The 55,360-nt window shown below is 43.9% G+C and carries 63 protein-coding genes, 1 rRNA gene and 1 pseudogene (1 of these 65 cut by a window edge); 25 read left to right on the top strand and 40 right to left on the bottom strand.

Annotated elements, in window-relative coordinates; translation table 11 throughout:
- The 3 genes in view from ACTJIX_RS12100 to ACTJIX_RS12090 are tightly spaced (at most 34 nt apart) and all read right to left on the bottom strand, a layout consistent with a single transcriptional unit that may run on beyond the window.
- Window positions 1-231 carry the 5' portion of a RidA family protein gene (locus tag ACTJIX_RS12100; protein WP_076754866.1) on the bottom strand. 129 nt of this gene lie to the left of the window's left edge, so 231 of the gene's 360 nt are visible here — the first part of the coding sequence; its start codon is at window positions 229-231; its stop codon lies beyond the left edge, outside the window.
- A 27-nt stretch (window positions 232-258) separates the two neighbouring features.
- Window positions 259-1,392, bottom strand: a complete 1,134-nt coding sequence (alr, locus tag ACTJIX_RS12095) for an alanine racemase (protein ID WP_440611477.1) — start codon at window positions 1,390-1,392, stop codon at window positions 259-261.
- A 34-nt stretch (window positions 1,393-1,426) separates the two neighbouring features.
- Window positions 1,427-2,686, bottom strand: coding sequence for a D-amino acid dehydrogenase (locus ACTJIX_RS12090; protein WP_440611476.1), 1,260 nt, complete (start codon window positions 2,684-2,686; stop codon window positions 1,427-1,429).
- Window positions 2,687-2,825: 139 nt separating this feature from the next.
- Here ACTJIX_RS12090 and ACTJIX_RS12085 point away from each other — a divergent pair, with 139 nt between their 5' ends.
- Window positions 2,826-3,293, top strand: coding sequence for an Lrp/AsnC ligand binding domain-containing protein (locus tag ACTJIX_RS12085; RefSeq protein ID WP_004811183.1), 468 nt, complete (start codon window positions 2,826-2,828; stop codon window positions 3,291-3,293).
- Window positions 3,294-3,374: 81 nt separating this feature from the next.
- On the opposite strand, the gene lysM is transcribed toward ACTJIX_RS12085, so the two are convergent.
- The 6 genes from lysM to ACTJIX_RS12055 form a co-directional block, all read right to left on the bottom strand.
- Window positions 3,375-3,881, bottom strand: a complete 507-nt coding sequence (gene lysM, locus ACTJIX_RS12080; RefSeq protein ID WP_440611475.1) for a peptidoglycan-binding protein LysM — start codon at window positions 3,879-3,881, stop codon at window positions 3,375-3,377.
- 184 nt (window positions 3,882-4,065) lie between these two features.
- Window positions 4,066-4,302 (bottom strand): acyl carrier protein, encoded by a 237-nt coding sequence (gene acpP, locus ACTJIX_RS12075; protein WP_004893297.1) that lies wholly within the window; start codon window positions 4,300-4,302, stop codon window positions 4,066-4,068.
- Window positions 4,303-4,388: 86 nt separating this feature from the next.
- Window positions 4,389-5,123: a 3-oxoacyl-ACP reductase FabG gene (gene fabG, locus ACTJIX_RS12070; RefSeq protein ID WP_004893296.1), complete on the bottom strand. Its 735-nt coding sequence runs from the start codon at window positions 5,121-5,123 to the stop codon at window positions 4,389-4,391.
- The gene (gene fabD / locus ACTJIX_RS12065; protein WP_004893294.1) at window positions 5,120-6,106 is read right to left on the bottom strand and encodes an ACP S-malonyltransferase; all 987 of its coding nucleotides are present in this window, start codon (window positions 6,104-6,106) and stop codon (window positions 5,120-5,122) included. The genes fabG and fabD overlap by 4 nt, the downstream gene beginning before the upstream one ends.
- Before the next feature lie 234 nt (window positions 6,107-6,340).
- Window positions 6,341-6,523, bottom strand: a complete 183-nt coding sequence (gene rpmF, locus ACTJIX_RS12060) for a 50S ribosomal protein L32 (protein WP_004279227.1) — start codon at window positions 6,521-6,523, stop codon at window positions 6,341-6,343.
- 77 nt (window positions 6,524-6,600) lie between these two features.
- Window positions 6,601-7,158, bottom strand: coding sequence for a YceD family protein (locus ACTJIX_RS12055; RefSeq protein ID WP_004811191.1), 558 nt, complete (start codon window positions 7,156-7,158; stop codon window positions 6,601-6,603).
- Window positions 7,159-7,257: 99 nt separating this feature from the next.
- Between ACTJIX_RS12055 and ACTJIX_RS12050 the strand changes: the two genes are divergently transcribed.
- The 3 genes from ACTJIX_RS12050 (at window position 7,258) to ACTJIX_RS12040 (ending at window position 8,927) form a co-directional block, all read left to right on the top strand.
- Entirely contained in the window at window positions 7,258-7,920 is a 663-nt protein-coding gene (locus ACTJIX_RS12050) for an elongation factor P hydroxylase (protein ID WP_004893293.1), read from the top strand.
- A gap of 86 nt (window positions 7,921-8,006) precedes the next feature.
- Complete coding sequence (locus tag ACTJIX_RS12045) at window positions 8,007-8,624, top strand: L-threonylcarbamoyladenylate synthase (protein ID WP_004893292.1); 618 nt, start codon at window positions 8,007-8,009, stop codon at window positions 8,622-8,624.
- 36 nt (window positions 8,625-8,660) lie between these two features.
- Entirely contained in the window at window positions 8,661-8,927 is a 267-nt protein-coding gene (locus tag ACTJIX_RS12040) for a hypothetical protein (protein ID WP_004893290.1), read from the top strand.
- A 13-nt stretch (window positions 8,928-8,940) separates the two neighbouring features.
- On the opposite strand, the gene ACTJIX_RS12035 is transcribed toward ACTJIX_RS12040, so the two are convergent.
- Both ACTJIX_RS12035 and ACTJIX_RS12030 read right to left on the bottom strand, forming a co-directional pair.
- The gene (locus ACTJIX_RS12035) at window positions 8,941-9,402 is read right to left on the bottom strand and encodes a hypothetical protein (RefSeq protein WP_004893289.1); all 462 of its coding nucleotides are present in this window, start codon (window positions 9,400-9,402) and stop codon (window positions 8,941-8,943) included.
- 18 nt (window positions 9,403-9,420) lie between these two features.
- The gene (locus ACTJIX_RS12030) at window positions 9,421-10,020 is read right to left on the bottom strand and encodes a hypothetical protein (protein WP_004893288.1); all 600 of its coding nucleotides are present in this window, start codon (window positions 10,018-10,020) and stop codon (window positions 9,421-9,423) included.
- Between the two features lie 411 nt (window positions 10,021-10,431).
- Here ACTJIX_RS12030 and ACTJIX_RS12025 point away from each other — a divergent pair, with 411 nt between their 5' ends.
- The 4 genes from ACTJIX_RS12025 (at window position 10,432) to ACTJIX_RS12010 (ending at window position 13,492) form a co-directional block, all read left to right on the top strand.
- The gene (locus ACTJIX_RS12025; protein ID WP_026056761.1) at window positions 10,432-11,226 is read left to right on the top strand and encodes a segregation and condensation protein A; all 795 of its coding nucleotides are present in this window, start codon (window positions 10,432-10,434) and stop codon (window positions 11,224-11,226) included.
- The gene (scpB, locus tag ACTJIX_RS12020; RefSeq protein WP_004811206.1) at window positions 11,223-11,813 is read left to right on the top strand and encodes an SMC-Scp complex subunit ScpB; all 591 of its coding nucleotides are present in this window, start codon (window positions 11,223-11,225) and stop codon (window positions 11,811-11,813) included. Before ACTJIX_RS12025 ends, scpB begins: the two co-directional genes overlap by 4 nt.
- Window positions 11,814-11,854: 41 nt before the next feature.
- Window positions 11,855-12,928, top strand: coding sequence for a 23S rRNA pseudouridine(2605) synthase RluB (gene rluB / locus ACTJIX_RS12015; protein WP_004811208.1), 1,074 nt, complete (start codon window positions 11,855-11,857; stop codon window positions 12,926-12,928).
- 282 nt (window positions 12,929-13,210) lie between these two features.
- Window positions 13,211-13,492 carry a hypothetical protein gene (locus ACTJIX_RS12010; protein ID WP_228138531.1) on the top strand — a complete coding sequence of 94 codons (282 nt, stop codon included), beginning with the start codon at window positions 13,211-13,213 and terminating at the stop codon, window positions 13,490-13,492.
- Window positions 13,493-13,527: 35 nt separating this feature from the next.
- Here ACTJIX_RS12010 and ftn read toward each other — a convergent pair whose 3' ends face one another.
- From ftn to ACTJIX_RS11975, 7 genes are all read right to left on the bottom strand, one after another.
- Complete coding sequence (gene ftn / locus ACTJIX_RS12005; RefSeq protein ID WP_004811213.1) at window positions 13,528-13,992, bottom strand: heteropolymeric bacterioferritin subunit Ftn; 465 nt, start codon at window positions 13,990-13,992, stop codon at window positions 13,528-13,530.
- Window positions 13,993-14,393: 401 nt separating this feature from the next.
- A complete protein-coding gene (gene rlmF / locus ACTJIX_RS12000; protein WP_004811216.1) occupies window positions 14,394-15,368 on the bottom strand; it encodes a 23S rRNA (adenine(1618)-N(6))-methyltransferase RlmF in 975 nt (324 codons plus the stop codon).
- 170 nt (window positions 15,369-15,538) lie between these two features.
- Window positions 15,539-17,578: an NAD-dependent DNA ligase LigA gene (gene ligA / locus ACTJIX_RS11995; protein ID WP_004811218.1), complete on the bottom strand. Its 2,040-nt coding sequence runs from the start codon at window positions 17,576-17,578 to the stop codon at window positions 15,539-15,541.
- Between the two features lie 94 nt (window positions 17,579-17,672).
- The gene (locus tag ACTJIX_RS11990; protein WP_004811220.1) at window positions 17,673-18,659 is read right to left on the bottom strand and encodes a cell division protein ZipA C-terminal FtsZ-binding domain-containing protein; all 987 of its coding nucleotides are present in this window, start codon (window positions 18,657-18,659) and stop codon (window positions 17,673-17,675) included.
- A 1-nt stretch (window position 18,660) separates the two neighbouring features.
- Window positions 18,661-22,113 (bottom strand): chromosome segregation protein SMC, encoded by a 3,453-nt coding sequence (smc, locus tag ACTJIX_RS11985; protein ID WP_004811222.1) that lies wholly within the window; start codon window positions 22,111-22,113, stop codon window positions 18,661-18,663.
- Between the two features lie 11 nt (window positions 22,114-22,124).
- Window positions 22,125-22,820: a GntR family transcriptional regulator gene (locus ACTJIX_RS11980; protein WP_004811224.1), complete on the bottom strand. Its 696-nt coding sequence runs from the start codon at window positions 22,818-22,820 to the stop codon at window positions 22,125-22,127.
- Window positions 22,821-23,079: 259 nt separating this feature from the next.
- Entirely contained in the window at window positions 23,080-23,889 is an 810-nt protein-coding gene (locus ACTJIX_RS11975; RefSeq protein ID WP_004893282.1) for a sulfite exporter TauE/SafE family protein, read from the bottom strand.
- A 27-nt stretch (window positions 23,890-23,916) separates the two neighbouring features.
- Between ACTJIX_RS11975 and ACTJIX_RS11970 the strand changes: the two genes are divergently transcribed.
- Together ACTJIX_RS11970 and ACTJIX_RS11965 are read left to right on the top strand one after the other, a co-directional pair.
- Window positions 23,917-24,672, top strand: coding sequence for a biotin--[acetyl-CoA-carboxylase] ligase (locus ACTJIX_RS11970; protein WP_004893281.1), 756 nt, complete (start codon window positions 23,917-23,919; stop codon window positions 24,670-24,672).
- Window positions 24,673-24,682: 10 nt separating this feature from the next.
- A complete protein-coding gene (locus ACTJIX_RS11965) occupies window positions 24,683-25,429 on the top strand; it encodes a type III pantothenate kinase (protein WP_004893280.1) in 747 nt (248 codons plus the stop codon).
- On the opposite strand, the gene ACTJIX_RS11960 is transcribed toward ACTJIX_RS11965, so the two are convergent.
- From ACTJIX_RS11960 to ffh, 3 genes are all read right to left on the bottom strand, one after another.
- Window positions 25,377-25,988: an RBBP9/YdeN family alpha/beta hydrolase gene (locus ACTJIX_RS11960; RefSeq protein WP_004893279.1), complete on the bottom strand. Its 612-nt coding sequence runs from the start codon at window positions 25,986-25,988 to the stop codon at window positions 25,377-25,379. The genes ACTJIX_RS11965 and ACTJIX_RS11960 overlap by 53 nt on opposite strands.
- A 137-nt stretch (window positions 25,989-26,125) precedes the next feature.
- Entirely contained in the window at window positions 26,126-26,692 is a 567-nt protein-coding gene (locus ACTJIX_RS11955) for an RBBP9/YdeN family alpha/beta hydrolase (protein WP_004893278.1), read from the bottom strand.
- Between the two features lie 142 nt (window positions 26,693-26,834).
- Window positions 26,835-28,241: a signal recognition particle protein gene (gene ffh / locus ACTJIX_RS11950; protein ID WP_004893277.1), complete on the bottom strand. Its 1,407-nt coding sequence runs from the start codon at window positions 28,239-28,241 to the stop codon at window positions 26,835-26,837.
- A 138-nt stretch (window positions 28,242-28,379) separates the two neighbouring features.
- On the opposite strand from ffh, the gene ACTJIX_RS11945 reads away from it, so the two are divergent.
- Complete coding sequence (locus ACTJIX_RS11945) at window positions 28,380-29,189, top strand: cytochrome C assembly family protein (protein ID WP_004893275.1); 810 nt, start codon at window positions 28,380-28,382, stop codon at window positions 29,187-29,189.
- 66 nt (window positions 29,190-29,255) lie between these two features.
- Here ACTJIX_RS11945 and ACTJIX_RS11940 read toward each other — a convergent pair.
- Window positions 29,256-30,020 (bottom strand): annotated as a pseudogene (locus tag ACTJIX_RS11940) (class I SAM-dependent methyltransferase).
- Between the two features lie 210 nt (window positions 30,021-30,230).
- On the opposite strand from ACTJIX_RS11940, the gene ACTJIX_RS11935 reads away from it, so the two are divergent.
- Window positions 30,231-31,181, top strand: coding sequence for a tRNA dihydrouridine synthase (locus tag ACTJIX_RS11935; protein WP_004893272.1), 951 nt, complete (start codon window positions 30,231-30,233; stop codon window positions 31,179-31,181).
- A gap of 16 nt (window positions 31,182-31,197) precedes the next feature.
- Here ACTJIX_RS11935 and ACTJIX_RS11930 read toward each other — a convergent pair whose 3' ends face one another.
- The 4 genes from ACTJIX_RS11930 to rpe all read right to left on the bottom strand — a co-directional run bounded on the left by ACTJIX_RS11930 (window position 31,198) and on the right by rpe (window position 34,129).
- A complete protein-coding gene (locus tag ACTJIX_RS11930) occupies window positions 31,198-31,851 on the bottom strand; it encodes a nuclease-related domain-containing protein (RefSeq protein WP_004893270.1) in 654 nt (217 codons plus the stop codon).
- Window positions 31,852-31,888: 37 nt separating this feature from the next.
- The gene (locus ACTJIX_RS11925; RefSeq protein WP_026056795.1) at window positions 31,889-32,371 is read right to left on the bottom strand and encodes a methylated-DNA--[protein]-cysteine S-methyltransferase; all 483 of its coding nucleotides are present in this window, start codon (window positions 32,369-32,371) and stop codon (window positions 31,889-31,891) included.
- 110 nt (window positions 32,372-32,481) lie between these two features.
- Window positions 32,482-32,799 (bottom strand): quaternary ammonium compound efflux SMR transporter SugE, encoded by a 318-nt coding sequence (gene sugE, locus ACTJIX_RS11920; protein WP_004811247.1) that lies wholly within the window; start codon window positions 32,797-32,799, stop codon window positions 32,482-32,484.
- 643 nt (window positions 32,800-33,442) lie between these two features.
- On the bottom strand, window positions 33,443-34,129 hold the full coding sequence (gene rpe / locus ACTJIX_RS11915; RefSeq protein WP_004893268.1) for a ribulose-phosphate 3-epimerase: 687 nt from the start codon (window positions 34,127-34,129) through the stop codon (window positions 33,443-33,445).
- Window positions 34,130-34,302: 173 nt separating this feature from the next.
- Between rpe and ACTJIX_RS11910 the strand changes: the two genes are divergently transcribed.
- Window positions 34,303-34,593: a DUF2218 domain-containing protein gene (locus ACTJIX_RS11910; RefSeq protein ID WP_004893266.1), complete on the top strand. Its 291-nt coding sequence runs from the start codon at window positions 34,303-34,305 to the stop codon at window positions 34,591-34,593.
- Between the two features lie 3 nt (window positions 34,594-34,596).
- Here ACTJIX_RS11910 and ACTJIX_RS11905 read toward each other — a convergent pair whose 3' ends face one another.
- The 9 genes from ACTJIX_RS11905 to ACTJIX_RS11865 form a co-directional block, all read right to left on the bottom strand.
- Complete coding sequence (locus ACTJIX_RS11905) at window positions 34,597-35,637, bottom strand: M48 family metallopeptidase (RefSeq protein ID WP_004893264.1); 1,041 nt, start codon at window positions 35,635-35,637, stop codon at window positions 34,597-34,599.
- A gap of 12 nt (window positions 35,638-35,649) precedes the next feature.
- A complete protein-coding gene (locus ACTJIX_RS11900; RefSeq protein WP_004893261.1) occupies window positions 35,650-36,768 on the bottom strand; it encodes a YjgN family protein in 1,119 nt (372 codons plus the stop codon).
- Between the two features lie 116 nt (window positions 36,769-36,884).
- Window positions 36,885-37,721 carry an S-formylglutathione hydrolase gene (gene fghA / locus ACTJIX_RS11895; protein ID WP_004893253.1) on the bottom strand — a complete coding sequence of 279 codons (837 nt, stop codon included), beginning with the start codon at window positions 37,719-37,721 and terminating at the stop codon, window positions 36,885-36,887.
- Window positions 37,722-37,760: 39 nt separating this feature from the next.
- Window positions 37,761-39,161, bottom strand: coding sequence for a C13 family peptidase (locus tag ACTJIX_RS11890; RefSeq protein ID WP_034429690.1), 1,401 nt, complete (start codon window positions 39,159-39,161; stop codon window positions 37,761-37,763).
- Between the two features lie 121 nt (window positions 39,162-39,282).
- Window positions 39,283-40,104 carry a class I SAM-dependent methyltransferase gene (locus ACTJIX_RS11885; RefSeq protein ID WP_004893249.1) on the bottom strand — a complete coding sequence of 274 codons (822 nt, stop codon included), beginning with the start codon at window positions 40,102-40,104 and terminating at the stop codon, window positions 39,283-39,285.
- The gene (locus ACTJIX_RS11880) at window positions 40,098-40,922 is read right to left on the bottom strand and encodes an undecaprenyl-diphosphate phosphatase (protein ID WP_004893246.1); all 825 of its coding nucleotides are present in this window, start codon (window positions 40,920-40,922) and stop codon (window positions 40,098-40,100) included. The genes ACTJIX_RS11885 and ACTJIX_RS11880 overlap by 7 nt, the downstream gene beginning before the upstream one ends.
- A 16-nt stretch (window positions 40,923-40,938) precedes the next feature.
- A complete protein-coding gene (gene tsaB / locus ACTJIX_RS11875) occupies window positions 40,939-41,604 on the bottom strand; it encodes a tRNA (adenosine(37)-N6)-threonylcarbamoyltransferase complex dimerization subunit type 1 TsaB (protein ID WP_004893243.1) in 666 nt (221 codons plus the stop codon).
- A 135-nt stretch (window positions 41,605-41,739) separates the two neighbouring features.
- The gene (locus ACTJIX_RS11870; RefSeq protein WP_004893238.1) at window positions 41,740-42,270 is read right to left on the bottom strand and encodes a gamma carbonic anhydrase family protein; all 531 of its coding nucleotides are present in this window, start codon (window positions 42,268-42,270) and stop codon (window positions 41,740-41,742) included.
- A gap of 15 nt (window positions 42,271-42,285) precedes the next feature.
- Window positions 42,286-42,900 (bottom strand): NUDIX hydrolase, encoded by a 615-nt coding sequence (locus ACTJIX_RS11865; RefSeq protein WP_004893234.1) that lies wholly within the window; start codon window positions 42,898-42,900, stop codon window positions 42,286-42,288.
- Window positions 42,901-43,024: 124 nt separating this feature from the next.
- Here ACTJIX_RS11865 and ACTJIX_RS11860 point away from each other — a divergent pair, with 124 nt between their 5' ends.
- Complete coding sequence (locus ACTJIX_RS11860; RefSeq protein WP_008304383.1) at window positions 43,025-43,573, top strand: NUDIX hydrolase; 549 nt, start codon at window positions 43,025-43,027, stop codon at window positions 43,571-43,573.
- Between the two features lie 90 nt (window positions 43,574-43,663).
- On the opposite strand, the gene ACTJIX_RS11855 is transcribed toward ACTJIX_RS11860, so the two are convergent.
- Window positions 43,664-44,494 carry a lysophospholipid acyltransferase family protein gene (locus ACTJIX_RS11855; protein ID WP_034424231.1) on the bottom strand — a complete coding sequence of 277 codons (831 nt, stop codon included), beginning with the start codon at window positions 44,492-44,494 and terminating at the stop codon, window positions 43,664-43,666.
- Window positions 44,495-44,681: 187 nt separating this feature from the next.
- Here ACTJIX_RS11855 and ACTJIX_RS11850 point away from each other — a divergent pair, with 187 nt between their 5' ends.
- The 6 genes from ACTJIX_RS11850 to ACTJIX_RS11825 all read left to right on the top strand — a co-directional run bounded on the left by ACTJIX_RS11850 (window position 44,682) and on the right by ACTJIX_RS11825 (window position 48,820).
- A complete protein-coding gene (locus ACTJIX_RS11850) occupies window positions 44,682-44,813 on the top strand; it encodes a hypothetical protein (protein WP_265735834.1) in 132 nt (43 codons plus the stop codon).
- Window positions 44,814-44,905: 92 nt separating this feature from the next.
- Window positions 44,906-46,246 (top strand): ribosome rescue GTPase HflX, encoded by a 1,341-nt coding sequence (gene hflX, locus ACTJIX_RS11845; RefSeq protein WP_314296163.1) that lies wholly within the window; start codon window positions 44,906-44,908, stop codon window positions 46,244-46,246.
- A gap of 32 nt (window positions 46,247-46,278) precedes the next feature.
- Window positions 46,279-46,650: a hypothetical protein gene (locus ACTJIX_RS11840; protein ID WP_048881124.1), complete on the top strand. Its 372-nt coding sequence runs from the start codon at window positions 46,279-46,281 to the stop codon at window positions 46,648-46,650.
- A gap of 9 nt (window positions 46,651-46,659) precedes the next feature.
- Window positions 46,660-47,334 (top strand): LrgB family protein, encoded by a 675-nt coding sequence (locus ACTJIX_RS11835; RefSeq protein ID WP_163168606.1) that lies wholly within the window; start codon window positions 46,660-46,662, stop codon window positions 47,332-47,334.
- Between the two features lie 529 nt (window positions 47,335-47,863).
- Window positions 47,864-48,301, top strand: a complete 438-nt coding sequence (locus tag ACTJIX_RS11830; protein WP_076753122.1) for a hypothetical protein — start codon at window positions 47,864-47,866, stop codon at window positions 48,299-48,301.
- A 69-nt stretch (window positions 48,302-48,370) separates the two neighbouring features.
- Window positions 48,371-48,820: a DUF2147 domain-containing protein gene (locus ACTJIX_RS11825; RefSeq protein WP_048881122.1), complete on the top strand. Its 450-nt coding sequence runs from the start codon at window positions 48,371-48,373 to the stop codon at window positions 48,818-48,820.
- A gap of 47 nt (window positions 48,821-48,867) precedes the next feature.
- Here ACTJIX_RS11825 and ACTJIX_RS11820 read toward each other — a convergent pair whose 3' ends face one another.
- The 3 genes from ACTJIX_RS11820 to pdxA are packed head-to-tail and all read right to left on the bottom strand — an operon-like array spanning window position 48,868 to window position 51,545.
- Window positions 48,868-49,725, bottom strand: a complete 858-nt coding sequence (locus tag ACTJIX_RS11820; protein ID WP_348903884.1) for a symmetrical bis(5'-nucleosyl)-tetraphosphatase — start codon at window positions 49,723-49,725, stop codon at window positions 48,868-48,870.
- Window positions 49,726-49,730: 5 nt separating this feature from the next.
- Window positions 49,731-50,543, bottom strand: coding sequence for a 16S rRNA (adenine(1518)-N(6)/adenine(1519)-N(6))-dimethyltransferase RsmA (gene rsmA / locus ACTJIX_RS11815; protein WP_163168610.1), 813 nt, complete (start codon window positions 50,541-50,543; stop codon window positions 49,731-49,733).
- A 33-nt stretch (window positions 50,544-50,576) separates the two neighbouring features.
- On the bottom strand, window positions 50,577-51,545 hold the full coding sequence (gene pdxA, locus ACTJIX_RS11810; RefSeq protein ID WP_314296161.1) for a 4-hydroxythreonine-4-phosphate dehydrogenase PdxA: 969 nt from the start codon (window positions 51,543-51,545) through the stop codon (window positions 50,577-50,579).
- A gap of 302 nt (window positions 51,546-51,847) precedes the next feature.
- Between pdxA and rplM the strand changes: the two genes are divergently transcribed.
- The 5 genes from rplM to ACTJIX_RS11785 all read left to right on the top strand — a co-directional run bounded on the left by rplM (window position 51,848) and on the right by ACTJIX_RS11785 (window position 54,774).
- The gene (gene rplM / locus ACTJIX_RS11805; RefSeq protein WP_004811299.1) at window positions 51,848-52,276 is read left to right on the top strand and encodes a 50S ribosomal protein L13; all 429 of its coding nucleotides are present in this window, start codon (window positions 51,848-51,850) and stop codon (window positions 52,274-52,276) included.
- Window positions 52,277-52,288: 12 nt separating this feature from the next.
- Window positions 52,289-52,675: a 30S ribosomal protein S9 gene (gene rpsI, locus ACTJIX_RS11800; protein ID WP_004811301.1), complete on the top strand. Its 387-nt coding sequence runs from the start codon at window positions 52,289-52,291 to the stop codon at window positions 52,673-52,675.
- Window positions 52,676-53,008: 333 nt separating this feature from the next.
- Window positions 53,009-53,659 (top strand): glutathione S-transferase N-terminal domain-containing protein, encoded by a 651-nt coding sequence (locus ACTJIX_RS11795; protein ID WP_004811304.1) that lies wholly within the window; start codon window positions 53,009-53,011, stop codon window positions 53,657-53,659.
- A 13-nt stretch (window positions 53,660-53,672) separates the two neighbouring features.
- A complete protein-coding gene (locus ACTJIX_RS11790) occupies window positions 53,673-54,101 on the top strand; it encodes a ClpXP protease specificity-enhancing factor (protein ID WP_004811307.1) in 429 nt (142 codons plus the stop codon).
- A 19-nt stretch (window positions 54,102-54,120) separates the two neighbouring features.
- Window positions 54,121-54,774, top strand: coding sequence for a hypothetical protein (locus tag ACTJIX_RS11785; protein WP_004811309.1), 654 nt, complete (start codon window positions 54,121-54,123; stop codon window positions 54,772-54,774).
- 489 nt (window positions 54,775-55,263) lie between these two features.
- On the opposite strand, the gene rrf is transcribed toward ACTJIX_RS11785, so the two are convergent.
- Window positions 55,264-55,360: ribosomal RNA gene (rrf, locus tag ACTJIX_RS11780) — 5S ribosomal RNA — on the bottom strand; the annotation flags it as partial.

The following is a 55,360-nucleotide window of genomic DNA, read 5'->3' as shown; positions in this document are numbered from 1 at the left end:
AAAGTCAGCTAAATGCTTGATAAATAATTGCGCCGAAAGCAACCGGCTTTTATCAGTATTTGCCAGCGCAAGCAGTTCATCAATCTTGGCAAAGACCTCCAAGGTCTGTCCGTGTATATCCAGATCGGTACGTGTTGGCACCTGCCCTGATAAATACACGGTCTTGTTGTGAATAGTGGCAGCACTCATCACCTGATTGCTGCGGATACGTTGAATATCGCTATGTTCCATCATAAATTTTCCTCTCCATTTTTTCCGTTAATGGGTCAATATTGAATTTCCGGTTTCAACCTGTACTGGCACACGAGCGGTAATGCCGCACATCAACTCATAGCCCACTGTTCCTGATCCTGCTGCAACTTCATCAATTGGCAGCACTGTGCCGTGGGTCGACCGCCCCCAGAGCACTACTTCACTACCAATGTTCGTTTGAGGAAGTTCAGTCAGATCAACTGTCAGCATATCCATACTGACCCGGCCAATCGTCTGGGTTCTGACGCCATCTACCAGCACGGGCGTACCGGTCTGGCTGATACGCTGATAACCATCCGCGTAACCACAAGCCACAACACCAATTCGCATCGCCTGCTCCGCAATAAAGTTAGAGCCATAACCCACACTTTGCCCAGCCTGAATATCTTGAATAGCAATGATTTCACTGCGTAAGCTCATACTTGGTTGGAGATTCCAGTCTTGAATACTATGGCTTGGATAATCTGGTGAACTGCCATAGAGCATGATGCCGCTACGTACAATATCGGAATGCAAGCTTTGATGATGGCGTAGAATGGCCGCACTATTACTGAGTGAGGTTTTAGCCTCAAGCCCCTGAATGGTCTGGCTAAAAATCAGGTTTTGATGTTCAATGCCATCCAATCCAAAACGCTCGCCATCCGCATCGGAGAAATGGGTCATATGCGTCATTGAGCGTACATTTTCGAACTGGCTTAACTGTTGCCAAACATCTGCATATTCATGCGACTGAAAACCTAGACGGTTCATGCCGCTGTTCATTTTCAAGAACACATCAAGCTGTGCATCTGGGGCTATTTCGGCAAACTGTTTTAGCCATTGCAGTTGATACCGAGAATGAATGGCAAAGCTCATGTCATGCTTCGCACATGCAAATAAATCCGCTAGCGCAAAAATACCTTCGAGCAACAGCAGCGGTTTTTTGCATCCCAGTGCACGTAGCCGCTTGCCTTCTTCAATATCCAGAAAAGCAAAACCGTCTGCGTCCTGAAATGCAGGATAAACTCGTTCAACCCCATGCCCATAGGCGTTGGCCTTGACCACGGCGAATACCTGACTATGCGGCATACTTTGGCGTGCAACATTTAAATTATGCTGAAGTGCCTGCTGATGAATGATCGCAGTAATGGGACGTGGCATAAATTCCTCCTTGAATATTCCGCCTCAGATGACCTTAAGCCGCATGGTGATAGCGTGCCAAGGACAGGCCTTCCGTGCTTATTTCAGGATCACGGGCCAAGACCAGATCGCTGATTAATTTTCCTGAACCACAAGCCATGGTCCAACCCAACGTGCCATGTCCGGTATTCAGGAACAGGTTTTTAAAACGGGTTTTTCCAATAATTGGCGTACTGTCTGGCGTCATTGGACGTAAACCCGTCCAGAAGCTGGCTTCAGCCAAATTACCACCCGGGAATAATTCCTGGGTAACCATTTCCAAAGTGGCACGTCGATTATCTTTTAAGTTGTGGTTAAAGCCACTTAGCTCAGCCATACCACCGACGCGGATGCGCTGGTCAAAGCGAGTGATGGCAATCTTATAGGTCTCATCCAGCACCGTAGATTGCGGCGCAAAATCGGCATCAACGATTGGAATCGTGAGTGAATAGCCTTTTACTGGATAAACTGGTAAATCCAGATGCAACGGTTTCAAGAAATCACGTGAATAACTACCAAATGCCAGCACGTATTTGTCCGCAGTGAATACCTGACCATTGACGACAACACCTTTAATTTCATTGCCCTCAGTTAGCAGATGTTCCACATTCTGGTTAAACTTGAACTGTACTCCCAATTCTTTAGCAACATTGGCTAAGGCGTTGGTAAATAGATAGCAATCACCGGTTTCATCATTGGGTAAATGTAAGCCACCGACCAGTTTATCTTGAGCATGTGCCAAGGCAGGTTCAACTTTTGCCAAATCAGCTCCCAGTAATAATTCATGTGGCACACCACATTCTTGCAATACAGCGATATCACGTTGCACCATATTCAACTGGGCTTCATTACGAAATACCTGTAAAGTACCTTTGGAACGATGCTCATAGCTGATCCCGGTTTCTTTACGCAATTCACGTAAACAGTCACGGCTATATTCAGCCACACGGGTCATACGTTCTTTATTAATGGCATAGCTGGCTGGATTACAGTTTTTCAGCATTTGCGCCATCCAGTTCAACTGCCACATGCTGCCATCTAAATTAATCGCCAAGGGTGCGTGATGCTGAAACATCCATTTCACTGCTTTGAATGGAATGCCAGGTGCTGCCCACGGTGTCGAGTAACCTGGAGAGATTTGGCCTGCATTACCAAAACTGGTTTCTTCAGCAGGACCAGTCTGACGGTCAAGTACAGTAACTTCTGCACCCTGCTGTGCCAGATAATAGGCACTTGCCACACCAATTACACCACTACCTAAGACCAAAACACGCATTGCCTTACCCTCAAAATCCTTTTAGTTGATTTAACTAGTATATTTTTGGATCAATAGTGAATTTCACTGTTTTAAAGTAATATATTCAGTGAATCCACTAGATTTCTCGCGTGATTTTAAAAAATTAAGGGAATAATGAATGCGCAAATTAGACCGTATTGATCGTATGATTCTGGATATTCTGCAACGTGATGGACGTATTGCGATTAGTGAACTGGCAGCTCGGGTGAACCTATCCACCACCCCTTGCTCTGAGCGTGTGAAGCGACTGGAACGCGATGGCATTATCATGGGCTATTACGCCCGACTCAATCCAGAAAAGCTGGAACGCAATTTACTGGTCTTTCTTGAAATCAAACTTTCAGCCAAATCCGGTGATGTATTTGAGCAGGTCGCACGAGACCTGAGTGAAATTCCTGAAGTACTGGAATGCCATTTGATTTCTGGAGATTTTGATTATCTGGTCAAAGCGCGCCTGAAAGAGATGAGTGCTTATCGCCGCCTGCTGGGCGATCTATTAAAGAAACTACCTTCTTCCGCCTCTTCACACAGTTATGTGGTGATGGAGGAAGTAAAAGAGACGCTATATCTGGATGTCGGTATTTAATACTCTAGTTATCGACAATAATGACAAAGCTCCCAAAAGGAGCTTTGTCATTAATCTGAAAACTCTGAAAGTTCAAAAATATTAATCAGGAATACGTAGTACCTGACCCGGGAAAATATCATCAGCATCTTTTAATAATGGACGATTGGCTTCAAAAATCTTGTTGTATTGATTGGCATCACCATAAAATTCATTAGAAATTTTTGACAAACTGTCGCCTGATTTTACCGTGTAGAATTTACTTTCCGGTTCAGGGCTGCTCACCGTAAGCTGGTCATCCACTTTGGCCACATGATCAATATTTCCTACCGCGAGAATAATTTTTTCACGATCGGCCTGATTTTGTACCTGCCCACGCACAGTTGCCAGATCAGAAGTAGAGTTATAGCTAATCGACAAACCTTTAATTGGCAACCCTAAACTTTTAACATGACCCAATAACTTGTTGGCAATTTCTTGTGCCGATGGCTCTGCCGGAGCTGCTTTAGGCGCAGCCGCAGGTGCTTGTTGTGCAGCAGGTGTCTGTTGCGGTTCTGCCGCTGCGGTATTTTTCTTACCAATACCTTTTACAAAATCAAAAATACCCATGGAAGACTCCCTTATTGTTGTCTGATTTTTATCTCCCTATTGTTTATAGCGGAATTTACCTAAACAGAAGTTAATCATTGGTAAGCTTCCTGTTAATGAATGTAAGTTACCATTAAGAAAAACACAGGCACAAAAAAACCACCTTGCGGTGGTCTTTAGGCTTAGCAGAGCTAAGAATCAACGATTAACCAAGTTTTTTAGAAACGTAGTCGATCGCAGATTGAACAGTTGTGATTTCGTTAGAATCTTCATCAGGAATTGTGATGTCGAAGTCATTTTCGAAAGACATTACCAGTTCAACTAGGTCTAGAGAGTCAGCACCCAAGTCATCCATGAAAGATGCTTCGTTTTTAATCTCTTCGACTTTGATACCAAGTTGTTCTGCAACCGCTTGTTTAACGCGTTGTTCGATATCGCTCACAGGAATTCTCCTCATTGCTTGTGGCGTTTTTAATGCCGTTAGTTTAATTGAATCTATAAAATTTGGAAAGTTAATACATGTGCCGTTTAGCTCATGTATAAACCACCATTAACGTGAATGACTGTACCTGTAATGTAACTGGCTTTGTCCGATGCCAGGAAACTTACGGCATTCGCGATATCTTGTGGATCACCTAAACGGTTTAAAGCCACTTGATCACTCATTTTTTTGCGAATTTCTTCACTTAACTGTTCAGTCATTTCAGTTGCGATAAAGCCAGGTGCAACAGCATTGACTGTAATCTGACGACTACCCATTTCTTTAGCCAGACTGCGACCAAACGCCTCAATACCTGCTTTGGCAGCTGAATAGTTCGCCTGACCTGGGTTAGCAAAATGCGCCACCACAGAACTGATATTAATGATACGGCCGAAACGTGCCTTAGTCATACCTTTCAGCACACGTTTAGATAAACGATAAACGGCTTTCAGATGGATGTTTAAAATATCATCCCAGTCGTCTTCCGACATGCGTAATAACAGGTTGTCTTTGGTAATACCAGCATTGTTCACTAACGCAAGAACTGGACCATAGTTCTGTTCAATTTCAGTCACCAGTGCATCAATGGCTGCACCATCACGCACATCAAGGACCTTACCTGCACCATTTTCAGAAAACTGTGCAGATAGTTTCTCAGCGCCAGCTTCAGAAGTGGCAGTTCCTACCACAAAGTAGCCATCCTGAATGAGTTGTTGTGCAATTGCAGCACCAATGCCGCGGCTTGCACCTGTCACCAAGGCAACTTTACGTTCCTGTGTCATGCAATTTTCCCTTCTGCCACCAATACGGTGTTTAATGCATCTTCCAGACGGGATTGAGTATCCAGTGGAAGTGCTTTTTCGATATTTGGTAAACGTTTTGCCATATTGGCAAGTACATTCCCCGGACCGCATTCCACGATATATGCAATACCTTCGTCTTGAAGGAACTGCAGGGTTTTGGTCCACTGTACAGATTCATACAATTGCGCAGTCAGTGCCTGACGTAATGCATTCACATCTGTTACAATTTCTGCGCCCACATTTTGTATTACAGGAATACGTGGTAGCTCAATGGCAGTTTGTTCCAAAGCCGTAGCAAACTGTTCAGCCGCAGGTTTCATCAGTGAACAGTGGGATGGAACAGATACAGGCAATGCGATCGCTTTAGCACCATTTTCTTTTGCCAGTTCAATTACCGCATCAACACGATCTTTGTTCCCTGCAACAACAACTTGACCTTTGGCATTGTAGTTAGCTGCTTCAACCGAACCTTCACCGGCTGCTGTTGCCTGTGCACAAAGTTCAACAACCTGAGCATCTTCCAGTCCTAGAATTGCCGCCATTGCACCGACACCTTGTGGGACTGCATCTTGCATCAGCTTACCGCGCAGGTTGACCAGTTTCACTGCATCACCCAGGCTTAACGCACCCGCCGCAACCAGCGCACTGTATTCACCTAAAGAATGGCCAGCCAGATACTTTGGTGCAACACCACCCAGTTCCAGCCATACACGCCATAATGCAATCGATGCAGTCAGAAGAACCGGTTGAGTGAATTCAGTCTGATTCAGACCTTCACCACTTTGTGCAATCTGCCACAGATCGAAGCCTACTGCTTCAGATGCCTCGGCAAATGTGTCACCTACACTACTAAACTGCTCAGCCAGTTCAGCGAGCATGCCCGCCTTCTGCGATCCCTGACCCGGGAATACAAATGCAGTTTTGGTTGCCTGAGCTGCTTGCTCGAGTTGTTTAGCAGACATAATAAAATCCTTTCAATTAAGAGGCGCTAATCTTCACAGAATTGATGAAAATTAACAGCTAAATACCACCTAACTCATTGTGGAGCGCAATTTAGCACGTAATTTTGGCTGGGGTAATTGCCAAATACAACAAAAAGCCCGACTTTATTAAAGCGCCTAAAAGTGACAGACAAAAAAAAGGGAGCTTAACGCTCCCATTTTTTCTATCAAGCTTGACGCTTAATACATCATTAATTATTCAGCAGATGCTTTAGCGAATAATTGACGACCACGGTAGATACCATCTTTAGATACGTGGTGACGACGATGAGTTTCACCAGTAGCTTGGTCTACAGTTAATGCATTCTCAGTTAAAGCGTCATGTGAACGGCGCATGTCACGGCGAGAGCGACTTTTACGGTTTTGCTGAACGGCCATGATGGCTCCTTACAAATATCGAAAAAATGGATCAGAACAAATTCGATTGTCTTATACGTATAAGTATAACACAAAAATTAGTTAAGTTTACCCTTCAAAGCTGCCAAAACTTCAAACGGATTGTCCCGTTTTTCTTCAACAACTTCTTCTTGAGCGGGTTGGTGCTTATGCTCACAAACATCATGCTTAGGAGACAACGGCATCAACAATAACAATTCATCTTCTATGAGTGCCAGTAAATCAGCGGTGGCAGGTGCATCATATGAACCTTTCGTCGTTGCTTCACTTTCACCTAAGACGATGAAATCAGCATCCTCATCCAAGCGCTCTATCAGTGATTCGTCATCCACAAGGGCAAGATGAAAATCTGAAACGAGTTCAATCTCAACGGTTTCCAGACAACGCTGGCATTCCATTGGAACTTTCGTTTCAACATGGCCATCTAGCCACACAATGCGATGATAAGCATCCATTGATAGCTTACAGTCTATGTTAATCAATTGATCATCAATTGATCCAACAGCTTCACGAGCAATACGAACAAAGCGGGATAAAGGCAGTTGACCTGACCATTTAAAGCCCTGTTCAGCCCATTTAAACGGCTCAATCTGTGCCGGAAAGGTATTTGCTGACATAATTAAGGCGGCAATTCTACAAATTCATCAGAACTCTGTCAAAGATTAAGATACAATTTTGTACTTATTTTTAGACAGACCAATTGGGTAATTTCAGTCATGCATCTGTTGCAGCCGCAAACAGAAGTGAATGTTTCATCACTCGTTAGCACACTTTCAACTCTGGATTCTGACAGCTCACTACAGCAAGTGCAACGCTTACCGTGGGCGAATGTATCGCCAGAAGCAGAACAGGTTGATTGGCTCATCTTACACTTTAATCACTGGTTTTCCCACCTAAATGTCACATTAGTCCGTGGTGATTTTGAACCAGAATATTTCCCGGCTACTGAAGATACCCCTGCCCGCATTCAATTTGCGCATGGTTTCTTCAATAGTGCCCTGCATGAGATCAGCCATTGGACTATTGCCGGTGATAAGCGTCGTCTATTGCCAGATCTGGGCTACTGGTATGCGCCAGATGGCCGCACCCAGGAACAGCAAGCTTTATTTGAACAGGTAGAAGTCAAGCCCCAGGCGATTGAATGGATGTTTGCCAAAGCCTTTGGGCGTAAATTTTGCGTGTCTTTAGACAACCTGACCGGTGAAGGCGGCAATGGCAGCAGCTTTAAAGATAATGTCTATGCACAGGTACAGCGTTATTTTAGTGGTGAAGCCAAACTACCGCGTGATGCAAAACGTTTTATTGATTGTATCTGTGCCTGCACACGGAATGGCAAAAGTTTACAATCCGACGAATTTATTCGTGAAATGCTTGATTAAATTATACAAATTTATCGTTATTGAGATTGCATGTCCGTCGTAGGCAATCTCATAATAAAGTCAGCACAGAATCGGAGACAGAGTTTATGTTGCATTTACGCGTACACCCAGATAATCCCCAACCACGTTTGATCAGTCAGGCCGTGGAACGTATCCGTGCCGGCGATGTAATTGTTTATCCGACTGATGCCGCTTATGCAATTGGTTGCCAGATCGGAAATAAAAATGCCATGGAGCGCATTGCCCAAATTCGTGGTCTAGGCCCTAAGCACCAATATGCCATTCTCTGCTGTGACTTGTCGGACATTGCGACCTATGCCAAAGTGGACAATGCCGTATATCGTTTGCTGAAAAATAATACGCCTGCTGTCACTACTTTTATTCTGCCAGCCACCAGTGAAGTACCTAAACGTTTAATGCATCCGAAGAAAAAAACCATCGGTTTACGTATCCCAAGTAATCCCGTGTGTCAGATGCTGCTTCAAGAACTGGGTGAACCCCTGTTGACCTCAACCCTGATCCTGCCAGATCAGACTGATCCAATGGATGATCCATACGAGATTGAAATGCAGCTCGGCAAACGCATCGATGTATTTATTGATAGTGGCCTAGGTACATTAAGCACAACTTCTATCGTGGATTTATCGGGTGATCAGCCTGAAGTGATTCGCCGTGGTGTCGGTGATGTAAGTGCTTTTGAATAATTAAAACGTTTTAATTCAGTTTCAGGAGGAAATAAAGTGAATCTGTTTTATCTCCTTCTAAACTTGAATGAGTTTCCTGCCAATCATCTGATCTACGTCGAACGGCCTTGGACATTAGAATCTAAGGCAATTTCTATCGAAAAGAATTCTAAGCCTGTCTTAAGTCTGAATATCGACAATATTGAGTACCAGTATTTTCTTGAAGTTGCGATGACAAGAAAACTGCTGAACATTTATTCAACAAATAATCTCTGTCTAGCAGACACCTGCCAGCGAATAATTGAATATGCGTTAAAGCAGTAGGACCACAACATATTTATAACTGACTCAAAGTCATAAAATTTGGGCAATCTGCTAGTATCTGTTTATGCTCAAACACAGCCTTGCCAAATTTATTTTGAATGGTATAGCTGGATGAAACCTGATCTTCTTCAAGAACCGTTATATAGGCTTTTACCAAATCTGGCTCTTGACCTTGTAACTGATCAACCTGCATACAACCAAGTTGTCGTACATGGCTTTGGATTTCTGCCGGTAATTGATTATCCGCGAAAGTGGTGAGTTTCATGTAGGTAATAATATTCGGATACTGATTCAGTATATCTCCAGAGATGGGCAGACCACTATTTTCCAGTCGCTGTTGAGTCTGTGCATCCATGTGTACCTGTTTTAGATTATCTCGTGCCTGCTGTTGAAACTTATGCTCCCAATACTTTTCAGTTCCGAAAAATAGTCCGGCAATCACTAAAAGGCCAACAACAACAAATTTTATATTCATATTTTTATCCGTAGGATTTTAACTTAAAGGTTGCGCAGCCTCTTCCGAAACCGATGCAGCAAGTGCAACCATGTCTACTGGGGTATTCTTTTGAGGTGGTGGGATATATTCTTCCCCAGCTTTTAATGCTCTCACTTGTAAAAAACTTGGACAATCCAACAGCTTTTGCTGATGTTGCATCATGTCCGTACCAAATTTATTTTTGACATTCATATGAAAAACTATTTGATCTTCTTCAATCACATTTAAGACGGCAGTTCGAGACTTGTAATCAAAGTTTTGAAACGCCTCTACAGAATTACAGGCTATGTTTTTGACATTCTGTTCACTCTTTACAGAAAGTTTTTTATTTTCATTTTCAAGCCAGCGTGTATAAAAGCGAATATTCGGATACTGATCCAGAATTGTAAGCTCTACCTTTTCTCTTTGAAGTATGGGTTGATACTTCGCTTCTAAATCGGCAAATCTACCTGATTGAAGCTGCTGACGTGTTTGGTCTTCAAGTTGCATCATTTCATATTTGGGATAACCCCAAAATACCCCAAGCCAATCACGGCAATAAGTACCAGCATAATAGGCATATTGATCACCCGTCCTGTTTTTAGTTGTTTTATTCATCAGTATATTTTTCTGAGATATTAGAATACTTTTTGAACGATAGATATATGTTTTTAAGGTTTATTTTTAAAACTTTTACTTTTTAATTACTGCTAAAGAATGATTTTTCCTGATCTAATTTTTAATATTTGTCAATGCTCATGATCGATCTTAAGGGTTGCAAACTCAACTGGAGCTTAACCTTATTTCTCTGAACCCTTAATTCAGAAAGGCATCCCTGTATTTGAGATGATCAAAAACCGAAGAATAGCCGTAAAAGCTACTGTTTTTTTGTATCTAACTCCATATCCAATTTATTTAGAGGTATTTTTCGAGTACACTAAGATCAACTTTTACATGCTTTTTCTTTCGATGTGAGATCGAAGAATCAGCCTTCATGCCTTTGAAAATTCGCGTGGCCAACAACTGTATATGAATCAAAGCATCCATAATATGATGGAACCTACTCCACACATCCGTGTACTGGATGAATGGCAGGAGACGATTCCTGAGGATCTTTACATTCCTCCTTCAGCGTTTGAAATCCTGTTAGAGCATTTCGAAGGCCCGCTCGACTTTTTAATTTACCTGATCCAAAAAAATGGCTTTGACTTGCTGCAAGTCGACATTGCGCCGATTGCTGCCCAATACTTGTCCTATATGGATGCGATGAAGTCACTCAATATTGAGCTGACCGCAGACTATATGGTAATGGCGGCATTATTAGCGGACCTCAAATCCCGCTTACTTCTTCCAAAACCCAAAAGTATTTCTGCGACGGAACAAGATCCGAAACAGGAATTGATCGATCGTCTGGAAAATTATTTACGCATTAAACAGGCCGCAGAACGTCTGAACAAAATGAGTGTGCTTGAACGTGATACGTTTGAGACCAATGTCAGTCTGGGCGAGTTCATTCAACCGAATGAAGGTCATAACGTCAATCTGCTGCGTGATGCCCTGCTGTGTATCTTTAACCGTCCTGAGCCGGTGATTCATCAGGTGCAACAGGAACCGGTGCTACTTGAAGAACGCATTGCCTACATTGAAAGCTGCCTGGAAACTGGTGAAGTGCTTTCTTTTGCAGATTTACTCAAACCAAACCAGGGCCGGATGGGCATGGTCGTCACCTTCATGGCGGTTCTGGAACTGACACGTCAACAAAAAATTCAGATTATTGCTACAGGCGTTGAAGCCCCGCTCGCAATTCAGGGAGCACCTTTATGACCATTGACCATAGCTCAATCCTTACAGCGGAAGATAGTCTGCATGATGTTCTAATGCAGCTGGAAGCGATTATCTTTGCGAGTGATTCAGCGGTGTCTCTGGCACGTCTAAAAGAAGCTTTTCAGGATCGATATACCAAGCAGGAATTACGTCAGTACCTACAGCAACTGTCTATGCTGATGCATGGCCGCTCAATTGAACTGATTGAAACTGCTCAAGGTTTCCGTTTTCAAGTACGTGCGAAGTATCGTAATATTATTGCTCAGACATGGCCCGAGCGACCAGCGCGCTTGTCTCCTTCATTACTTGAAACTTTGGCCGTAATTGCCTATCACCAGCCGGTGACCCGGGCAGATATAGAACAAATTCGTGGTGTCACAAATAACAGTCAGATTTTGCGTTCGCTGTTTGACTGGAACTGGATTAAAGAATCTGGTTTTCGTGAACTCCCTGGAAGACCTGCGTTGTTAGTGACAACGCCACAATTTTTAAATGCGTTTGGCTTAACCAGTTTAGGCCAATTGCCTCCCCTGCAGGATGCCAAGGAAGCTTTTATGGCCCTCGATGCAAATGCACCGAAGTCATAAATAGGTGAACTGTTGATAATTATTTCTAAGGTTATGCTGTCATGAGTGAAAAATTGCAAAAGGTGCTTGCACGTGTTGGTTTGGGTTCTCGCCGTTATATGGAAGAAGTCATTGCCGCTGGTCGTGTAAGTGTGAATGGGCAAGTTGCCCAAGTGGGTGAGCGTATCGAACCAGGTGATGAGCTTCGCATCGATGGTCGTAAGGTACAATTCCAGATTGAGGACGAAATCCGTCGTCGCGTACTGATTTACTATAAGCCTGAAGGCGAAATCTGTTCACGTAACGATCCTGAACAACGTCCGACTGTATTTGATAACCTGCCTGCGATCCAAGGTGATCGTTGGGTGATGGTTGGTCGTCTGGATATTAACTCCACTGGCCTGTTACTTTTCACAAATGACGGTGAACTGGCGAATCGTCTGATGCACCCTTCCAATGAAATCGAACGTGAATATGCAGTTCGTGTCATGGGTGAGGTAACGCCTGAGCTGAAAAATAACATGCTCAAAGGCGTCGTACTGGATGATGGCCCGGCAAAATTCGAATCATTCTCTGAACTGGGCGGTGACGGTATCAACCGCTGGTATCAGGTGGTGGTGAAAGAAGGACGTAACCGTGAAGTACGTCGTATCTTTGAATCCCAAGGTCTGAAAGTCAGCCGTCTGTTACGTACCCGTTATGGCACAGTAATTCTGCCACGCGAACTGCGTACTGGTCGCTGGATTGAACTGGACAAGCAGGATATCGATAACCTGGCAAAAGCTGTTGAGCTTAAACCACGTCAAGGTACTGGTTTGTACGGCATGGCAAAACGCCGTTCTGAGCGTATGCAGGAAAAACCTATGGCAGCACGTCGTGGTGGTTTCCTGCGTCAGCAGCGCCGTGACAGTGATGAACCGGCAGCGAATACTGGCCGTGAACGTCGTGAAGGTGGTTTTGGCCGTCGTGACAATAATCAAGCCGGCTCACAGTTTGGTCGTCGTGAAAACCAGAATGGTACTCAGTTTGTACGCCGTGACAATCGTCCCGAATCAGGTTTTGGCCGACGTGAAGAACGTGATGAAAACACACCACGTCGTCCTTATGGCGTAAACAAAGGCTTTAACAAGTTCTAAGCCTTTGTTAAGATAAAAACCAGGCAGTTGCCTGGTTTTTTTAGCTCTAAAAATAACAATATGAAAAGATCCTTCTACTGTCAAAGCTCATTGCATCCCTTTCTATTCTTGACTTATATTTTAATAGGTTATCTACTTTTTCAATTCAGCTATTATCTGCGAATCACTGATCAGGACTGGAACTTTAAGCTTGCAATACTAAGTCAGTGGTTCTCGGCTATTTTTTATCAACCTGCTCAATATACTGATCACTACATCAGTATTATCACCTTGACCATAATGATGGCTTATTTGGCACTTTATGGAATCAGCAAGTTCAAGAAACTGGAGATAGACGCAGATCAAATTTATTGGTCTTTGGGTCATATGAAAATCGGTCAAATCTTTCCACTGAATGCCTACACTGAAATTCAGTGCATTTTAATTCCACCGCATAACCCCGACATTCATCTATTTAAACTTAAAACTGGTCAGGAAGAATTTGATATTAACATGAGTGAGTTTTCAGCTGAGGATCAACGAACCATCCAAATGTTATTAAAATCCTTGAAAATTCGATGTTAAAAAAATCCCGCTCAACTGGCGGGATTTTTCAAATCTTACATCTGGGACTGAATATAATTTTGCAGACCAATCAGCTCAATTAAACGTAGTTGCTTTTCAAGCCAGTAAGTATGATCTTCTTCTGTATCTGACATTTGCTGACGTAACATGTCACGCGTCACATAGTCACCCTTCTCTTCACACAGTTTCACGCCTGTTGCCAGTTTTTGACGAACTTCATATTCCAGTTTCAGGTCTGCTTTCAGACAGCTCACCACATCTTCACCGATTTCTACATCATCACGGGTCATGTTCGGTGTACCTTCCAGGAACAGAACACGGCGAATAATTGCGTCCGCATGCTGTGCTTCTTCCTGCATTTCATGATCAATGCGTTCAAAGATTTTAGTCAGGCCCCAATCTTCGTACATACGAGAGTGGATCAGGTATTGGTCGCGAGCAGCCAGTTCGCCACCGATCAACATATTCAAATAATCTACGACTTCTGGATTACCACGCATTTTTATAACTCCCTACCTTTATGGACTTATTATGGAGAAAATCTTCTGGATTTGCAAAATAAAATTTACGTAAATATATGATTTTTAAATAATTAAAATGAGAAGTACTTTCATTTACAGTTTTAGTTGAATAAATTCCCATTTATAAAACAATATCTTGCACTCAGTACTCAGCTTAGATGAACAAGATCAAAGTACTTTTATAATGTATTGTTTTTTGTAACTAGATTCAAAATCATTGTGGCCTATATTCATTGAACTGCATGCGTATCAAATCAGAAACGCTGAGTGTATCGGCATCAAGTTATCATATAAGCAAAATTGAGCTTGTTCATTGGTATAAACAAGCCAAATCTTCGTCATGCACCGACAAGCTCACTCATCCTCAGATGAAAATAAGCTTAAGCTGAAGTCCAACGTGCATTTCTCCATGCTTGTTGTTGCTTTGAATCTAAAAAAGTCCAAGCGACAAAACGACTTTCTTTTTGCCCCTGCGTCATTTTAATGATTTTCACATCCCCTGCTCCGCTCTTACGCAACGCATTTAAAAGCACAGGCAATGTGGTTTTCTTAGAAACGAGTGTGCTAAACCAAAGACATTGCTCAGCAAACTGTATGCTCTCTTGTACCATTTGGCAGACAAAGCGTTCTTCACCACCGTCACACCAGAGTTCATTTTTTTGACCACCAAAGTTTAACACCACCTTTGTCCGATCAACCGGCTTGCCGAGTTTTCTTAATTTTTGCGTTGCTGTGGCATCTGCTTTATCTTGCGAGGCATGAAATGGCGGGTTACACATCGTCAAATCAAAACGGTCTGTAGGTTTAATCAGACCTTTGAAAATATTGTTTGAGTTCTTCTGCAATCGAATCTGAATCCCTTTACGTAGATTTGGATTCGCCTCGACAATAAATTGAGCACTTTTAACGGATGCAGAATGAATGTCTGAGCCGACAAATTTCCAACCATAGCTACGATGACCAATGATTGGATAAATACAGTTCGCACCAACCCCAATATCTAAGACTTGAACTGCAGGTCCTGTTGGAATCTGACCTTGATGATTGGCACTCAACAAGTCAGCCAGATAGTGGATATAGTCGGCTCTACCCGGAATAGGCGGACAAAGAAAATCTTGAGGAATATCCCAATATTGAATGCCATAAAAATGTTTCAGCAATGCTTTATTGAGAATTTTCACAGCGTGTGGATCAGAAAAATCGACTGAAAGATCATTATATTTATTTAGGCTAACAAAAGGTGCAAGTTCCGGACAAGTCTTCATTAACTGAGGGAAATCGTAACGACTGCGATGCAGATTTCGTATATGTAATTCCGATTTTTGTTGCGGAAAAGTTTTCTTTGCTTGCGCCATGTGTATGCCAATCATCAACGGGAGAACAGAATCATCTGATGAGACAGGCTCAATACCTGTCAATAGATCGATATTGTACGTGAATTCAGTTCATCATGACGAGCCCGACCCAATCAAGCCATTAAAAAAGACATCCTCGGATGTCTTTTTTAATTCCTGCTTAAGATCGATTAAGCAGGAAGTTGACCATGCTCTTTCATTAAGGTAATAAACTGTTCTTCATTTAATACTGGCACGCCAAGCTTTTCTGCCTTATCCAGCTTCGAACCAGCTTTCTCACCTGCAACCACACATTTGGTTTTACTCGATACACTGCCACTCACACGTGCGCCTAAGGCTTGCAGCAATTGAGTTGCTTCATCACGCCCCATGGAACTTAAAGTTCCAGTTACCACCCAGCTTTCGCCATTCAAAGGCTGACGTGTTGGCGCAATTGGTGCATCCCAGTGAATACCCGCTGCCAATAGACGATCCAGTACTTCCAGATTATGCGGTGCCTGGAAGAAATCCAGAATCCATTCAGCCGTAATATCACCGACATCTGGGGTTTTCTTTAACGCATCAAGATCAGCACGACGTAAAGCATCCAGCGTCTGGAAAGTATTGGCCAGCATACGTGCTGTGGTCTCACCGACACCACGAATACCTAATGCATAAATGAAAGCAGCCAATGTCGTTTTCTTACTGTTCTCGATAGAATCAATCAAGTTCTGAACAGATTTCTCGCCCATTTTTTCAATCTGTAGCAGCTGATCACGATGTTCATGCAGGTGATAGATATCGGCCACATCTTTCAGCAGGTTCAGGTGTAATAGAGATTCTACCCAACGATCGCCCAAGCCTTCGATATCCATCGCCTTACGTGACACAAAGTGACGGATGGTTTCAATACGCTGTGCTGCACAATACAACTCACCTGAACAGCGTGCAAGTGCTTCACCTTCTGGCATCACTACAGGGGAACCACACACCGGACAGTTTTCTGGCAGATGTACTTCAACTGCGTCAACCGGACGGAATTCTGGCCAGACTTTTTCAACTTTAGGAATGACGTCCCCACTACGGTAAACGCTGACCGTATCCCCGATCCGGACATCCAGACGATGAATTTCCCCAATGTTATGCAAGGTCACATTGGAAACTGTTACGCCACCAACTGCGACAGGATTCAAGCGTGCGACAGGGGTCAAAGTCCCGGTACGCCCCACCTGCCAGTCAATATTTTCAACTGTCGTCAGTGCTGCAACCGCAGGAAATTTATAAGCCGTTGCCCAGCGTGGTTCACGACTTAAAAAACCCAATTGCTTTTGCTGTTTCAGGTCATTGACCTTGATCACCATGCCATCAATTTCAACACTGAGATTTGGACGTTCCTCAATGATCTGCTCATAGACTTGCTGTACGTCTTCAATGCTATCGCAGATAAAATGACGCTCACCCACGGCGAAACCGAAGTGCTGTAGCCATTCCAGACTGGCTGACATCGTGGTCTGTCCATGATGCGGCACACACTGCGCAATACCATAGGCATAGAATGCGAGTGGACGTGAAGAAGCAATATTTGGGTCCAGCTGACGTAAACTACCTGCGGCGGCATTGCGTGGATTGGCAAAAGTCTTTTCACCTTTGGCCAGGTTCGCCGCATTCAGCTTTTCAAAACCGGATTTCGGCATCAAGACTTCACCGCGTACTTCCAGCAGGTCAGGCACCTTACAGTGACCTTCACATAATAATTTTGGCAGGTTGCGGATAGTTTTTACATTCTGGGTAATGTCTTCCCCAGTTTCACCATCGCCACGCGTTACACCACGTACCAATACGCCATGTTCATACCACAGGGAAATCGCCAGACCGTCAAATTTCAGCTCGACATCATATTCAATTTTCTGGTTCGGCAAGCGTTCTTCAATACGGCGGGCAAAGGCAAATAAATCTTCTTTATTAAATACATTGCCTAAAGACAGCATCGGTACGGCATGCGTTACAGTCATGAATTTTGCTAAAGGCTGACCACCGACACGGTTAGTCGGTGTATCCGGCTGCACCAATGCTGGATATTGTTCTTCAAGGGCTTTGAGCTGATGAAAAAGCTGATCATATTCACTGTCCTCAATCATCGGCTGATCCATTACATAATAGGCATGATTATGTTTGGCAATCAGTTGAATCAGCTGGCGCATTTGCGCAACGACAGTGGTTTCCTGGGTCATAGTTTCACCATAAAAAAGGGCGGAAAACCCGCCCTGTATATTCTTCAGTTTTGGCTATTATAAAAATCGAAATGTCCGGTTTCAATACAGAAACTTAGACTTCTGCTGGCTGTCCCGCACGGTAATCGATGGCCTGATGACGCCAGAACTCACGCAGCTGCGGTGTAAACTCCTGCTGGTTCTGATCATAGACAATACCGTCTACTTCACGGGCAATCAGACGTGAAATGCTGTCCATGGTGTCAAAAGCATTTTGTACATCGCTGTGCGGCAGTGCCAGGAAGAATGCCAGACCTTTCACTTCTTCAGTTGACAAAGTTTCCAGATCAAAACCTTCCATACCCGTATCCGTGATCTGCAATACCGAGAATAGCAGCTTAGAACCATCTTCGCTGTAGCGATGGAAACAAGCCAGCTCACCATAGCGCAGGCCGTATTTCAGCAGAACTTTTAGCGTTTTTTCACCAGACAATACACGGCCTTGTGGAATGACACTCAGCGAAATAATCATTTCTGCATTCGCCAATGCACACTCATCATCCACGACTTTCTGTTCATGCAGATGCGCATCAAGAATACTGCTTTCATCTTCAAAGTCTGAAATTTCAGCTTTTTCAATATTACTGTTCAGGCTAAATTCAACAGGTTTGACTTCCTCTGTAGCAGCATTTTCGGCCTTAGCTTCCTCAGCAGATGATTCTTTTACTTCAGCTTTTGTAACTTCTACTTCAGCCTCTTGAACGATTGGCGTATCCAGCGGGCTTGCAGATTCTGCTACAGGTTTGGCTGTTTCCGTCAATGTCGGCTCTACTTTTGCTGTTTCTTTTGGTTCTGTTGCAGGTGCTGTGCTTTCAACAGTTTCCGCATTCAGGCTCGGTTCAACACGTTGCGCCTCTGCCTCCTGTGCTGACAGCTGGGCACGTACATGACGCGGAATAACCGGTGTCTGACTGTCCGGATCAATATGTAATTCCGAATCCAATGATGGTGCTGCATCAGCAGGTTTTTTCATGATCATTCGAATGCCCAAGAGCATAATCACGACTGCTACAACAATCCCGAGAATAGTAGTGATTTCCATTTTATGCCTCCGCAGCTAAGCCGTATTCTTTTGCCTGTTCCAAATTCACTGTAACCAGTTTTGATGTGCCCGGTTCAGGCATGGTCACACCCAAGAGGTCTGTTGCCATCATCATTGCAAGCTTATTATGTGTGATGTAAATAAATTGCACTTGTTCTGAAAGCTCTTTGACTAAATTACAAAAACGCCCCACGTTCGCATCGTCCAATGGTGCATCGACTTCATCGAGCACACAGAATGGCGCCGGATTGAGACGGAAAATCGCAAACACCAGAGCCAATGCTGTTAATGCTTTTTCGCCACCAGACAATAAAGCCAATGAACTGTTACGCTTACCCGGTGGTCGTGCCATCAGTTTTACACCTGATTGCCATCCGTCTTCAAGACTTAAGCTCGCTTCACCGCCATTAAATACTTTCGGGAACAGGTTTTGCAATTCGGCATTGACCTGATCAAAAGTATGCATAAACAGCTTGCGCGTTTCCTGATCGATGCTCTTCATGGCTGCCTGCAACTGCTCGACGGTATTTTCCAGATCCTGAATCTGATGGCTCAGCTCATTATAGCGTTTTGAGACCTCTTCATATTCTTCAGATGCTGCAAGATTCACCGCTCCGAGCTTGTCGAACTGCGATTGGGCTTTTTCCAGCTTGGCCTGATGTACTTTGACTTCGATATTCAGACCATTAATGACTTCACTATTCAATTCTTTTAGCTGCTCAGAATAGTGTTGCAGATCAGATTTAGCTGCTTGCCAAGCCAGGCGTTTCTGTTCCAGTGCATTCCGCAGCTTTTCATCCTGCTGCTGGAACTGATGACGCTTTTCAGTGAGCTGCTGTTGTTTATTTTGTACCTGATTCAGTTCGACCTGCCATTCCGACCAGGTTTTTTGCAGTTTCCCTGTCAACTCCACCTGCTCGTTAAACTGGCTTTCCAGATGCGGCAGTTCTAACTGTACCGGATCAATAAATTTCTTGGCCTGTTCAATCTGTTGGAGAATTTGTTGATACTGCTCTTTCAGGAATACTCGGTCTTTTTGTAGCAATTCGACTTGCTGTTTGGACTGAACCGATTGACGACGGGTAATTTCCAGTTCCTGCTGAGCATTGTGGGTTTGCTGCTGGCAATCTTCCAGTTGCGTAGTCAGTTCATCCAGCTGGAATTGCAAGGTCTTATAATTCGGTAAAGCCTGTTCCAGTTTTAGATTTAATGCATGCAGATCAATTTCCAGATCATCTTTTTGCATTGCATCTTCTTCAAGCTGTTCATCCAGCTGCTGGAGCTGGTTCTGCAACTGCTGTTTCTGCACAGCAAAAGCCTGAGCAGTGCTTTGTACTTTGGCAATATTTAAATCCAGCTGTTGCAGCTGCTTCTGTGCCTGTTGCTGCTGGCTGGTGACCTGCTGTAGCTGAATTTGCAGCGCTGTGAGCTGTTCTTTTGCTTCAGCCAGATGCTGTTCAGCTTGGCAGGATTGCTCTTCCAGCTTAGCTAGTTGTAGTTCAATTTCATCCAGACGAATCCGGTGGCTCAGTGCGCCTTGACCTGCCTGACTGGCTTCATCAAACTCTAGTCCAATCACCCAGTCTGGACCGACATGATAAGCATCTAAACTAAGGATGGATTGACCCGACTGCAATTGGTCTTGTAGTTGTAGCGCTTGCTGTAGGGTTTCCACTACGGCGACCTGCTGCCATAAAGAATACTGTGGTTTTTCAATCCAGTCCGCCAGAGATTGGACATTTGCTAGCTGGATTTTAGCAGGCGATTGCTGTGCTTTCAGTTGACGTGCTGTATTTTCCAGAAAATGATCTGAATCCGAAAGTACCTGAGCAGACAGCCATTTTGCCAGGAATTTTTCGATCAGGCTGGCATGGGCTTTGCCCTGCTCATTCAGTTTTAGCACATGCATCAGTTGCACGGTATCCGCTTTAGCTGCCGGATTAGCTTTCGTCAGAAGTTGGGAAAGGTTTTTCTTTTCTGCATTCAATACTTGCAATTCAGATTTCAACTGCATCTGTTGTTGCTGTTGTTCGCTATGTGCCTGTTTAACCTGTTCCATCTGCTGGCTCAGCTCAGCATAATGGCTTTCTAGGCGAATCAGCTGTTGTTCAGTATCAGCTTTCTCCCGCTGATACTGTTCCAGCTCATCTTGCTGTGCTTGATTCTGAATCTGGGCGGACTGTTGCTGCAAGGTTTCTTTCTGCTGCTCGATACGAACGATATTTTTAGCTAGTTGCTCGCTTTGTGCCAGCATCTGCATCTTGCGCTGCTGTTGCTGTTCGACTTGAGTTTTAATCTGAGCAAATTGGGTCGCGACTGAAGCCTGTTGAGATTTCAGTTCCTGCAAACCTTGTTGCTGATCCTGACTTAAACCTTCCTGTTGTTGTAACTGTGTAGTTTGATCTTCTAGTTGCTCTTGTAGGGTATCCAGTTGTAATTCAATCAACTGTAAACGTTCTTTGGTTTGAGCTTTCTGTTGTTCTAGTTGCACCAGACTGGTTGAGTTTTGCTCCAGCAGAGACTGTTTCTGCTTCAGGTTTATTTCCAGTTCAGCCAGCTTTTTCTCAGCCTGTTGCCATTCATTTTGTAATGGGGTGGACTGCTGGATCAAACGCTGGAACAGCTCACTGGTTGTCCCCAGATCGTGCTCAACCGTGGTCAGTTCAGAACGTACTAACTTGAAGCTGTCACCTAGCGTGTTCATCTCAACGGTATATTCTTCCTGCAAGCGCTGGCTTTGCTCGCACTGGAATGACAGGATTTCAACTTTCAGGGTACGGATCTGCCCTTCGAGTTCTTTATATTGAATTGCAGTTTCGGACTGGCGTTTTAAGGTTTTGAGTTGGGACTTGAGTTCGGAAGCAATATCTTCTAAGCGAGACAGATTCTGGGTGGTATGTTCCAGATGCTGCATGGTTTCGCGACGGCGGGCCTGATAGCGCGATACGCCCGCTGCTTCTTCGATATAAACCCGCATTTCTTCAGGCTTGGCATCGACCAGACGGTTAATCATGCCCTGTTCAATAATGGCGTAGGAACGTGGTCCCAGACCGGTACCCAGGAAAATATCAGTGATGTCACGACGGCGGCATTTGGTACCATTCAGGAAATATTCAGACTTGCCATCCCGGTTGACCTGACGGCGTACGGCCAGCTCGTTATAGGCATTATACGCACCGCCAAGTTTTCCGTAGGTATTTTCAAAGCGTAGCTCTACACTCGCCACACCCACTGGCTTACGCTTCGCAGTTCCGGTAAAAATGACGTCCTGCATGCTGCCGCCACGTAACTGGCGCGCACTCGATTCCCCCATCACCCAGCGAATTGCATCAATGACGTTGGACTTGCCACAACCATTGGGCCCCACAACGGCAGTCCGGTTATCTTTAAAGTGTAAAGTTGTACTATCGGCAAAAGATTTGAAGCCTGAAAGTTTTAAACTGCTTAAACGCATAATGTCCTGATTTAACGGCGCGAGCGTCTCGCCCACGCAAGTTCAATTTGTTTCATCCGTGTTAGTGATTCCAACACAAGGTTGCGCAAGTGTCGACAAAAATCTTCCATAAATAAAGTGGCCTGATGTGATTTTCGGCTCAGAATTGCATCAGTTACCAGCTTAAACAGATCAAAAGATTCCTGTAGCTCGCGCTTGGAAATATTCAGGGTTAAAAAGTAACTGCGCCGCAGTGAAGGCAGTAGCTCATGGTAGTAACGCATCAGATAGGGATTGCCAACCATGTCCTGCTGCTGCGCCAAGCCCTGAAAGATCAAATCATAAAACTTTTCGGTGTGACCTTGACGGGTTTCCGCTTCTAATTGTTCTAATAATAGCTGAACACGCTCTGCCTCATGCGGGCGCCAGGTTTCAGCCATACGGTGTACGATCTGACCTAGCAGAAGACAGCACATTTCAAACAGGGCACGAACTTGCAGTGCAGACATTTCCGAGACAATGGCACCGCGGCGCGGGTAGATTTCGATGAGCTGGGTGCGTTCCAGCAATAATAATGCTTCGCGTACAGAACCACGACTGACATCAAGTTCTGATGCAATTCTCAGTTCCTGGATCCGCTCACCTTCCACAAGCTCACCACGAATAATCTGTTCACTGATATGCCTGGCGATCTGCTCAGACAAGCTGTTTGCTTTTTCCTCGTGCATGGCCATCCTGTCTTTATTTTTATTGATGCAGTTCTTGTCATGCTGAATGACTTTTCATTTATTTAACCTATTTTATTAAAGGAATGCTTTGACATTGTCAGACAATATTCTGTCTATGCAGCCAACCAGCCTCTATATAAACCAGTTTAGCGGTTGTTTATTCTGTTTTTATTCTCTTTATCAGCATAAACATATTGATCAAATAGAAAAAGAGAGTACTTAAACTCTCTTTTCTGAAATCTGCATTAAAGAAATTACCTTACAGAAAGGCACTGACACCCTGATAAATAAAATAGCTACCGACAACGCTTAATAAGGCCGCAAAACATTTCTTCAACATGACCGGTGACAATAGATGTGCCACTTTTGCCCCCACTTTGGCAGTAAAAAAACTCATGATACTGATGCCGATAAAAGCATATATATGAATATAGCCAATGGTATTCGGTACCGTAACATCCGACTGCTTACCAAACCACATAAATCCGAGTGCGCCAGCAATCGCTATGGGGAGTCCACATGCAGCTGAAGTCGCTACGGCTTTTTGCATCACTACGCCACAACGGTTTAAAAATGGCACTGTCAGACTGCCGCCGCCAATTCCAAAGATTGCAGAGGCAATACCAATTCCAGCCCCAGTCGCCATTTGTTTTGGCGTAGAAGGTAGTGTGCTTGCTGGATCAATCTTGACATTGGCACGGCTAAACATTCGTAAAGCTACCCATACTGCAAAGAAACCGATCAGAAGCTGCAGGCCTTGACCCGGTAAATAGTCTGCAATGCCTGCACCGAGGAAAGACCCAATCACCAAACCAGGTGCCAGATTGCGGAAAACGGGCCAAAGTACTGCACCTTTGAGATGATGTGCCATGACCGAACTGATTGAGGTCACAATAATCGTCGCCAAAGAGGTTCCCACTGCCATGTGCATGATGACACTTGGATCGTACTGGAGCTGGGTAAATACAATGTACAGAATCGGCACAACAATCAGGCCACCACCCACTCCAAACAGGCCTGCGGTGAAACCAGCAATTGCACCAATCAACAAATATATGATTAACTCCATAACGACATTTACCACGTTTAAATTCAGATGGATATAGAAACTCGCGAACTGCAACAACTGCTTAAAGATGCAGGACAACTGCCTGAAGTCCTGTTGCTGAAACCCGTCACCACTTCGACCAATGATGATGTCCGGGATCTCGCTCAAAAAGGCATTCGACAGGTATTGGTCAGCAGTCGTGCCCAAACTCAGGGCCGAGGCCAGCGTCAACGCCAATGGATTTCTCCGGAAGGCAATATCTATTTAAGCACATTGCTGAATACAGAGATACCGATTGATGGTCGTCTCGCGCTTGAAGTTGCACTCAATATTCTGCAAATGCCTGGCTTGCAAAAGCTTGATCTGCAAGTGAAATGGCCAAATGATTTATATAGTCAGAATGCCAAATGGGGCGGCATTCTGGTAGAGCCGATCTCTACCCATCAGGCAGTGGTCGGTGTGGGAATTAACCTGGCCCCGATTGAAGCAGAACAATTGGATCAGCCGATCACTTCCCTTTCTGAACTGGGCCTGGCTACAGTGATACGCAACCAGCTGATTGCTGAACTCTATCAGGCCATTCAACAGGCGGGTCAATGGTTTAATCATGGCAGCCACAATCTGGCGGCCCGCTTTAATCATTATGCCGCTTTTATTCAGCAACAGGTGGAATTTACTGACCTACAAGGACAATATGCCGGTATCTTTGCCGGTATTCAGGAAGATGGCGCGGTGCAGATTGAGACTGAATCTGGTATTCAGACCTTTTATCAAGGGCAATTACGTTTAAAGACTGGTAGCTAAGGCAAGATCAATGAAAAAATTATGGCTGGATATTGGCAATACACGTCTTAAATACTGGATCACGGAACAAGATCGTATCATTGAACATGCGGCTGAAATGCATCTACAGTCTCCAGCGGATTTACTGCTGGGTCTGATTCAGCATTTTATGGGATCAGGCTTGCATCAGGTGGGAATCTCTTCTGTACTAGATAAGCAAAATAATGAACGTATCCTGAAAATTCTAAAACGCCTGAATATTCCAGTGATCTTTGCCAAAGTTCATGCTGAATATGCAGGCCTGATCTGTGGTTATGATGATCCGGCTCAACTCGGAATTGACCGTTGGTTACAGGTGTTGGCAGTTGCAACATCGAATACACAAAACTATTGCGTCATTAGCTGTGGTACCGCTCTCACCATTGACTTGGCTCAAGGGCAAAAACATCTGGGGGGTTTTATCCTGCCAAACTTACATCTACAGCGAGATGCCCTGATTCAGAATACCAAAGGCATTAAAATTCCAGATGCTGCGTTTGAAGAGCTGAGCCCGGGACGCAATACCATTGATGCCGTACATCACGGTATTCTGCTCGGTCTACTCAGCACCATTGAAAAGGTATTAAGTGACTTCCCTGCCCAGCTGATTCTTACAGGTGGTGATGCGCCACTGTTTGCACAGCATTTACAATCCTTCCAGCCCGTGATTGAACCCGACCTGTTACTTAAAGGCCTGCAGCATTTTGCAGCTCATTTAGACCATACAGCCGGTGGATAACTTCCAGTAGCTGTGGGAAATCCGCATAACCATCAGTTTTTTCAAAATGTCCGGCCTGCAAGACTTCAAAAATCTGAGTATTGAGAAGTCGATGGGCCAGACTTAAAGACATGGCAGTGGGTACATGTGGATCATTGTTAGAAATGTACATAACCCCGTATTTATAGCTTTTAGAAAGTGTTTTGAAATCCAGTTTTACACTGCGCACTAGATCATTCAGTTCTGACCACATCACCAGCGGCTGATCAAAACCTGCCACCATCACTACCCCACGAATAGCTTTACGGTGAGTCAGATAGTGCTGTTCTACGAATTTCAGCACACTCAGGCAGCTCAACCCGTGTGCTACCAGAATGGTATCGGCATCCATTTGCGGGATCTGCACTGCCAGACTTTGTTGCCAATCTTGCATTTTCGGTTCTAATGGATTGGCTAACATGATGCGCTTAGCATCAATACCAAGTTTCTTGACCTGTCGACTTAACCACGGATACCAATGGTCATTAGAGGTCGACTGATAGTCATGAATGATATAAACGTTTCCTGATTTATTTGTCATAGCTGTATACTTATACTAATTGTTAAAATAATGATGCTACCGGCTCATTGTTTTAACATGTTTTACAAAGCTTTCAAGCAAATTTCCAGACCACTAGCACCCATTTTGTAAAGTTTAATCTTTCAGCCTCGAAACGCTTATTGGCGTATAAGATTTGGTTCAATACTTTGCCAGACTTCAGGCAGTTCAGTGCAGCCTTGCGAGTCAATAAAATGACCAAAATGCTGAGCCTTAATCACTTGTGCATCCAGACTTTCTGCCTGCTCCAGACTAAATTTTGGTGCTACCCGATCATCACCTTCAGAGTAGATGACCACTCGTTCCTGAATCTGCTGCTTCAATAAATCAAAGTCAATTTGGGCAGCATCAATAAATGGATTAACCTCTTCCAGACGTCCGAGTCGACCATTAAAACCAGCGATGAGTACGAGTTGCTTGATCTTCTGTTGTTTCAATTTATGAGATAAATAATGCAAAGCTGCAATAGTTCCTAAGCTGTGAGCGATAAAGATACTGTTCTCATCGACGCTTTCTATCTGCTCCTGCATCTGCTTTTGCCAGGTTTCCAGCCGAGGTGTGGTAGAGGGATCAAGTCGTAAAACTTTTAGGCTTACATGTTCTTCCTTAGCTTTTTGCTGAATCCAGGGATACCAGTTTTCATCTGGACCAGCCGTATAGCCGTGTACCACAATCACTTGCGTCATTTTATTACTCCTGTATTTGCATTTTTTAAAGAGTCTGCCTCAGCTAACGACAGGATTGGGTAAGTAAATGTATGCTTTGATTAAACTGTATATCTTAAAAAGCAAAAAAGGCGCATGAAGCACCTTTTTTTAAACAAAGAACTTATTTCTTGTCGTTGCCGCCGAACAGTGGACCCATGCCACCACCGCCGCCAAACTGTTTCTGCAAGCCGCCGAGTGACTTCATCATTTTTGCCATACCTGATGGATTGGCAAATTTCTTCATCATTTTCGCCATCTGGGCATGCTGCTTGATCAGTTTATTCACTTCAGCAACATCCATACCACAGCCTGCTGCAATACGCTTCTTACGGCTTGGGTTCATCAAGTCAGGGTTACGACGCTCTTTAACAGTCATAGACTGGATGATCGCTTCCATTTTCTTGATTTGTTTTTCAGGGTTGGCTTGAGCAATTGCATCCTGAAGGCCAGCACTGCTCATTCCTGGAAGTTTATCCAGAAAGCCCATCATGCCACCCATCTTGTTCATTTGCTCAAACTGCATCAGCATATCTTCAAAGTTGAAGCTGCCGCCTTTTTGCAGTTTTTTCGCCATTTTCTCGGCTTTTTCTTTGTCGATTTTGCGTTCAACTTCTTCGACCAGAGAAAGCACGTCACCCATACCAAGAATACGCTGTGCCACACGTTCCGGATGGAATGGCTCAAGCGCATCCAGCTTTTCACCCATCCCCAGGAACTTGATTGGCTTGCCGGTAATGGCACGAACAGAAAGTGCTGCACCACCCCGAGCATCACCATCAGTCTTGGTCAGGATTACACCAGTCAAAGGTAGAGCATCGTTGAAGGCTTTTGCAGTATTTGCCGCATCCTGACCAGTCATGGCATCGACCACGAACAGGGTTTCAGTTGGGCTAATCGCAGCGTGCAACTCTTTGATCTCATCCATCATGTCATCATCGACATGCAGACGGCCTGCGGTATCGACAATCAGGACATCAGCAAACTGGATTTTTGCTTGTTCGATGGCACGGTTGGCAATATCAATTGGACGTTCATTGGCATTCGATTCAAGGAAAATCGCACCTACTTCACCCGCAACCGTTTGTAGCTGCTTGATCGCTGCTGGACGGTATACGTCGGCAGACACCATCGCGACTTTTTTCTTTTGACGTTCTTGTAAGAAACGTGCAAGTTTTGCAGCAGTCGTGGTTTTACCCGCACCCTGCAAACCAGCAAGTAGCACAACCACAGGTGGTTTTGCTGCCAGGTCGAGGCTCTCGTTCGCCGCACCCATCATCTTGGTTAATTCGTCATAGACAATCTTGACGAAGGCCTGGCCTGGAGATAACTGAGTCATCACTTCCTGGCCCAATGCTTCTTCCTTAACTTTCGCGATAAATTCACGAGTTACAGGTAACGCAACGTCGGCTTCAAGAAGTGCCATACGTACTTCACGTAACGTATCTTTAATATTGTCTTCGGTTAGCTGCCCTGAGCCAGTAACATTTCTTAAACTCTGCGTGAGTCGTTCTGTTAAGGTATCAAACATTGCAAAATCCGCTTAAAATAGCCGTGAGCAAAAAATTGTTTCTTAAAATAGAAAATTTATGCATAGAATGCTATAGGATACTGTAGTTCGCATCGAATTTATATAAATGAATATTCATCACCCTTAAAAAGGTTAGACATGGTTAGCCTCCCTCTGGTTTATACAATTTTGGCATTAGTCGCCTATACCGCATCTTTCTGGTATTTGTTTGTTCATTTAATGTCGAAACGTATTCCAAATCAGTGGTTTGTTGGTATCACGGCCGCTCTTGGTCTGGTATTACATGGCATGGTTCTTTATGGTGACATGCACACCCCGATGGGGATAAATTATGATGTTTTTGTTCTGGTTTCGTTTACTTCCGGACTGATGCTTTTACTGAGTCTGGCTTATAGTACCTATCGCCCTATTTTGCCATTGAATCTGATTGGTATTCCGGTTGCAGCGACTGGCCTGATTTTAGGCTTTGCTTTTACCCCACAAGCCAAAATCATTGTGCAGAACTCGCTTGGTCTTGATATTCATATTATCCTGTCATTATCTGCCTATGCAGTGCTGCTGATGGCCACCATTCAGGCGGTGATTCTGCGTTTTCAGGACCGTGAACTCAAGAAAAAACAGAAACGCCGGGTCTGGGTCAATTTGTTACCATCGTATCAGGATATGGAATCATTGCTGTTTGATATGCTGATGACCGGTTTTGTCCTACTGACTATTGCCTTAGGTTTCGGCTTCTTTACCATTGATGATTTCTTCGCCCAACACCTCGCACATAAAACAGCATTTAGTATTATTTCCTGGCTGGTCTATGGCGCTTTACTGATTGGTCACTGGAAATTTGGCTGGCGTGGACAAAAAGCGGTTCGTTTTACTTTAATCGGTTTTGGTTTGCTGGCTGTAGGTTTTATCGGTTCCAAGTTTGTGCTGGAAATGTTGTTGAATAAGTAAGTTTAAGATTTTTTTAAAATTAATATTTTCATAAGCCCAACTACTGGGCTTTTTATTTGCCAAAACTTAATCTGGATTTACTCTGCCTACCCGTACCGACAGGGGCCAGCGGATGACTCTGGGCAATTCCGGATCTTCCCATTCGGATAACATGGTATCTGCCAGTATATTGAGTGGGTTATGTCCCAAAGCTTTAGTGGCTACTTTAACAGCTGACCAGGTACTCATATAACCAATCAGCTAGTAAAAGTTCCATTCAACTTGCAGCACAGGGGACGAAATTGAAATTTCTTGGAATGGAAATGCCAGATTTTGATAACCTTCATCTACATGATGACGTTCTGGTGGCCAGTATGATGCAAGTGTCACTTCATAAAAATGCCTGAAATAATGATTCAAATGCTCCTCATCAACATTAAAAACACCATAAGTAATCAAAGCCAGAATGGCATTTGGTTTCGCAATACGTTGGACTTATGCATAAAACTTGTCCAGGTCCAGCCAATGTGCAGCTTGCGCTACCGAAATCAGATCAACACTCTGATCAACCAGAGGAATATTTTCTGCTGCAGCTTGAAGATACTGTATTTTTGGATGAGACTTGGCTTGGGCAAGCTGTTCAGCACTGCCATCAATTGCAATCACTTGATCGAAGTAATTTGCCAAGACCTCTGAAAACTGCCCTGAACCACAATCAACGTCTAGAGCCAGTTGTATATCAGGTGACAGCTCTGACAATATCTTGCCCAACATGTCTGGATAATGTGGACGAAATAAAGCGTAGTCTTGTGACTGCTGGGAGAAATAATCCTTGAAATGAGGCTGTTCCATACTGCCATCCTGAAGATTTATTATTCTTTTCAATATAGCCATCAATATGTAAAACTCTATTATTTTATTGTGCTGAAGACAGTCGTTCTATCGATATGTACTAAATCCATTCTCACGCTCCCTCCCTTTATAAGCATGAAATTTAAACTGCCTGGACATTCAGGCGAAAAAGCCGTATAACACCGTTTTTCAAATTCACAGGTGAACACGTTGAAACTTGTTCTTGCACCCATGGAAGGCTTAACGGACCCGATTATGCGCGATGTACTGACATCCGTCGGAAGCTTTGACTGGTGTGTGACCGAGTTTATTCGTGTCACAGATTCGCTGCTGCCGGACCATGTTTACTATAATTATTGCCCTGAACTCCTAAATGAAGGTAAAACTGCAGCCGGTACACCGGTACATGTACAGTTCTTGGGGAATAATCCGGAAATGCTGGCAGCCAACGCAGTCAAAGTTGCTGCTATGGGGGCACCCGCAATTGATATGAATTTTGGCTGTCCGGCTAAAACCGTCAACCGTCATCGTGGCGGTTCAGTGCTGCTGGATGAGCCAGAAGTCGTGTATGAGCTGGTGAAAGCAGTGCGTGATGCGGTTCCTGCACATATTCCGGTATCTGCAAAAATGCGGCTTGGCTATATGGACCGTAACTTTATGCTGGAAAATGCCCATGCCATTGAAGATGCTGGTGCTGCCTGGGTAACAGTGCATGCACGGACTAAAGCGGATGGCTATACCCCCCCTGCATTCTGGGACCAGCTGCAACCGATTCGTGAAGCTTTAAAGATTAATGTCATTGCTAATGGTGAAATCTGGACAAATGCGGATGCCAAGCAATGTCAGCTGGAATCTGGATGTGAAGATCTGATGATTGGACGCGGTGCAGTAACGACGCCTGATTTGACTCAATGTATCCGTAAAAATAGTGATGATCCACTCATTAGCTGGAACGAACTGCTTGGTCTGCAAATTCGTTTTCTGAATGGTTCCTATAAAAAAGAAATGAATATGGTCGGTCGTTATAAGCAGTGGCTCGGCATGATGTCCAAGCATTATCCTGAAGCGAAGTCGCTGTGGGATGAAGTAAAACGGGTAAAACCGCTGGAAGAAATTACTGAAAAGCTCAAAGCTGCTCAGCATTCAGCTAAAAATCCCTGAACTTTTCAGGGATTTTTTATTTAACTTGCTTACGCTGCTTTAAGCCTTCTATATGTTGACGATTGGTCTGCCTGGATTTCTCCAGCATAGCCTTCTCCAGATGCAGCTGAATCCGATTGAGTTTGGTTTCAGAAATTACCGGCTCCTGAAAGCTTTTCACGTAATCCGTCCAGCTGGCATTACGAAAAACATTTGCTGGCATCGCGGTCTTAAACTCAGCTTCTGGCATAAACACCACCAGTGAATGGATATGTTCTGGACTTAAAACGTCTGTCAGAACCTGTTCCAGCACTTTGACGTGTTTATAATTCTGATGCAGCGGATTCTGGAATTTATAACTCTGTTTATAAAGTTTTTGAGTCCACATTTTTTGACGTTCACCACCAAAAATCCAGCCTTTATAGTTCTTGGTTTCAATCACAAATAGCCCAAATGGGCTTAACAGTAAATGATCAATCTGGGTAGTAGCCCCTTGCCCATCCTCAAAGGTCAGGTCATTCATCAAAATATAATGCGGCTGTTTAAGATAGCGTTTAGCATGCACAACAACGGTAAACTCACCGAATTTCCCTTTGAGATATGGTTTAAATAGCTTGAATAAAGCTGCTAAGGAAAATAAAAGAAACAGCCACCAGAAATTTTCAATCACTGGAGCAAAAAATGGATTCATTTTGTCAGGTCAGATTTTTATTAGGATAGAATATATCTTACTTATTTCGTTCAATATTTAACAGGATTTCCTTGCGCTCCAGTCCACCTGCAAAACCCACCAAAGCGCCATTGGCACCAATCACACGATGGCATGGAGCAATAATCGAAATCGGATTACGACCGTTGGCAGCCCCCACGGCACGAACCGCTTTCGGATTACCAATTTCCAGGGCAATATCACGATAGGTTCGAGTTTCTCCATAAGGAATATTCAGCAAGGCCTGCCAGACACTTTTCTGAAATGGTGTACCAGCAAAATCGAGTGGCACATCAAAACAGCTACGTTGACCAGCAAAATATTGTTCCAACTGTACTTTAGTCGCAACCAGAACAGGATGCTCAGGATCTTCCATTAAAGTTGCCAGCTTTACCCGGTTCGGCGTTTCACAATCCCAGAGCACCGCAACCAGTGCCTCAGTACTGGCGACCAATCGCAATTGCCCTACAGGTGAATCCATATAGATATAGCTTAAGTTCATGTCTTCACCCTGTTGGATTGCCATAGAAAGATTATTTTAACGCAATGATCAATATAAGGCTGATATAAATAAATACTGAAACATTTACATTAGGGTACACCCTATAAACTTTAAGAAGATGAGAGTTTCATCAAAACCAGACCGGAAATAATCAAGACAGCTGCTAGCATGCGCATGGCAGTCGCAGGTTCTCCCAAAATAAAAATCCCAATCAGGAAAGAACCAACTGCACCAATTCCGGTCCAGATGGTATAGGCGGTGCCTAAAGGTAGCGTACGCATAGCGTAAGCCAGCAGTGCAAAACTTAGAAACATGAAAAAGATAGTAATAATGCTGGGGGTCAGTTTGCTGAAGCCTTCCGATAGCTTCATTGAGTAGGCCCACACTACCTCAAAAAGACCTGCCAGTATGAGTAAAAACCAGGCCATATACCCTCCTTCATGAATTAAGAAATCAGGCCGTCCTGACGATTTTTCCTGAGTAAAAGCAATATTTTACATCAAGGGAGGTCGTTCCTCCTAAAACTGTGAGATTGTATAAAATTACTTGCAAAAATATAGTGCAGATTACAAAAATTGACCGTATGAGATGTAACTTAACTCAGCTTAACTCAAGCACCCAAGACAGCCCTCGAAAAAATCGCTACTTTAGATACACAGTTAAGAATAAAACAGAGTTCTCAGTCACTTTAAAAATGACAACAAGGTGCTCAGCACTGCTCCAAAACAAGAAGTTTATCCCCATCAAATAATTAAGTTATGCACATGAATTAAATTTAAAATTGTTCGGAGAAGTTACACAATGAAACACGAATTTAAAATAAGTTGATCACTTTTTATGAAGCTTGATTTGTAAGCGCTGATGAATAAAACACCAGAATTTGTAAGCCTTTCAAAATAGAAAAAGGACCCAAATTGAGTTCTTTTTATACATATTTTGTATAATGCTTAAACAACCAAGCTACAATTGATTACAATTTATGCTGGATATCCATAGGGTTACCCACATAGATATCCATATACTTATCCATAAAGTTATCCACAGTCTGCTGTGAATAACATAAAATTCCGATCAGACAGTGACTTGTCCTACTTTCGCCAGTTCTGCACACATTTCATCAATCACAGCTTTATAATCCGGTTTACCGAAGATCGCTGAACCTGCCACAAACATATCCGCACCCGCTTCTGCAATTTCGCGGATATTGGCTGGTCCTACACCACCATCTACTTCTAGACGGATATCACGACCAGAAGCATCAATGATCTTGCGTGCCTGACGTAATTTATCCAAAGTCATCGGAATAAATTTCTGACCACCAAAGCCCGGGTTTACACTCATCAACAGGATCTGATCCACTTTATCCAGTACATAATCAAGGTAATGCAAAGGTGTTGCCGGATTAAATACCAGACCCGCCTGAGCACCGCCAGATTTAATCAGCTGCAAAGAACGGTCAACGTGATCAGAAGCTTCCGGATGAAAAGTAATAATGTCCGCACCGGCTTCAAGGAAATCACCAATCATGCGATCGACCGGTTTGACCATAAGATGCACATCAATCGGTGCCTTAATGCCATATTTTTTCAATGCCTTACACACACCTGCCCCAAAAGTCAGGTTTGGCACATAGTGGTTGTCCATGACATCAAAATGAACAACATCAGCACCTGCTGCCAGTACATTTTCAACTTCTTCACCTAAGCGGGCAAAGTCAGCAGACAAAATAGAAGGTGCAATTAAATACGGCTTGGACATGGAAGAACCTGGCTGAATATGAGATGAATACCGCATTATAACAAATTGTATTTGCGCCTGCGTCTGTTCGCCTGAATAATCGCATCCGCTTAACAAATTGTTATAGGACAAGACTTGCCGGTTATGGATGCTCCCGCCTATGATGAATACCTCTCAACAAGATCATTCAAACCATGCAAGAAAGTTATGCTGATATTCCGACCTTACAAGCTCAACGTATTGCCTTACGGTTAATGAAACATTGGCAACACAAATTTGAAGTGGCCTCGACTGAACAGAATATTCAAATTCACATGCCGAATGCGATGGTGGAAATGATACCTACGGATCAGCATTTACGGGTACAGATTCGGGCACAGCAGGAAGATGTCGACCTGCCGCGACTACAGCAGGTGGTCATTGAGCATCTCGAACGGATGGGTCAGGAGCCTTTACAGGCAGAATGGCAAATTCAGCAACTCTAAGCCTCAGGGCTGTCGTAGTGTATGTTCTGCCTCAAATGCTTTTACCGCCTTAATCCGCTCTTGTGTTGCAGGATGGCTACTAAAGAAATCCCATACTGAGCTTTCGGCCTCCTTATCTTCCCCACTGTCTTTAGCCAAGCGTTCTAGGAAGTTGGCAAAATGAATGGTAGGGATATGCTGAGCCTGCATCGCATTTAAAGCATAGTCATCTGCTTCAGCCTCAAAATTACGCGAATAGCTGGCGCCGACCATGGCCACCGGTAAATTGGTAAGCAGGTCTGAACCATCACCGGTAATCATGATTAAAATTACGCTAAACCCTAAACTGGAAAGTGCCTGTTGCAGGCTATGCCGCTGTACCAGATGGCCCTGTTCATGTGCCAACACCCCCATAATTTCCCGATCATCCTGAGCCAGTGCGACCAGTTCATCAGTCAGGATAATGGTATTGTTTGGAATCGCCAGTGCATTGGCACCGATTGCTCCACCTTGACGGAACACCACTTTCGCCGGCTGATCTCCTGCAACCAGTTGTTGATATTGAGCTACTATCGTCTGCTGACGTGCCTTAGGCAGTTTAGTGTCTTCAGTCATCTTCAGGACATAGCTTTCTGCTTCATCGCCCATACGCGTCAAAGTGTTGGCAGGCAGATGATGAGCCACATGATAGGAAGCTGCTGGAATGCCCCATTTAATTGTCGCAAAACCCAGTGCCAGTACAAATGCCACACTAAACAGAATTAAAGCCGGGGTGCGTTCCAGTTTCCAGATCGAGTGCTGTAATCCCTTACGCTGTAAATTAAACCATTCTGGCAGCTCAGAAGAAAACTCCAGGCGGGCATCATCTTGGAGTTCAATCACTGGCTGAATTTTTCCAAGTGCTCCAATCAGCTGCATGTCTGCATACAGATAACGCCGCTGCTGTGCATAAGCTTCGCCATAACGAATCAGTACCGACTGATCATCAATCCGGGACACCTGCGCCGGTTGCGGTTTTGAGATAATGCCATCATAGAAAATGACGTCAGTGACCTGAGTAGACATACTTTTCTCCTGTTATAACGACACATCAATATCGAAGATGTCACTGATCTCTTCTGCCAGCGCACTGTGATCCTGCTGTGCTCTGTTCATCATCATGTCCGGATCATTACGTAAATTCAGGGTTAATGATTCCACCTGATAGCGATATAGACGAATCGCTGCCCATGGTGTAAGCAAACCTAAACTCAGAATACGTGCGATCCAGTTAGTCACCAGAATCCAGGTATAGTGCCATTGGGTACACTCGGTCTTGAACTGGCTACGACTGATAGATGTATTGTTCCAGGTGGTAATAAAAATCCGGGCCTGCATCAGGGGGAAAATGATGAAAAAACCAAATAGATAAATCGCCACAATCCAGCCGATTAGCGAGCTTAAAACTCCAGGATTGCCAAGATTGGCAAAACTGGAACCTATGCCAAAGATCATCACCGCAACCAGAAAACCCATGAAAATAAACAATGGGACATACATGGCCTTCATGTAATCGCCCCATGTGGCATTCAGCTTGAATTTCAACTGGCCTGCATAGAGATGATCAAAGCAATAACGTTTATATAGCCAGACCAATACCGGGAAAAAGATCCCTAGGGTCAGGATATAAATCAGGATGGCTTTGATAAAGGTCCAGTAAGCTTCCTTATTGGTACCGCCAAAATAAAACCGGGCATTGCCAAATTTACTGTTGCGGGCATTAAATCGTAGTGTCGCCCGAATCAGCCAGGGCACTGCCAGATAAAGAATCAGTAACCCGACCAGTGTCGCTGTAGTAGACAGGTTTGAAGCAATCGAAATGGCAAAATATAGTCCTAGCGCAATCAGACGCCCCATCAAAATTTTGACTGGTACCCCGGTAAAGTCGAAACGGCGTTGTACAAATTCAGTATTACCATAAAAATAACGCAGACGGCGTACCTTGGCCCAAGGTGAATACAATCCTAAAGTGACTATCGTCAGCAGGATATTCACAATCCAGATACCGAAATATTCACTGGCAGTCCCATGAAAACGAAAATACTGTAATTCGCCTACCCGTATAGGTCTTACTTCCGGCATGGCTGAAATATCAGGTGGGAATGGTGGAATGACTGGAGGAATTGTAGATGCGTCTATATCACTGGTATTTTGCATAAACTGCCTTGTTTTTATTATATAAATCTTTGCAAGTATAGCGCATGATCAGACATGGATGTCATGTATATTTGCATCCATGTCATGAGTCATTTGCTTTTGATTATAGCTAAAAATTAGTTTTCGAGCTGTACCGCATGGAACTGTAGATGGTCATCAACAAAGCTTTGAATAAAGTAATAACCGTGATCATAGCCCTGATGTTCACGTAAGGTAAGCTTTTGTCCCACGGCATCACAAGCTTGCTGGAATAAGGCAGGATTCAGCTGGCTATAGAACTGATCATTAAAGCCTTGGTCAATCAGGATATCCGGATAAAGTGCGCCTTTGGCTTTGACCAGTTCAGTCGCATCATGTTTGGCCCATTCTGCACGATCTTCACCTAAATAATTGCTAAAGGCCTTTTCACCCCAAGGGCATTGGCTTGGTGCACAGATCGGAGCGAAGGCAGAAACAGAGACAAATTTTTCTGGATATTTAAATGCCAAGGTTAAGGCACCATGACCGCCCATCGAATGTCCAAAAATACCGATTTTGCCCGGCTGAATTTCAAATTCTTCATTTACCAAGGGATAAAGCTCATTCATGATGAAGCTTTCCATCTGGAAGTGTTCAGCCCAAGGAAACTGCGTTGCATTGATATAGAAACCGGCACCCTGTCCGATGTCCCAGTTATCCCCTTCAGCTACCCCTTCACCACGTGGCGAGGTATCTGGCGTAATCAGGATTAAGCCAAGCTGTGCTGCCAGACGCTGCGCATGCGCTTTAATCGCAAAGGTTTCTTCAGTACAGGTCAGACCTGCCAAATAGAATAACGCTGGGCAGCTTTGTCCTGCCAAGGCTTGCGGCGGCAGGAATATACCAAAGCGCGCTGAATTTTTTAGCACTTTAGAATCAAAGCGATAGATTCGCTGTTCACCTTCAAAACTTCTATTATTCTGTAGCAGTTCCATCATGATTCCTTTTTGTATTTTCTAAAGTCATTGATCAGTTTAGGGCGCCAAAGCGACTGACTGGGAAGCTGAAGCTATTGTCGCTGGCGGGAAAAGACGTTGTTCAAGCTGAGGTAACATCAATTCCATATTCTTACCGATAACCCACTGTGGTTCAGACGGTTCAAAGCCTTGTGCACTTTCCCACTTCGCTACCGTCTGGCTGGCTTGTGTAAAAGCTTCCTTTAAGCTGTCCTGCTCACGCATCGCTTCATCAAAGAAGGCACGGCCAAAGTAGGTATAGTCGGCTTCATTCGAGCAGCCAAAGGACTGGCGATCTGCTGCTGAAGCGGTGATGATCAAGGTATTTTCATTTTGCAGTGCAGAAACAAAACTGCCGGAGTAACAGGCAGAAATCACAATAACTCGCCAGCGGATACCGGATGCATCCAGCGTGTCACGCAGCCACTTTGGATCGACCTGTGCCAGATCTAGCGGTGCATTTTCCATTTCAAATACGTTTGGCAAACCATGCGAGGTCATGTACAGGAAGAGCACATCACTTTCGCGATTCATCTGCTGGCCAATACGGCGTAAAGCCAGTTCCATACTGGTTTTGGAAGCAATTGGCATCTCGGTGCGAGCTGCTGGATGATTTACCAAGGCAATCGAACGCCCAAAGGTTCCAAAGCGGGTATCAAACTGTTCCTTGATCCGTTCAATCTCTGAATAGAATACATCTTGATAGCTTGCACCTGCCACACCCACAAAATACCAGTGTGACTGCGCAAACTCGCCATATTCAATAGAATCCAGCGCTTTGTTTAGTAAATTAGGTTGTGCATAGAAGGCATCTTCAGCAAAACTTGGCGGGACTTCTTCTACTTTCCAGATCGGCTGATCTTTGACAGATATTTGCCAAACGACCAAGGTAAACAGGGTTGCCAGCATAATGAGTGCCCGTTCCCACCACGGCCATTTCAGCTCACGTGAGAATACCCAGACCACAGCCAGACTTTGCCAGACAAACAGCATCACAAATAAGGTCGGGATATAGTCATACAGAATATATGGCAGATAGTCGAGATCGCCCAGATACTGAATCAGACACTGAAATAGCATGATGTGCGTATCCAGTACCAGCCAGAGCAAGGCCGGCACCAGCATCAAACGCGGATTATTGATCCGCTGTGACAGAAAAATCCCGACAATCAGGGCAATAAAAGGCCAGAGTGCGTAGCTAACCAGACCTTGGGAGTTAAATTCCCCAATCCGGCCTGAACTGAGCCAGCTGAACAGGCTGTTGGCACAACCACCCAGAATGCCCCAGAACACCAGTTGAAGAATGGAGGGACGTACCATTTGCAGGGAACGCCTCGACCCCAGAAACAACCATATTCCGGCAATTTGATTGCTCTTAAAATCGTGCCAAAAATTAATGGATGGTTTGAAGTCGATCATAGGATTTCGGGGAGATCAAGTGGCTCGCTAATTCGCAGAATAAGTTTATGCTTGATAGGACTTTTATCAATGCTATTTTTAACTATATAACAAATCCTTGGCGAATTTTGAAGCAATTATCTTATTCAGCTACAAGATCATGCTGAAAATACGCATCAAAGCGACAAGCATCCCCTTGCCATTGATGATCGGGTGCTTTATCAGCCAGAAAAACGGCAAGACGTGGACGTTTCACCACCACCCGTTTAGCAATTTTCTGTGCCAGTTCTAGCAGGTTATCGCCAAGGTCCATTTCACCATCTTCAGGCAAGAGCATATGCAATAGCTGCATCTGTTTTTTCACCTGTGCCTGTTTCTTGGGTGCCTGCTGATTCTGGTCACGCTGCGGGAACATCGGATCCAGATAAACGACATCCACCACGGCGTTTTCTGCTGCCTGCTGGATTAAATAGTCAGCAGAATCAGAGAAGACCAGATGAATACGCGATACAACCGGATTCAGGAAAGCATCATTCTGCGCACGCGTATGGGTATCTTCCAGCAAGGTAAACAGAATCGGATGACGTTCGACCAGAGTGACATGCGCACCAAGATGTGCCATCAACAGGCTGTCATGACCAAGACCGGCAGTCGCATCAATTAGGGTCGGCTTTTCACCCAAGTTGCAAGCACGTGCAATCATTTCCGACTTCAGTGAAGCACGTTTTAAACGCCCCACTTCCGCTTTCCAGTCCGGTTGCATTTTCATGCCATTGGCAGATAGCCATAAACCGTCCGCATCAACACACAGTGCCAGTTCGGGATTCAGGCGAAAGAAACGCGCATTGAGTTTTTCTACGGTCTCAATCTGAACCTGTACACCACGAGAAGAAAGCACAGCCTCAAAGTGCTGTGCTTTCTCGATATATGCAGTTTCAGTGTATAAGCGAATCTCGCTTACCATAATGTCCAGCCTGTGTATGCAAACAATAAAATGAGCAGTCCCGATACAATACGGTACCAGGCAAAAATCATGAAATCACGCTTCGCGACATAAGCGACTAACGCACGGATCAATAACAATGCTGAAATAAAGGACACTAAAAGACCAACAGTAAGTACCACCCAGTCCTGAGTCCCACTAAACACGTCATAGCTCTGGTATAAGTCTAACAGGCCTGCACCGACAATTACCGGGATACCCAGAAAGAAGGAAAACTCAGTCGCTGCCTTACGTGATACTCCCAGGAACATCGCCCCGATAATGGTAGCACCAGAACGTGAAGTACCTGGAATCAGCGATAAAACCTGAATCAGACCAATCCAGATAGCATCTTTAATGGTCAGGTCTTCAACTTCTTGGGCACGGACTTGAGGTGGATTCTTTTCAATCCAGATAATGATCAGACCACCGACAATCAAGCCAATCGCAATTGCAATATTGTTGAATAACAATTCTTTTACAGTCTGACCAAAAGTCAGCCCGATAAGTATAATTGGAATCGAAGCCAGAATCAGACCAATACCGAGACGGCGTCCTTGTGGCTCACCACTGACAATCCCGGTGGCGGCTCCCCACAGACGTGTCCAGTATTCATAAATCACTGCTGCGATTGCCCCCATCTGGATGGCAATCACGAAAACATCACTCTTTTCCTTGGTCCAGAAATTCATTAATTCTGAAGCCAGAATCAAGTGCCCTGTACTAGAAATCGGTAAGAACTCAGTAATACCCTCAACAATACCCATGATTGCCGCTTTCAGCAGCAGTAATAGATCCATGCTTAATCCTGATTAATTATGCTTTGCCTTGTTCTGGAATTTTTTTCCATGCGTTATCGCGTAAATAGACCGGCAGTGCCAATTCAGCACTAACCCAGTTTTCTGATGCTGCTGCCACACGCGCTATCGTGGCAATATCCTGTGCAGTCGCAGTAACATTCTTGTATTCAGTCTCTTCTGATTGAACCAGATGAGCGCCTGAGCCGACTACAACAAATTTTACTGTGGCACTACCCTGTTCATAACCAAGCAACTGTTCTTCATCTACTGGCTGCATGATGCCTTGAGCATCCAGCTGATAGCTGGCGATATAAACTTCATTCATACGCGCATCGAGTACCGCGGTCACTTCGGTCAGACCATGCAAACGGTATGCCGCTTGTGCCAAGGCCTGTAAGGTCGAAACGGGTACCACTGGCAGGTCATTCGACCAGGCCAAAGCTTGTGTTACCGCGGCATTAATACGCACACCGCTAAATGAACCCGGTCCACGACTAAATGCAATCGCCGTCAAATCAGAAACCGCCAGGCTTAAATCTTTTAGAGCCTGCTCGATCATTGGGAGAATTGTTTGCGTTTGTGCCTTTGCGCGCGCATCAAGTTGGAAAAATAATTCTTGAGTGTCATCAATCACAGAAACGGAACACTGCTCATTGGCAGTTTCCAATGCCAGCACTTTCATGCACAACCTTAATTCAGAGAATATAAAAAACGCGGATATGATACTCCACTCATATCCGCTACGCGAGATTTTCCCGAAACAGATACAAAAAAACCTGGCCATCGCCAGGTTAATAAATACAGGTAGATGAGTTGCTTAAAGCTCAACTTGTTCCAGTGGCTGGAACTTCTGAAAATGGTTGGCATAATGCAGTGCGCTCATTTTCAGCTTTTGTACAGTATCTTCATCTAGGGTTTTTATCACCTTGCCCGGCGATCCCATCACCACAGAATTGTCCGGAATCACTTTTCCTTCCGGAATCAGCGCATTCGCGCCAATGATACAGTTTTTACCAATCACGGCATTATTGAGAATTATAGCCTGAATCCCGATCAGGCTATTATCACCAATGGTACAGCCATGCAGCATGGCTTGGTGACCAATCGTCACATAATCACCAATATGCATTTCAATCCCCGCATCAGTATGCAGCACGGCATTTTCCTGCACATTGGTATAGTCTCCAAGATGGATTTTGCTGTTATCACCACGCACCACGGCGCCAAACCAGATACTGACCTGTTTGCCCAATTCAACCTGACCAATCACGGTCGCTGTGGGTGCGACCCAACCATCCCATGGTTGTTGCAGCGCTTTTGGAGAATGTCCCTGAAATTTATACAACATGCCTGAATATCCTCTTCAGTCCTGAAAGAATTTTGATCGTTTAAAAGCTGGTGAATTAAGTAAGAATGGCCAGTCTTTTTTATAGTCGAGGCCATACTGAAATAAAGAAATCAGCATACGCGCAGTCAGTCCCCAGACCACTTCATTTTCCACGCGCATACTCGGGAAATATAACGACTGCTGGGCAAAGCGTACTTCATAAGGTGTGGGTTTGGCTTCAAGTAAATGCCGCAGTGAGGCAAAGAAAATCCGGTCAATTTCAGTAGGTTGTGGAACCAGCTGAACTTTCGGTGGAATCAGTCCAACAATCGGTTTTACCAACATGCCATTTCGTGCCTTTTGCATGGGCAGATCACCAATGAGCTGCACATCAAAAGGATTTAGTGCGGTTTCCTCATAGGCTTCGCGTAGCGCTACGACGATATTGCTGGTGTCCTGCGGATCACGCTTACCACCCGGAAAAGAAACCTCACCGGCATGATTGGACAGATAAGCCGAACGGCGGGTGAGTAAGACCTTGGGATTCGACTCATCCGTAATCGCAATTAACACGGCAGCATGCGCTGGCTGAATCCGCCTGGAAAAGCGCAAACGTTGCTGTAATCTGTGTGTTAAATCGCGTTCATCCATCCACGCCTTCCTCATTCTCATTATGATTTCATCATAGCTGATTTTTGATTCCTGAGGATAGAATTGATGCCAAATTTCAATTTTTCAGTTATCCTGAGTCTACTTTTTGTCATTGATGATGAATATGAACTTTTGTACGGCCTGTGGACATAAGACAACTGAAAAAATACCTTTAGGTGATCAAAAACTTCGTCATGTCTGCAGCTCCTGTGGTTTTATTCATTATATTAATCCAAAGATTATTTGCGGTTCCCTAGTGGTCTGGGAAGACAAAGTACTGCTATGCCGGCGCGCGATTGAACCCCGTTATGGCCTGTGGACCTTACCTGCCGGCTATATGGAACTGTTTGAAACTATGGAACAAGGCGCAGCACGTGAAACCCGTGAAGAAGCCGAAGCTGAAGTGGAAATCGAACAGCTGTACTGCATGTACAATATTCCACGGATCGGTCAGATTTATGTGCTGTTTAAAACTCAACTGGTGGAAGGCAAATTTGGCGCTGGTGAAGAAACCATTGAATCACGCCTGTTTGACGAAGTAGATATTCCTTGGGCAGAGCTGGCATTCCCGAGCGTAGAAAGAACCTTACGTCATTATTTTGAAGACCGTAAAAATAATGTTTTCCCGATGCATCTCGAAACCCTAGGTTCACGCCTGGATCACACCGGTTAAAACAATAAACTACTGAATGCTAAATATAAAAAAATGAGCGCCAATAAGCGCTCATTTTAGTTTTTTGGAAAATGATACTGTTTGTTTTACCTATGAAACTGATGCAGTAACTTCCAAGGGTGTTTTCAGGACCTTATTCTGTAAATACTTCAGACCTTCATTCATCTTTTCCTGCACCAACGGCGTCAGCGTATCCACCGTATGACCTTCTGTAGAAATGCCCGGTAATGCCATTAAATGTGCCGTGACATTTGGCATCTCTAATACTTTACGTACATGCTCAGCGAAACCGACCTGACCAATAAAAGGCGCAACTGTATCCAGTTCCCCCTGCTGATTGACATAACAAATCAGACAAATCTGTACCGGGCGCTTTGCTTCAATTGCTGCACCCAGAATCCTGCCATGGACCTTCTTGATTGCACGTCCATCTGAAGTGGTGGCTTCAGGGAAAAACAGCACTGGAATATCCTGTTTTAAAAATCCGGTAATCTGCTCACGGATTCGGAGTGAATCTCCCGACCCACGCTTGATAAATAAAGTTCCCCCACCTTTCGCCAGTTTGCCAAGCAGCGGCCACTGTTCAATCTCGGCTTTAGCCAGGAAAAACACTCGTGCACTAGAACCGAGTACTGCAATATCCAGCCAGGACACATGATTACTCACCCAAAGTGCGGGTTCTCGTGGAATAGTGCCATGTACCTGCACTTCAATATTAAATACCTTGCATAGCTGACGACAGAAATACTGCACATATCGCGTGTTATGTGGATTATTCGGATTCTTGTATAAACCGTGTCGGTAAACCAGATAGAACCCTTCACTCACCGCTGCGACAGAGGCAACCATTTTTCTGCTATAGAGCAAAAATTTTGCTAAACCACGAATTTCAGATGTTTCATTATTTATAGTCGAGTGCATACAAGGATCACTATTTCCAGGTCGATTCAGGTCATCATCTTCACGTATCTTTACCATTCTATACTGTTCATTCTGAACATGCATTGATTATAAAAACCGTTCAGACGGATTAAATTTTGCAATTTTTATTCAATTATACGATGAATTATTATATTTCCATTGAATGAACAAATTATGGAGTTTTAGCATGCAGCAAGATCCAAAGGTTACGGTTGAAACTCTTCAACCCACACAAGCACTGAAATACATTTTTGTGACAACCGCATTCTACGCGGCTGTTTTAGTCGGCCTGGCTCAACTTTTTGTTGCTGCACTCTAACCCAAAACTCACAGAGCAATGCTATCTGTCCCTGTCTTTTTCCACTAAAATGAATTCTATTAAAAAAAGTTTTTAAGTAGAGTGTGGACTGAGTGGAATATTTTGAACAGCATCGTGCCAAAGATCGTGTCATTCTGGTCAGTGTGACCGTGCAGATGCTGGAGGATCTGGATGCAGAAGAATTTCACCTGTTGGCCAGTTCAGCAGGGGCAGAAATTCTTGAGCATATGCATGCTCAGCGTTTAAGACCCGATCCTAAATATTTTATCGGCTCCGGCAAGGCTGAGGAAATTGCAGAAAAAGTTGAAGCTCTTGAAGCTGATCTGGTGATTTTTGATCATACCCTGACCCCTGCGCAGGCACGTAACCTTGAGCGCGTTGTTAAATGTCGGGTGGTCGATCGTACTGAACTCATTCTGGATATTTTCGCGCTGCGCGCTCGCACTTATGAAGGTAAATTACAGGTCGAACTGGCCCAGTTACAGCATCTTTCTTCTCGCCTGATTCGTAGTCGTGGCAATCTGGATAGCCAGAAAGGGGGGATTGGTTTACGTGGCCCTGGTGAAACTTTATTAGAAACTGACCGACGTTTGCTGCGTGTACGGATGGGGCAACTGAAAGCCCGACTGGATAAAGTCCGTCAAACCCGGATGCAAGGTCGTGTAGCCCGTCAGAAAGCTGCTGTACCTACCATTTCTCTGGTTGGTTATACCAATGCCGGTAAATCTACCCTGTTTAATATTCTTGCAGATAGCGATGTTTATGCAGCTGATCAGCTGTTTGCCACTCTGGATCCAACCTTGCGCCGTCTGGACTGGGAAGGCATTGGCACTGTAGTACTGGCAGATACGGTAGGATTCGTGCGTAACCTGTCTCACTCCCTGGTGGAATCTTTTAAAGCGACTTTGGAAGAAACTTTAGAAGCCACCCTGTTGCTACACGTGATTGACTCCAGCAGTCCGGAAATTCTGGAACAAATTGATGCAGTAGAAAGTGTGCTCAAGGAAATCGGGGCTAATGTTCCAGTACTTCGTGTCTATAATAAAATTGACCAAAGCGGTGAAGACGCCAAGATTATCTATCACAAACCTAATCAGCCAGAACGGGTCTATGTGTCTGCTCACACGGGAGAAGGGATTGACCTGCTACGTAAGGCGGTACATGAAGCGTTGATGGGAGAACTACAAAAGTTTGAACTTAAGTTACAGCCTGCACATGGCAAACTGCGTAATCAGCTTTATGAGCTGAATGTGATTCAGTCCGAGCATTATGATGAGCAAGGTCAGCTGCATTTGCAGGTCAGTATTGCCCCACAGAAACTGGCACAGATCATCCGCCAGGCACATCTATCCCTAGAAGATATTTTGGGTGAGCAAGCAGTTCAGTTTCAACGGCCACTTGAAGAATTTGAAATACCGCGTAAGATCGACTAAAACTCGATAAATCAAATTAAATAGACTCTAAAATGAACTGGATTAAGCATATAGATTGGCCAGCATGGATCGGCACGCTGCTTCTAATTATTGTTTTTCGGGAAACAGCAGTATGGATCATGACCCAGCTAGAGCACCCTGAATTAGGCAATCTGGTCGGTTTGATCAGCCTGCTCATCGTCCTGTTTAGCTGGCGTCGCTGGAGCAAAATTCCTGCCCGACTGGTAGATACCAATAACAAGATTATGAAAGAAAGTGCCTTTGCATTTTTACCTGTCAGCGCCGGCTCATTGATGATGCTGGTGCATATGGGACATAAAATTCCAGCCTTTCTGCTGATTCTGTTTGTTAGTACGCTCATTCCATTATGGGTCTATGCAAAAATGGCCAAGCGCTGGCTTTAGGAGATCATTATGTTATCTGTACTCTATGGTTTCCTGATCACGCTGGCGGCCTATCTTGCGGCAAAACCATGTAACCGTGTGATTCCTAAAATTCCGGTCATTGTCTTTGGCATGTTCTTCGTGCTGGCTATTCTGTTTGTACTGGGTGTTCCTTATGAACATTATACGGAAAACACTAATCCCTTGTTTAACCGTCTTTTAGGCTATGTTACGGTGGCCTTGGCAATTCCTCTGGCAGCGATGCGCTATGATGACCTACCATTAAAAGGTGTGATTGGAATTCTGATCTTCGCCAGTATCAGTGCAGTTGCCCTACCCATGGGACTCGCTTATCTGTTACATATGGCAGCCGGTGACATCATGGCCTTTGCCACTCGTGCAGTTACTACCCCAATTGCGATTAATATCGCAACTTTACTGGATGCACCAATTAGCCTGGTGATTCTGATTGTAATTCTGTCTGGTGTCATTGGGGCTGCGTTTTCCCCCCTCATTCTGCGTCATATCAATGACGAACGTGCTTCTGGTCTTGCACTAGGCCTTGCCGCCCATGCGATTGGTACAGCGCAAGCCTGGCAGCGTGGTAGTGTTGCGGGTCGATACGCAGCATTTGGTATGGCAGTGAATGCTGTCTTTACGGCCCTCTGGCTACCGACTTTTATTCTATATCTTCAGAATCTTTAATCTGACCACATCGTCATTTCTGGATGACTATATCTATTTTATATAGTCATTTTATTCTTATATCGATTTAGATAGAAATATGAACTATTAAATTCTAATGACAAGTTAGTCACTTCATAAATTCATTTAAGTTTCATACCACTAATTAAATTGACCTAAATGACAGATTTTAATTCAGTAATTTTATATATTTATAATCCTTTCAATCGTTTTAATATTACTAAATCTACCCTATTTTCAACTTGGCTACACGCTGTCTCTTTGGTCAGTTATTTTAAATATTTTTCTCTCACTTTCCTATACATCATTCAATATGGGTTAAAAATCACGTTTCCCCTAACAAGAATATTGTTATAATCTTTAAGACTTAAGTATGAATCTCTGCCTATATTCAACTTGCATTTTTTTATATAAGGTTGTATGAATAATAAACATATAGATTTTTTAGTCTTTGTGTATTAAAACTTCATATACAGCAAGAGTGAAGCAAATCAAATGGATATTTGATTTTGAAATACAAGGAAATTGAATGAAAACAATGAGTGTTTTCAGGACATCTGGTGTTGCTTTAAACCCAATTTCTTGTGGAGAGAATTGGATAAGCAGCTGGCAGCAGATGCATGACAAGACAGATCCGGCCATGGTCCTGATTAAATCGGCGAAGTATAATAGAGGTGGCTTATCTAGAAATTTAGGCACCTCGTTATCCCACCCACTTTTTGGTAATAAGCCAATAAAACAAGGTGCTGATCATTTGCCCTCCACTCAGTACTCATTTGAAATACTGGAGCCAGAAGCCTTCAATAAATTGAAATTCACTGCATTACATCATGCTGGAAACGCTACGCTGCAATCAGCATCCGATATACATATTCATGACCTGATTAATCAGGTCGCTGTCGATGGTAATCCCTTAAATTTATATGACCATACTCAAGTTTCGGTCATGGGACTTAAACACAACTGAATTCTTAGTGCAGACTGATCAAAAAATAACTAGTGACTGTCTGTAACAAACCACATGGGGATGATTAATATGAAAAAATCTAAAATCGCAATGATGCTAATGGGTGCATGTATGACTGTGTCAGCTTTTGCACAGGATTTAACCGGCACTTGGCAACAAATTGATGATAAAACTGGCTCCCCTAAAGCCATTATTGAAATTCGTCAAGAAAATAACGGTACTTACGTAGGTAAAATCGTTAAAGTAACGCCTCGCCCTGGTTATACCCCACAAAAAAGCTGTAACAACTGCCCGGCTCCGTATACCAATCAACCGATCTTAGGCATGGACTTACTTACCGGCTTAAAACAAGTAGGTAAAGCCAATAACTATGATAAGGGTCGGATCATCGATCCGCTGACCGGAAAAATTTATGATGCCAAAGCTCGCCTGAATGCCACTGGTAAACGTCTGACCTTACGTGGCTATATGGGAGTATCCGCATTAGGTCGCAGCCAAACCTGGATCAGACTGGATTAAGGCGCTGTAAATAAAAAAGCCACATCATGTGGCTTTTTTATTATGGCTTAGCTTGAGGATGACATGACCGGATTATCAACCTTAAATAATTCTTTATCTTCCAATCGATACGCAATCAGCTGATTTCCCCAAACACACCCGCCATCTACATTCTGAATCTGTGGCGTAATGGTTTTCCCTTGTAATCCAGCCCAGTGTCCAAAGATAATTTGATGGGTTTTGGCCGCTTTGGATTCAAAGTCAAACCAGGGCTGAAAGCCTTCAGGCATCGGGTCATCCAGAGAATCTTTAAAACTGTATTCTAAACGTCCTTCTGTATCGGTTAAACGCATCCGCGTCAGGTAATTCACGATACAACGTATACGTTCATGACCCTGTAACTCATCTGACCAGAGTGCTGGCTCTTTACCAAACATATCGCTCAGGAACGCATCCATGATTTCAAAATCATCATGACCTATGACTGCTTCTACTTCTTTGGCTAACTCGGCAGTCTTGGTAACATCCCAAAGTTTAGGAATACCGGCATGCGTGAGCACTGTCTGTTCATTCGGGAACAGACACATAGGCTGTTTCCGCAGCCAGTCAATCAGATCATCACTGTCGATAGCATCAATCACATCACAGACATTGTCCTTGTCTTTAATCGGCTTAATGCCACGCGCATAAGCCAACAAAGTCAAATCATGGTTGCCTAGCACTGTTGCAGCGACACCATTGTCGACCAACTTTTTAATGAAGCGCAGCGCACCCAGCGAGTTTTCACCCCGAGCGACCAGGTCACCCGCAAACCAGATAAAATCCTGATCCGGATCAAAGCGGATTTCTTTCAGTAATGCCTTCAAGGCCTCAAAACAGCCTTGCACATCACCAATCACATAATTGTATCGAACAGTGCGAGTCATTCTTTTTAAGCTACCATTTGATCAGATAAAGCCACAAATTGAGCAAGTGTCAGGGTCTCTGGACGCGCCATCGGATCTACACCTGCCTTTTCAAAACCATCTTCAACCAGCATGCCTTTTAAGCTATTACGCAAAGTTTTACGACGCTGGGTAAATACGTGGGATACCAGACGTGCCAAAGCTTTTTCATTCTTCGCCACGATCGGTTTTACGTCATAGGGTTCTAAACGGAATACCGCAGAAGTCACTTTTGGCGGCGGATTAAACGAACCTGGTGGCACTTCAAACAAGAATGTCGGTTTGCAATAATACTGAATCATCACCGACAAACGACCATATTCTTTGGTGTTTGGCGAGGCGGTAATACGATCCACCACTTCCTTTTGCAACATGAAATGCATGTCTTTAACTTTGTCGCCGAATTCCAAAAGATGGAATAACAGTGGCGTCGAAATGTTATATGGCAAGTTCCCCACGACACGTAATGGACGGTCAGGTTGGAATAATTGCGTGAAGTCGTATTTCAATGCGTCTGTTTCAATAATCGTTAGACGTTCAGGATGCGGCACACGACCCGGCAAACCTGCAGCCAAGTCACGGTCAAGCTCTAGAACGGTTAAAGCATCACATTCACCAATTAAAGGTGAAGTTAAAGCCGCAAGACCGGGACCAATTTCAACAATATTTTCACCCGCACGTGGATTCACGGAACGGACAATTTTTGCAATGACACGTTGGTCATGTAAGAAGTTTTGACCAAAACGCTTACGCGTGTGATGCCCTTCATCTTTTGGGTTTAAGGCATTAATTTGATACATAAAAACATTTCCAACGTGAGTAATGAACAGTCATCAGTGGCGCGCTAAATCCAGCGCCAGATCGACAGCGACATGTAAGCTTGAGCTTTTCGCAAGTCCTGTACCTGCGAGGGAGAGTGCTGTGCCATGATCGACAGAAGTTCGGATAAACGGTAAGCCCAAAGTAATATTGATGGCTTCACCAAAGCCTTGCGATTTTAACACAGGTAAGCCCTGATCGTGATACATCGCCAGAACAGCATCCGCATCTTTTAAATTTTCCGGGGTAAATAAGGTATCAGCAGGTAAGCTCAAGCTCATATTGATGCCTTGAGCACGATAAGTTTCCAATACTGGATTGATCACTTCAATCTCTTCCATACCGAGATACCCTCCCTCACCGGCATGAGGATTCAGACCACAGACTAAAATATGCGGATGCTCAATTTTAAATTTTGATTTCAAATCATGAATCAGGATATCAATCACCTGATGCAAACGCTCAGGCGTAATTGCATCCGCGACTGCCCGTAACGGAAGATGCGTTGTTGCTAAAGCGACACGTAAGGTTTTAGTTGCCAGCATCATCACCACACGAGGCACACCAGCAAATTCCTGATAATATTCAGTATGCCCACTGAAATGAATTCCGGCATCATTAATGACTGACTTTTGCACTGGTGCTGTTGCCACACCAACACTTTTCCCGGTCATGGCATAGTCAGCTGAACGACGTAATTGTTCCAATACATAAGCAGCGTTATGGCTATTGAGCTCACCCAATATCACTTGTTGTTTTAAAGGTACATGCTCTACATAGAGCTGACCTTCTTCAGAAGAAGACTCTTGTCCCTTATATTCAATCAGCTCTATTGCCAGATTTAGTTGCTGGGCACGCTGACCCAACATTTCCAGATCCGCAAGTACCACAATCGGACGCTCATCAACCCGATTTGCCAGACTCAAGCAGATATCAGGACCAATTCCGGCAGGTTCACCGCTGGTGACATATAAAGGCAGCATCTTCTTCTCTATTCACTAAGGCCTTCAATAGTATAGCCTGTTTCAAACAGGCTTGCGTGCAGCGATCTGTACAGTGTTTTGGACTGTTGTGATTCTCAGAGAAATCTGCGTTACAAATCTCGCCAGTTATTTTTATGCATTCTGCTTAATTTTTCTTCCCTTATGCTCGTAGATTATATAAAATACAGCGCTTGAAATTTTTAATTTTCATTTGTGATTCTTCACGTATTCGTTTAGAATCTCGTCTCCTTTTGTTTGGACAGATTCCACCGTCCAAACCAACTATAATAGGTAGTGGTTTAATGAAAACTCTCAGCGCTAAGCCAGCTGAAGTTCAACACGACTGGTACGTTGTTGATGCTTCTGGCAAAACTCTAGGCCGTCTTGCGACGGAAATCGCTCGTCGTTTACGCGGTAAGCACAAAACTTCTTATACTCCTCACGTTGACACTGGCGATTACATCGTTGTTATTAATGCTGAGCAAGTTCAAGTGACTGGTAAAAAATCACTTGATAAGAAATACTATCGCCATACTGGTTTCCCTGGTGGTATCCGTGAAACTAACTTCGAGAAATTAGTTGCACACAAACCAGAAGAGATCTTCCAACGCGCTGTTAAAGGCATGTTGCCAAAAGGTCCTCTTGGTTATGCAATGATCAAGAAAATGAAAGTGTACGCTGGTACTGAGCATCCTCACACAGCTCAACAGCCACAAGTTTTGGACATCTAAGGGATACAGCACATGGCTACAAACTATGGTACAGGTCGCCGTAAGACCGCAACTGCACGTGTTTTCCTATCTGCTGGTACTGGTAAACTCGTAATTAACAACCGTTCTTTAGAACAATACTTCGGTCGTGAGACTGCTCGTATGGTTGTTAACCAACCGTTAGAACTTCTTGAAGCAACTAACAAATATGACCTTTACATCACTGTTGCTGGTGGTGGTATCGGTGGTCAAGCAGGCGCTATCCGTCACGGTATTACTCGTGCATTGATCGCTGCTGACGAAACTCTTAAACCTGCTCTTCGTCAAGCTGGTTTCGTTACTCGTGATGCTCGTGAAGTTGAACGTAAGAAACTTGGTTTACGTAAAGCTCGTAAACGTCCTCAATTCTCTAAACGTTAATTCGTTTACCGAATCGGACAAAAAACCCTGGTTTATTCCAGGGTTTTTTATGGCTTTAAATTTACCACTGAATAGAATTGTATATATTATTGTTCATGAACATCTTTACCCCATACCCCTTCATGACACCAGAAGGACTTGGTCAGATAATAGTTGGCTATACCTATAATCACAAACACTATGATTAAACCTAAATTCATGATCATCTTGTTCTGCTCCTTTCATTTTTTCTTATAATCTACCCTGTCAAAAGCCAATTGGTCTTTTATGCTTCGTGCTTTTTAGGTTGATTTTTAGTATCCTATTCTACTCACTAAAATTTGCTCAGGATTTATGTCAGTCGAAAGCGCGCCACTTCAAGGAATCACCTTATATAGCCATGCCGATGACTTTCGTTCCCATTGGATTCGCTACGTTCTTACCGAAAAACAAATTAAATATCATTTAATCTTGGTCGATAGTGACGATGAGGACTTGGCCAGTCTAAATCCTTATAATCAACTACCGATGCTGATTGAAAATGATCTGAAATTATTTATTAGCCAGATTATTTCTGAATATATTGATGATCGCTATCGCCAGAACAAGCTCTATGCCGATGCACCGATGCCGCGAGCTGAGCAACGCCAATATCTATGGCGCTTTGAACATGACTGGCTTAAACTGGCCGATATCATGCTCAAACACCCGGATTCTTTAGATCCCGCAGCGAAAGCTCAGGCGCAAAAACAGCTTCGCGATATTCTGGTATCACTCATGCCACTATTTCAGCACTTTCCCTATTTCATGTCAGAGCAGTTCAGTATCTTGGACTGCATGCTTGCGCCGATGTTCATCCGTTTGCACAGTATGGGTGTAGAATTACCTAAACAGCAATGCCGCCCATTCTATCTGTATTGCCAGCGAATCTTCAGCCGTCCTGCTTTTATCAAATCAATGACGTTGCAGGAAAAGAACCGCTATGCTGCCCAGTTATCAAATTAATCGAGTATTCATTATGTCTGAACAGGAATTCAACCTTACGCCTACACGTCCTTATATGTCTCGTGCGATTTATGAATGGATCTGTGATAACAATATGACACCATACCTATTGGTTGATGCTACGCGTCCAAATACCATGGTTCCAGAACAGTTTATTAAAGATGGCCAGATCATTCTAAATATCGTACCACACGCCGTACATGCGCTACATATGAGCAATGACGCGATTACATTCTCTGCACGTTTCGGTGGTGTATCACGTGATATTTATGTACCAATGGCTGCGGTACTTGGCATCTATGCACGTGAAAATGGTCAGGGACTATTCTTTGATCCAAATGAATATGAGCATACACAAACTGAAGAAGATGCTTTAAAATCAAACATTGAAGAAGAACCTGAAACACCAAAGAAAAAACCAAGCCTCAGGTTATTAGATTAAATAAGAACGGAGTAAGTGAATGGCTTTTGATTTAGTACAATATTTTGTTGAACAGATAGAAACTCAAAAGCCTGAGCTTCTAAGTCAGTATCCAAAGCAGGAACGTCGTGCATACATTGCCGAAATCAGTGCGCTGACTTTAGGTAAGCTGGTTAGTGAATGGAAGCTTAATCCGAATAAGATCTATAATGAAATTAATCATCCTGATGAACTATATATCCAGGAAATTGCCCGTCATCTGAGTACACTTAAATCTAATCAGTCTACTCTTTCTCGTGAAGTACAAGAAGCCAATATTTATGAGATTTTCAAACTTCAGCTAATAGAGCTTAAACAGCTACATGATACCGGCAATCATAATCTGAACAGTATTCAGGAACTGTTATATGGTCAGATCGAGCATCTTTCTGGTCAAGCAGATGATTGGGTTTGGACAACAAATAATCTGTTAGAACTGAAAGGCTCTAAACCAATGCCACAAGAAGAGCTATCATTGGAGGCAACGATGAAGGAGTTTAATCAGATGGTCAGCCAAAACAATCAGTCCCTAGAACATGACGTTGAAGATGTGGTTGTAGTCAATGCGCCAACTTGGGCAAAAATTGCAGAGCCTGTAGTGGCGATTGTGATCCTATGGGTACTTCTAGATCAGGTTATGAAAGTATTTGCTTAAATTATCCATCTAATAAAAAACCAGCTTTGAGCTGGTTTTTTATTTCTATGTAAACATACAGCATATAACTAAAAAATAATATTTATATGTAAATCTTTCATCCTTTATGAAATATACACCGTAGATATCAATACCCTTCATATAAGGCATTTGAGTCCATACAGCTATAAGTCTATCTACCGATAGCTCGCAAAACGTTTTATTACCACCATGGTGGTAGGTAAACAAAGTTATTCACCTTTCACCCGCCCTCCTAGGCACTGTAGCGAAGTATTTAATAGCGATACTGCACTTAAGCATCAGCTAAAAAACACTACTAAAATCGATTACAGGGAATTCATCCTAGAAGATAACAACCACTATGACTTTATATAATGAGCAAATTTTCTGCTGTAGCTTTATATAAAACTTAATATTTAGATGCTTTCTTAAATCTTGGCCATAAAAAAAACACCCCCTGTCATTTGACAGAGGGTGTTTAGAATAATGAGCTGGCGATGACTTACTCTCACATGGGAAACCCCACACTACCATCAGCGCTAAGAGGTTTCACTTCTGAGTTCGGGAAGGGATCAGGTGGTTCACT

Source organism: Acinetobacter sp. 22323 (genome assembly GCF_052044895.1).
GTDB lineage: Bacteria > Pseudomonadota > Gammaproteobacteria > Pseudomonadales > Moraxellaceae > Acinetobacter > Acinetobacter schindleri.
The sequence above is the reverse complement of the archived record's forward strand: the minus strand, read 5'-3'. Positions and strand labels throughout refer to the sequence as shown.

Excerpts from the sequence above, each read along its gene's own strand:
- alr (WP_440611477.1), bottom strand. The coding sequence starts at position 1,392 with ATGCCACGTCCCATTACTGCGATCATTCATCAGCAGGCACTTCAGCAT.
- ACTJIX_RS12090 (WP_440611476.1), bottom strand. The coding sequence starts at position 2,686 with ATGCGTGTTTTGGTCTTAGGTAGTGGTGTAATTGGTGTGGCAAGTGCC.
- ACTJIX_RS12085 (WP_004811183.1), top strand. The coding sequence starts at position 2,826 with ATGCGCAAATTAGACCGTATTGATCGTATGATTCTGGATATTCTGCAA.
- lysM (WP_440611475.1), bottom strand. The coding sequence starts at position 3,881 with ATGGGTATTTTTGATTTTGTAAAAGGTATTGGTAAGAAAAATACCGCA.
- fabG (WP_004893296.1), bottom strand. The coding sequence starts at position 5,123 with ATGACACAGGAACGTAAAGTTGCCTTGGTGACAGGTGCAAGCCGCGGC.
- fabD (WP_004893294.1), bottom strand. The coding sequence starts at position 6,106 with ATGTCTGCTAAACAACTCGAGCAAGCAGCTCAGGCAACCAAAACTGCA.
- rpmF (WP_004279227.1), bottom strand. The coding sequence starts at position 6,523 with ATGGCCGTTCAGCAAAACCGTAAAAGTCGCTCTCGCCGTGACATGCGC.
- ACTJIX_RS12055 (WP_004811191.1), bottom strand. The coding sequence starts at position 7,158 with ATGTCAGCAAATACCTTTCCGGCACAGATTGAGCCGTTTAAATGGGCT.
- ACTJIX_RS12050 (WP_004893293.1), top strand. The coding sequence starts at position 7,258 with ATGCATCTGTTGCAGCCGCAAACAGAAGTGAATGTTTCATCACTCGTT.
- ACTJIX_RS12045 (WP_004893292.1), top strand. The coding sequence starts at position 8,007 with ATGTTGCATTTACGCGTACACCCAGATAATCCCCAACCACGTTTGATC.
- ACTJIX_RS12035 (WP_004893289.1), bottom strand. The coding sequence starts at position 9,402 with ATGAATATAAAATTTGTTGTTGTTGGCCTTTTAGTGATTGCCGGACTA.
- ACTJIX_RS12030 (WP_004893288.1), bottom strand. The coding sequence starts at position 10,020 with ATGAATAAAACAACTAAAAACAGGACGGGTGATCAATATGCCTATTAT.
- ACTJIX_RS12025 (WP_026056761.1), top strand. The coding sequence starts at position 10,432 with ATGAATCAAAGCATCCATAATATGATGGAACCTACTCCACACATCCGT.
- scpB (WP_004811206.1), top strand. The coding sequence starts at position 11,223 with ATGACCATTGACCATAGCTCAATCCTTACAGCGGAAGATAGTCTGCAT.
- rluB (WP_004811208.1), top strand. The coding sequence starts at position 11,855 with ATGAGTGAAAAATTGCAAAAGGTGCTTGCACGTGTTGGTTTGGGTTCT.
- ACTJIX_RS12010 (WP_228138531.1), top strand. The coding sequence starts at position 13,211 with ATGGCTTATTTGGCACTTTATGGAATCAGCAAGTTCAAGAAACTGGAG.
- ftn (WP_004811213.1), bottom strand. The coding sequence starts at position 13,992 with ATGCGTGGTAATCCAGAAGTCGTAGATTATTTGAATATGTTGATCGGT.
- rlmF (WP_004811216.1), bottom strand. The coding sequence starts at position 15,368 with ATGGCGCAAGCAAAGAAAACTTTTCCGCAACAAAAATCGGAATTACAT.
- ligA (WP_004811218.1), bottom strand. The coding sequence starts at position 17,578 with ATGACCCAGGAAACCACTGTCGTTGCGCAAATGCGCCAGCTGATTCAA.
- ACTJIX_RS11990 (WP_004811220.1), bottom strand. The coding sequence starts at position 18,659 with ATGGAAATCACTACTATTCTCGGGATTGTTGTAGCAGTCGTGATTATG.
- smc (WP_004811222.1), bottom strand. The coding sequence starts at position 22,113 with ATGCGTTTAAGCAGTTTAAAACTTTCAGGCTTCAAATCTTTTGCCGAT.
- ACTJIX_RS11980 (WP_004811224.1), bottom strand. The coding sequence starts at position 22,820 with ATGCACGAGGAAAAAGCAAACAGCTTGTCTGAGCAGATCGCCAGGCAT.
- ACTJIX_RS11975 (WP_004893282.1), bottom strand. The coding sequence starts at position 23,889 with ATGGAGTTAATCATATATTTGTTGATTGGTGCAATTGCTGGTTTCACC.
- ACTJIX_RS11970 (WP_004893281.1), top strand. The coding sequence starts at position 23,917 with ATGGATATAGAAACTCGCGAACTGCAACAACTGCTTAAAGATGCAGGA.
- ACTJIX_RS11965 (WP_004893280.1), top strand. The coding sequence starts at position 24,683 with ATGAAAAAATTATGGCTGGATATTGGCAATACACGTCTTAAATACTGG.
- ACTJIX_RS11960 (WP_004893279.1), bottom strand. The coding sequence starts at position 25,988 with ATGACAAATAAATCAGGAAACGTTTATATCATTCATGACTATCAGTCG.
- ACTJIX_RS11955 (WP_004893278.1), bottom strand. The coding sequence starts at position 26,692 with ATGACGCAAGTGATTGTGGTACACGGCTATACGGCTGGTCCAGATGAA.
- ffh (WP_004893277.1), bottom strand. The coding sequence starts at position 28,241 with ATGTTTGATACCTTAACAGAACGACTCACGCAGAGTTTAAGAAATGTT.
- ACTJIX_RS11945 (WP_004893275.1), top strand. The coding sequence starts at position 28,380 with ATGGTTAGCCTCCCTCTGGTTTATACAATTTTGGCATTAGTCGCCTAT.
- ACTJIX_RS11930 (WP_004893270.1), bottom strand. The coding sequence starts at position 31,851 with ATGAATCCATTTTTTGCTCCAGTGATTGAAAATTTCTGGTGGCTGTTT.
- ACTJIX_RS11925 (WP_026056795.1), bottom strand. The coding sequence starts at position 32,371 with ATGAACTTAAGCTATATCTATATGGATTCACCTGTAGGGCAATTGCGA.
- sugE (WP_004811247.1), bottom strand. The coding sequence starts at position 32,799 with ATGGCCTGGTTTTTACTCATACTGGCAGGTCTTTTTGAGGTAGTGTGG.
- rpe (WP_004893268.1), bottom strand. The coding sequence starts at position 34,129 with ATGTCCAAGCCGTATTTAATTGCACCTTCTATTTTGTCTGCTGACTTT.
- ACTJIX_RS11910 (WP_004893266.1), top strand. The coding sequence starts at position 34,303 with ATGCAAGAAAGTTATGCTGATATTCCGACCTTACAAGCTCAACGTATT.
- ACTJIX_RS11905 (WP_004893264.1), bottom strand. The coding sequence starts at position 35,637 with ATGTCTACTCAGGTCACTGACGTCATTTTCTATGATGGCATTATCTCA.
- ACTJIX_RS11900 (WP_004893261.1), bottom strand. The coding sequence starts at position 36,768 with ATGCAAAATACCAGTGATATAGACGCATCTACAATTCCTCCAGTCATT.
- fghA (WP_004893253.1), bottom strand. The coding sequence starts at position 37,721 with ATGGAACTGCTACAGAATAATAGAAGTTTTGAAGGTGAACAGCGAATC.
- ACTJIX_RS11890 (WP_034429690.1), bottom strand. The coding sequence starts at position 39,161 with ATGATCGACTTCAAACCATCCATTAATTTTTGGCACGATTTTAAGAGC.
- ACTJIX_RS11885 (WP_004893249.1), bottom strand. The coding sequence starts at position 40,104 with ATGGTAAGCGAGATTCGCTTATACACTGAAACTGCATATATCGAGAAA.
- ACTJIX_RS11880 (WP_004893246.1), bottom strand. The coding sequence starts at position 40,922 with ATGGATCTATTACTGCTGCTGAAAGCGGCAATCATGGGTATTGTTGAG.
- tsaB (WP_004893243.1), bottom strand. The coding sequence starts at position 41,604 with ATGAAAGTGCTGGCATTGGAAACTGCCAATGAGCAGTGTTCCGTTTCT.
- ACTJIX_RS11870 (WP_004893238.1), bottom strand. The coding sequence starts at position 42,270 with ATGTTGTATAAATTTCAGGGACATTCTCCAAAAGCGCTGCAACAACCA.
- ACTJIX_RS11865 (WP_004893234.1), bottom strand. The coding sequence starts at position 42,900 with ATGGATGAACGCGATTTAACACACAGATTACAGCAACGTTTGCGCTTT.
- ACTJIX_RS11860 (WP_008304383.1), top strand. The coding sequence starts at position 43,025 with ATGAACTTTTGTACGGCCTGTGGACATAAGACAACTGAAAAAATACCT.
- ACTJIX_RS11855 (WP_034424231.1), bottom strand. The coding sequence starts at position 44,494 with ATGCACTCGACTATAAATAATGAAACATCTGAAATTCGTGGTTTAGCA.
- ACTJIX_RS11850 (WP_265735834.1), top strand. The coding sequence starts at position 44,682 with ATGCAGCAAGATCCAAAGGTTACGGTTGAAACTCTTCAACCCACACAA.
- ACTJIX_RS11840 (WP_048881124.1), top strand. The coding sequence starts at position 46,279 with ATGAACTGGATTAAGCATATAGATTGGCCAGCATGGATCGGCACGCTG.
- ACTJIX_RS11835 (WP_163168606.1), top strand. The coding sequence starts at position 46,660 with ATGTTATCTGTACTCTATGGTTTCCTGATCACGCTGGCGGCCTATCTT.
- ACTJIX_RS11830 (WP_076753122.1), top strand. The coding sequence starts at position 47,864 with ATGAAAACAATGAGTGTTTTCAGGACATCTGGTGTTGCTTTAAACCCA.
- ACTJIX_RS11825 (WP_048881122.1), top strand. The coding sequence starts at position 48,371 with ATGAAAAAATCTAAAATCGCAATGATGCTAATGGGTGCATGTATGACT.
- ACTJIX_RS11820 (WP_348903884.1), bottom strand. The coding sequence starts at position 49,725 with ATGACTCGCACTGTTCGATACAATTATGTGATTGGTGATGTGCAAGGC.
- rsmA (WP_163168610.1), bottom strand. The coding sequence starts at position 50,543 with ATGTATCAAATTAATGCCTTAAACCCAAAAGATGAAGGGCATCACACG.
- pdxA (WP_314296161.1), bottom strand. The coding sequence starts at position 51,545 with ATGCTGCCTTTATATGTCACCAGCGGTGAACCTGCCGGAATTGGTCCT.
- rplM (WP_004811299.1), top strand. The coding sequence starts at position 51,848 with ATGAAAACTCTCAGCGCTAAGCCAGCTGAAGTTCAACACGACTGGTAC.
- rpsI (WP_004811301.1), top strand. The coding sequence starts at position 52,289 with ATGGCTACAAACTATGGTACAGGTCGCCGTAAGACCGCAACTGCACGT.
- ACTJIX_RS11795 (WP_004811304.1), top strand. The coding sequence starts at position 53,009 with ATGTCAGTCGAAAGCGCGCCACTTCAAGGAATCACCTTATATAGCCAT.
- ACTJIX_RS11790 (WP_004811307.1), top strand. The coding sequence starts at position 53,673 with ATGTCTGAACAGGAATTCAACCTTACGCCTACACGTCCTTATATGTCT.
- ACTJIX_RS11785 (WP_004811309.1), top strand. The coding sequence starts at position 54,121 with ATGGCTTTTGATTTAGTACAATATTTTGTTGAACAGATAGAAACTCAA.